53 protein-coding genes, 1 pseudogene and 1 riboswitch (1 of these 55 running past the window's edge) are annotated in these 57,671 nt (G+C 27.6%); of the genes and pseudogenes, 44 read left to right on the forward strand and 10 right to left on the reverse strand.

The window, feature by feature from the left end; translation table 11 throughout:
* The 5 genes and pseudogenes from M4I33_RS09880 to feoB form a co-directional block, all read left to right on the forward strand.
* Positions 1 to 332 (forward strand): annotated as a pseudogene (locus tag M4I33_RS09880) (phosphoenolpyruvate carboxykinase); the annotation flags it as partial.
* Positions 333 to 576: 244 nt separating this feature from the next.
* Positions 577 to 662: riboswitch (cyclic di-GMP riboswitch) on the forward strand.
* A gap of 410 nt (positions 663 to 1,072) precedes the next feature.
* On the forward strand, positions 1,073 to 1,327 hold the full coding sequence (locus M4I33_RS09885; protein WP_257916631.1) for a FeoC-like transcriptional regulator: 255 nt from the start codon (positions 1,073 to 1,075) through the stop codon (positions 1,325 to 1,327).
* 13 nt (positions 1,328 to 1,340) lie between these two features.
* Positions 1,341 to 1,559 carry a FeoA family protein gene (locus tag M4I33_RS09890; RefSeq protein WP_257916632.1) on the forward strand — a complete coding sequence of 73 codons (219 nt, stop codon included), beginning with the start codon at positions 1,341 to 1,343 and terminating at the stop codon, positions 1,557 to 1,559.
* A 13-nt stretch (positions 1,560 to 1,572) separates the two neighbouring features.
* Entirely contained in the window at positions 1,573 to 1,794 is a 222-nt protein-coding gene (locus M4I33_RS09895) for a FeoA domain-containing protein (RefSeq protein ID WP_257916633.1), read from the forward strand.
* Positions 1,795 to 1,804: 10 nt separating this feature from the next.
* Positions 1,805 to 3,808, forward strand: coding sequence for a ferrous iron transport protein B (feoB, locus tag M4I33_RS09900; protein WP_257916634.1), 2,004 nt, complete (start codon positions 1,805 to 1,807; stop codon positions 3,806 to 3,808).
* 39 nt (positions 3,809 to 3,847) lie between these two features.
* On the opposite strand, the gene M4I33_RS09905 is transcribed toward feoB, so the two are convergent.
* From M4I33_RS09905 to M4I33_RS09915, 3 genes are all read right to left on the reverse strand, one after another.
* Positions 3,848 to 4,408, reverse strand: coding sequence for a putative ABC transporter permease (locus tag M4I33_RS09905; RefSeq protein ID WP_257916635.1), 561 nt, complete (start codon positions 4,406 to 4,408; stop codon positions 3,848 to 3,850).
* 102 nt (positions 4,409 to 4,510) lie between these two features.
* Positions 4,511 to 4,705, reverse strand: coding sequence for a DUF378 domain-containing protein (locus M4I33_RS09910; RefSeq protein WP_257916636.1), 195 nt, complete (start codon positions 4,703 to 4,705; stop codon positions 4,511 to 4,513).
* 68 nt (positions 4,706 to 4,773) lie between these two features.
* The gene (locus M4I33_RS09915) at positions 4,774 to 5,241 is read right to left on the reverse strand and encodes an Lrp/AsnC ligand binding domain-containing protein (protein ID WP_194190035.1); all 468 of its coding nucleotides are present in this window, start codon (positions 5,239 to 5,241) and stop codon (positions 4,774 to 4,776) included.
* A gap of 256 nt (positions 5,242 to 5,497) precedes the next feature.
* Here M4I33_RS09915 and M4I33_RS09920 point away from each other — a divergent pair, with 256 nt between their 5' ends.
* Positions 5,498 to 5,830 (forward strand): hypothetical protein, encoded by a 333-nt coding sequence (locus tag M4I33_RS09920; RefSeq protein ID WP_257916637.1) that lies wholly within the window; start codon positions 5,498 to 5,500, stop codon positions 5,828 to 5,830.
* Positions 5,831 to 5,860: 30 nt separating this feature from the next.
* Here the strand turns inward: M4I33_RS09920 and M4I33_RS09925 are convergent, their stop codons facing one another.
* On the reverse strand, positions 5,861 to 6,859 hold the full coding sequence (locus M4I33_RS09925) for a histidinol phosphatase (protein ID WP_257916638.1): 999 nt from the start codon (positions 6,857 to 6,859) through the stop codon (positions 5,861 to 5,863).
* 112 nt (positions 6,860 to 6,971) lie between these two features.
* On the opposite strand from M4I33_RS09925, the gene M4I33_RS09930 reads away from it, so the two are divergent.
* Both M4I33_RS09930 and M4I33_RS09935 read left to right on the forward strand, forming a co-directional pair.
* Positions 6,972 to 7,472 carry a gamma carbonic anhydrase family protein gene (locus M4I33_RS09930; RefSeq protein ID WP_257916639.1) on the forward strand — a complete coding sequence of 167 codons (501 nt, stop codon included), beginning with the start codon at positions 6,972 to 6,974 and terminating at the stop codon, positions 7,470 to 7,472.
* A gap of 20 nt (positions 7,473 to 7,492) precedes the next feature.
* Positions 7,493 to 8,335 (forward strand): S1 RNA-binding domain-containing protein, encoded by an 843-nt coding sequence (locus M4I33_RS09935; protein ID WP_257916640.1) that lies wholly within the window; start codon positions 7,493 to 7,495, stop codon positions 8,333 to 8,335.
* 17 nt (positions 8,336 to 8,352) lie between these two features.
* Here M4I33_RS09935 and M4I33_RS09940 read toward each other — a convergent pair whose 3' ends face one another.
* A complete protein-coding gene (locus M4I33_RS09940; RefSeq protein ID WP_257916641.1) occupies positions 8,353 to 10,974 on the reverse strand; it encodes a calcium-transporting P-type ATPase, PMR1-type in 2,622 nt (873 codons plus the stop codon).
* A gap of 138 nt (positions 10,975 to 11,112) precedes the next feature.
* On the opposite strand from M4I33_RS09940, the gene M4I33_RS09945 reads away from it, so the two are divergent.
* From M4I33_RS09945 to hydA, 12 genes are all read left to right on the forward strand, one after another.
* Positions 11,113 to 11,532 carry a YaaR family protein gene (locus tag M4I33_RS09945; RefSeq protein ID WP_194190041.1) on the forward strand — a complete coding sequence of 140 codons (420 nt, stop codon included), beginning with the start codon at positions 11,113 to 11,115 and terminating at the stop codon, positions 11,530 to 11,532.
* Between the two features lie 49 nt (positions 11,533 to 11,581).
* Entirely contained in the window at positions 11,582 to 12,571 is a 990-nt protein-coding gene (locus tag M4I33_RS09950) for an ABC transporter substrate-binding protein (RefSeq protein WP_257916642.1), read from the forward strand.
* Positions 12,546 to 13,298 (forward strand): ABC transporter permease, encoded by a 753-nt coding sequence (locus M4I33_RS09955; RefSeq protein ID WP_257916643.1) that lies wholly within the window; start codon positions 12,546 to 12,548, stop codon positions 13,296 to 13,298. Before M4I33_RS09950 ends, M4I33_RS09955 begins: the two co-directional genes overlap by 26 nt.
* 1 nt (position 13,299) lies before the next feature.
* Positions 13,300 to 13,971, forward strand: coding sequence for an ATP-binding cassette domain-containing protein (locus M4I33_RS09960; RefSeq protein ID WP_257916644.1), 672 nt, complete (start codon positions 13,300 to 13,302; stop codon positions 13,969 to 13,971).
* Positions 13,972 to 14,075: 104 nt separating this feature from the next.
* The gene (locus M4I33_RS09965; RefSeq protein ID WP_257916645.1) at positions 14,076 to 15,788 is read left to right on the forward strand and encodes an ABC transporter ATP-binding protein; all 1,713 of its coding nucleotides are present in this window, start codon (positions 14,076 to 14,078) and stop codon (positions 15,786 to 15,788) included.
* Positions 15,789 to 15,920: 132 nt separating this feature from the next.
* Positions 15,921 to 16,232, forward strand: a complete 312-nt coding sequence (trxA, locus tag M4I33_RS09970; protein WP_207729523.1) for a thioredoxin — start codon at positions 15,921 to 15,923, stop codon at positions 16,230 to 16,232.
* Positions 16,233 to 16,243: 11 nt separating this feature from the next.
* Positions 16,244 to 17,098, forward strand: coding sequence for an NAD(P)/FAD-dependent oxidoreductase (locus tag M4I33_RS09975; protein WP_257916646.1), 855 nt, complete (start codon positions 16,244 to 16,246; stop codon positions 17,096 to 17,098).
* 98 nt (positions 17,099 to 17,196) lie between these two features.
* Positions 17,197 to 17,346 carry a hypothetical protein gene (locus M4I33_RS09980; RefSeq protein ID WP_257916647.1) on the forward strand — a complete coding sequence of 50 codons (150 nt, stop codon included), beginning with the start codon at positions 17,197 to 17,199 and terminating at the stop codon, positions 17,344 to 17,346.
* Positions 17,347 to 17,563: 217 nt separating this feature from the next.
* Positions 17,564 to 17,719: a hypothetical protein gene (locus tag M4I33_RS09985; protein ID WP_257916648.1), complete on the forward strand. Its 156-nt coding sequence runs from the start codon at positions 17,564 to 17,566 to the stop codon at positions 17,717 to 17,719.
* A gap of 102 nt (positions 17,720 to 17,821) precedes the next feature.
* Positions 17,822 to 18,472 (forward strand): alpha/beta hydrolase, encoded by a 651-nt coding sequence (locus tag M4I33_RS09990; RefSeq protein ID WP_257916705.1) that lies wholly within the window; start codon positions 17,822 to 17,824, stop codon positions 18,470 to 18,472.
* Positions 18,473 to 18,567: 95 nt separating this feature from the next.
* Positions 18,568 to 19,611, forward strand: a complete 1,044-nt coding sequence (locus tag M4I33_RS09995) for a hypothetical protein (protein ID WP_257916649.1) — start codon at positions 18,568 to 18,570, stop codon at positions 19,609 to 19,611.
* Between the two features lie 80 nt (positions 19,612 to 19,691).
* Positions 19,692 to 21,074, forward strand: a complete 1,383-nt coding sequence (hydA, locus tag M4I33_RS10000) for a dihydropyrimidinase (RefSeq protein WP_257916650.1) — start codon at positions 19,692 to 19,694, stop codon at positions 21,072 to 21,074.
* 47 nt (positions 21,075 to 21,121) lie between these two features.
* Here hydA and M4I33_RS10005 read toward each other — a convergent pair whose 3' ends face one another.
* Positions 21,122 to 22,693 carry a DEAD/DEAH box helicase gene (locus M4I33_RS10005; RefSeq protein ID WP_257916651.1) on the reverse strand — a complete coding sequence of 524 codons (1,572 nt, stop codon included), beginning with the start codon at positions 22,691 to 22,693 and terminating at the stop codon, positions 21,122 to 21,124.
* A 231-nt stretch (positions 22,694 to 22,924) separates the two neighbouring features.
* Here M4I33_RS10005 and M4I33_RS10010 point away from each other — a divergent pair, with 231 nt between their 5' ends.
* From M4I33_RS10010 to M4I33_RS10020, 3 genes are all read left to right on the forward strand, one after another.
* Complete coding sequence (locus tag M4I33_RS10010; protein WP_257916652.1) at positions 22,925 to 23,578, forward strand: deoxynucleoside kinase; 654 nt, start codon at positions 22,925 to 22,927, stop codon at positions 23,576 to 23,578.
* Between the two features lie 382 nt (positions 23,579 to 23,960).
* Positions 23,961 to 24,410 carry an NfeD family protein gene (locus M4I33_RS10015; RefSeq protein WP_257916653.1) on the forward strand — a complete coding sequence of 150 codons (450 nt, stop codon included), beginning with the start codon at positions 23,961 to 23,963 and terminating at the stop codon, positions 24,408 to 24,410.
* Positions 24,404 to 25,345: an SPFH domain-containing protein gene (locus M4I33_RS10020; RefSeq protein WP_194190054.1), complete on the forward strand. Its 942-nt coding sequence runs from the start codon at positions 24,404 to 24,406 to the stop codon at positions 25,343 to 25,345. Before M4I33_RS10015 ends, M4I33_RS10020 begins: the two co-directional genes overlap by 7 nt.
* Positions 25,346 to 25,704: 359 nt before the next feature.
* On the opposite strand, the gene M4I33_RS10025 is transcribed toward M4I33_RS10020, so the two are convergent.
* Positions 25,705 to 26,520 carry a hypothetical protein gene (locus M4I33_RS10025; RefSeq protein WP_257916654.1) on the reverse strand — a complete coding sequence of 272 codons (816 nt, stop codon included), beginning with the start codon at positions 26,518 to 26,520 and terminating at the stop codon, positions 25,705 to 25,707.
* Between the two features lie 296 nt (positions 26,521 to 26,816).
* Between M4I33_RS10025 and M4I33_RS10030 the strand changes: the two genes are divergently transcribed.
* The 8 genes from M4I33_RS10030 to M4I33_RS10065 all read left to right on the forward strand — a co-directional run bounded on the left by M4I33_RS10030 (position 26,817) and on the right by M4I33_RS10065 (position 33,334).
* A complete protein-coding gene (locus M4I33_RS10030; protein ID WP_257916655.1) occupies positions 26,817 to 27,626 on the forward strand; it encodes an amino acid ABC transporter substrate-binding protein in 810 nt (269 codons plus the stop codon).
* Positions 27,627 to 27,628: 2 nt separating this feature from the next.
* Entirely contained in the window at positions 27,629 to 28,270 is a 642-nt protein-coding gene (locus M4I33_RS10035) for an amino acid ABC transporter permease (RefSeq protein ID WP_257916656.1), read from the forward strand.
* Positions 28,271 to 28,282: 12 nt separating this feature from the next.
* Positions 28,283 to 28,951 (forward strand): amino acid ABC transporter ATP-binding protein, encoded by a 669-nt coding sequence (locus tag M4I33_RS10040; RefSeq protein WP_257916657.1) that lies wholly within the window; start codon positions 28,283 to 28,285, stop codon positions 28,949 to 28,951.
* A 77-nt stretch (positions 28,952 to 29,028) separates the two neighbouring features.
* A complete protein-coding gene (locus M4I33_RS10045; protein ID WP_257916658.1) occupies positions 29,029 to 29,436 on the forward strand; it encodes a hypothetical protein in 408 nt (135 codons plus the stop codon).
* Between the two features lie 119 nt (positions 29,437 to 29,555).
* Positions 29,556 to 29,978 (forward strand): flavodoxin, encoded by a 423-nt coding sequence (locus tag M4I33_RS10050; RefSeq protein ID WP_257916659.1) that lies wholly within the window; start codon positions 29,556 to 29,558, stop codon positions 29,976 to 29,978.
* 20 nt (positions 29,979 to 29,998) lie between these two features.
* Positions 29,999 to 30,616 carry a DUF3793 family protein gene (locus M4I33_RS10055; protein WP_257916660.1) on the forward strand — a complete coding sequence of 206 codons (618 nt, stop codon included), beginning with the start codon at positions 29,999 to 30,001 and terminating at the stop codon, positions 30,614 to 30,616.
* Positions 30,617 to 30,905: 289 nt separating this feature from the next.
* Complete coding sequence (locus M4I33_RS10060; RefSeq protein ID WP_257916661.1) at positions 30,906 to 32,507, forward strand: ClC family H(+)/Cl(-) exchange transporter; 1,602 nt, start codon at positions 30,906 to 30,908, stop codon at positions 32,505 to 32,507.
* 74 nt (positions 32,508 to 32,581) lie between these two features.
* Positions 32,582 to 33,334 (forward strand): nuclease-related domain-containing protein, encoded by a 753-nt coding sequence (locus tag M4I33_RS10065; RefSeq protein ID WP_257916662.1) that lies wholly within the window; start codon positions 32,582 to 32,584, stop codon positions 33,332 to 33,334.
* Between the two features lie 68 nt (positions 33,335 to 33,402).
* On the opposite strand, the gene M4I33_RS10070 is transcribed toward M4I33_RS10065, so the two are convergent.
* Positions 33,403 to 33,762 (reverse strand): single-stranded DNA-binding protein, encoded by a 360-nt coding sequence (locus M4I33_RS10070; protein ID WP_257916663.1) that lies wholly within the window; start codon positions 33,760 to 33,762, stop codon positions 33,403 to 33,405.
* A 72-nt stretch (positions 33,763 to 33,834) separates the two neighbouring features.
* Positions 33,835 to 35,346, reverse strand: a complete 1,512-nt coding sequence (locus M4I33_RS10075) for a bifunctional UDP-sugar hydrolase/5'-nucleotidase (protein ID WP_257916664.1) — start codon at positions 35,344 to 35,346, stop codon at positions 33,835 to 33,837.
* A 301-nt stretch (positions 35,347 to 35,647) separates the two neighbouring features.
* Between M4I33_RS10075 and M4I33_RS10080 the strand changes: the two genes are divergently transcribed.
* From M4I33_RS10080 to M4I33_RS10090, 3 genes are all read left to right on the forward strand, one after another.
* The gene (locus tag M4I33_RS10080) at positions 35,648 to 37,009 is read left to right on the forward strand and encodes a peptide MFS transporter (protein WP_257916665.1); all 1,362 of its coding nucleotides are present in this window, start codon (positions 35,648 to 35,650) and stop codon (positions 37,007 to 37,009) included.
* Positions 37,010 to 37,088: 79 nt separating this feature from the next.
* On the forward strand, positions 37,089 to 37,562 hold the full coding sequence (locus tag M4I33_RS10085; protein WP_257916666.1) for a PH domain-containing protein: 474 nt from the start codon (positions 37,089 to 37,091) through the stop codon (positions 37,560 to 37,562).
* A complete protein-coding gene (locus M4I33_RS10090) occupies positions 37,563 to 38,960 on the forward strand; it encodes a PH domain-containing protein (protein WP_257916667.1) in 1,398 nt (465 codons plus the stop codon). It abuts the gene before it with no gap.
* 75 nt (positions 38,961 to 39,035) lie between these two features.
* On the opposite strand, the gene M4I33_RS10095 is transcribed toward M4I33_RS10090, so the two are convergent.
* Complete coding sequence (locus M4I33_RS10095; protein WP_257916668.1) at positions 39,036 to 48,098, reverse strand: hypothetical protein; 9,063 nt, start codon at positions 48,096 to 48,098, stop codon at positions 39,036 to 39,038.
* A 137-nt stretch (positions 48,099 to 48,235) separates the two neighbouring features.
* Here M4I33_RS10095 and M4I33_RS10100 point away from each other — a divergent pair, with 137 nt between their 5' ends.
* From M4I33_RS10100 to M4I33_RS10145, 10 genes are all read left to right on the forward strand, one after another.
* Positions 48,236 to 49,795: an FHA domain-containing protein gene (locus M4I33_RS10100; RefSeq protein ID WP_257916669.1), complete on the forward strand. Its 1,560-nt coding sequence runs from the start codon at positions 48,236 to 48,238 to the stop codon at positions 49,793 to 49,795.
* 10 nt (positions 49,796 to 49,805) lie between these two features.
* The gene (locus M4I33_RS10105; RefSeq protein ID WP_257916670.1) at positions 49,806 to 50,624 is read left to right on the forward strand and encodes a PP2C family serine/threonine-protein phosphatase; all 819 of its coding nucleotides are present in this window, start codon (positions 49,806 to 49,808) and stop codon (positions 50,622 to 50,624) included.
* 11 nt (positions 50,625 to 50,635) lie between these two features.
* On the forward strand, positions 50,636 to 52,513 hold the full coding sequence (locus tag M4I33_RS10110) for a serine/threonine-protein kinase (protein ID WP_257916671.1): 1,878 nt from the start codon (positions 50,636 to 50,638) through the stop codon (positions 52,511 to 52,513).
* 14 nt (positions 52,514 to 52,527) lie between these two features.
* Positions 52,528 to 52,770 (forward strand): hypothetical protein, encoded by a 243-nt coding sequence (locus tag M4I33_RS10115; RefSeq protein ID WP_257916672.1) that lies wholly within the window; start codon positions 52,528 to 52,530, stop codon positions 52,768 to 52,770.
* A 10-nt stretch (positions 52,771 to 52,780) separates the two neighbouring features.
* Entirely contained in the window at positions 52,781 to 53,869 is a 1,089-nt protein-coding gene (locus M4I33_RS10120; RefSeq protein ID WP_257916673.1) for an AAA family ATPase, read from the forward strand.
* Positions 53,870 to 53,884: 15 nt separating this feature from the next.
* The gene (locus M4I33_RS10125) at positions 53,885 to 55,120 is read left to right on the forward strand and encodes a CpaF family protein (protein ID WP_374707709.1); all 1,236 of its coding nucleotides are present in this window, start codon (positions 53,885 to 53,887) and stop codon (positions 55,118 to 55,120) included.
* Between the two features lie 10 nt (positions 55,121 to 55,130).
* The gene (locus M4I33_RS10130) at positions 55,131 to 56,105 is read left to right on the forward strand and encodes a type II secretion system F family protein (RefSeq protein ID WP_257916674.1); all 975 of its coding nucleotides are present in this window, start codon (positions 55,131 to 55,133) and stop codon (positions 56,103 to 56,105) included.
* 3 nt (positions 56,106 to 56,108) lie between these two features.
* Positions 56,109 to 56,975 carry a type II secretion system F family protein gene (locus M4I33_RS10135; RefSeq protein ID WP_257916675.1) on the forward strand — a complete coding sequence of 289 codons (867 nt, stop codon included), beginning with the start codon at positions 56,109 to 56,111 and terminating at the stop codon, positions 56,973 to 56,975.
* 45 nt (positions 56,976 to 57,020) lie between these two features.
* Entirely contained in the window at positions 57,021 to 57,206 is a 186-nt protein-coding gene (locus M4I33_RS10140; RefSeq protein ID WP_257916677.1) for a Flp1 family type IVb pilin, read from the forward strand.
* Positions 57,207 to 57,297: 91 nt separating this feature from the next.
* Positions 57,298 to 57,671, forward strand: the 5' portion of a protein-coding gene (locus M4I33_RS10145) for a hypothetical protein (protein WP_257916678.1). It continues 286 nt past the right edge of the window; only the first 374 of its 660 coding nucleotides appear in the window; the start codon lies at positions 57,298 to 57,300; its stop codon lies beyond the right edge, outside the window.

Raw genomic sequence — 57,671 nt, forward strand, 5'->3', positions numbered from 1 at the left:
CAAATAACTATACTTCTGTTAAAGAAGGGGAATCAGCTATAAATTACTTTAAAAATCCAAAAGAAGCGATAGAGGTATTTAGATCTGGAGCTAGAATGGCAAAAGGAACTACATCAGAAAAAGGATTAGTTGAATCATATTTTGCAAATCCTTTTGGACCTGCTCAAAAACAAAAAGAATGTGATGTGTTATTAGATGAGTTCTTTAATGCTATGTTTAATGGAAAAGTTAAAGTTGGAGAAATAAAAACTTGTCTAGGTGTAGATGGTGAGGAGAAAGACGGACCAAAACATGCTGCACTAGATTTATTTGCAGAGATTAAAAAATTATAACATTTTAAAAGATAGGTTTATGCCTATCTTTTTTAGTTTTCATAAAATATTATTATATTTATTGATAAAATTTATAAATAATAAACAAATTAGAAGATTAGAATTTTTAATTTATCAAAATTATTTATTAAAAGTAAAGTATAATTTAAATTTAAGTGCAATTAAAAAAGAAATTCAAATTGCTTGTTAAAAAAATGTAAACCTATTGCCAATTCTGAAAATAGGTGGTATAATTTAGTTGTAAAATTCAATAGGGCAAAATCAGAGAAATCTGATGACGCAAAGCTATAGGAGCTAAGGCCTTTAAGGCTATGCTAGCCAGTTGCCAAAGAGTATAGTTACTTTTTGTTATAAGATAATAGGAAACGATTATGTTACCTTTTTATACTTACGTTATTATAACTACTCTTTAGAGTAGTTTTTTAGTGTTCGATATGTCCGAGTTGAATACTAAAAAAAATTAACCCCCAAAGATTAGATTATATTTTAAATTGAAGAAGCCTTAGTTTATTTATAATTCTAATCAGAAATGTTACTTGGACCGTCCAATTCAAGTAATATACCCCTTTACAAAATATAATAGGCTATTTTACGAAAATAGCGAAAGAACCTGTGCCCCACACAGGTTCTTTTTTTTATACCTTTAAATAAATGCTATAAAAAATCATTTAAAAATAAATTGCAGTTGATAATAGTAATCATTTATGGTAATATATTTTAAGAAGAGAGGGGGAATCTTTATGTTAAAAAAAGTATTGCTGTTTATTAAAGAAAAAGGAATCTTTTCAGATAAAGGAATTTCAGAAGGTTTAAATTTAAGCGTAGACCTTGTAAAAGAGTTAAAGGAGCAATTAATAAGAATGGGATATTTAGAAAAGGATATAGAAGAAAAGTGTGAATGTTCTTGTGCTGGTTGCTCTAAGGGATGTAGTAGCTCTCTTAAAAACTTTAATACTTGGAAAATTACGGATAAGGGATTATTACTTTTAAAATAAGGAGTGTAAATAAATGAAAAATATTAGTGAATTAGAAATAGGTAAATCAGTTAGAGTTAGAGGTTTAGATAATAATAGCGCTGTAAAAAGAAAGCTTATGGATATGGGAATAACATTAGGTGCAGAGATAAAGGTTACAGGAAAAGCACCTTTAGGTGACCCAATTGAACTTAGCGTTAGAGGATATAAGCTTACTTTAAGAAAAAAAGAAGCAGAGGCAATTCTTATTTAAGGAGATGAAGTAAATGGTACCGATGGCGTTTGTAAATTCAGGAAAGAATATGAATGTAAAAAAGATAATGATAATTGGAGACATGGGGAAAAAGATTAGGGAAATGGGATTTGTTGAAGACAATATGATTCAAATGATAAAAAATGACGGTATGTCTATAATTGTTGGAATTAACGGTAGTAGACTTGCTTTAGATAAAAATATGGCTAGAAAAATTATAGTCGACGAAATTTAGGGGGTAAAAAATGATTAAAATAGCACTAGCAGGTAATCCAAACTGCGGTAAAAGTAGTTTATTTAATGTATTAACAAAGGCAAGGCAGCATATAGGGAACTGGCCTGGCGTTACTGTGGAAAAAAAAGAAGGGATACTTAAACATAAGGATAAAGAATACAAGGTAATTGACTTACCTGGAACTTATAGTTTAGGAGCGTATTCAGAAGATGAGATAGTTGCAAGAGATTATCTTATAAAAGATAAACCAGATGTAGTAATAAACGTTTTAGATTCAACTAATTTAGAGAGAAACCTTTATTTGACTACACAACTTATTGAAGCTGGAGCTGAGGTTGTACTTGCATTAAATATGATAGATCTTGCAAGAAATAAAAATATTAAAATTAATGCTAAAGAACTTAGTAAAAGACTTAATGTTCCTGTAGTTGAAATTTCAGCTTTAAGAAAAGAAGGTATAGATAATTTAATAAACGAATCTATAAACATAAGAGGAAATGCAAAAAAAGTAAAGTATGATGAATCGATTGAAAGTGGAATAAAAGAATTAGAGGAATTTATAAATATTCAAAATAAAAATCTTAAATATCCAAGCAAGTGGCTTGCTATAAAGCTACTAGAAAATGATAAATTTGTATCTGATTATTTAGAAAAGCATAATATGAGAAATATTATAGAAATGAAAAATAAAATAGAAGAAAAAATAACAAATACTTTAGGTTTTGAACCAGAGATGGCTATTGTAGATGGTAGATACAACTTTATCAGCGAGATAACAGATGGACTTATTAAAAAACCAAGTGAAGAGAAAGAATCTTTTTCAGATAAACTTGATAAGGTTTTAACTAATAGGATTTTAGGAATTCCAATATTTTTAGGAGTTATGTATCTTTTATATAGCATAACATTTTGGATTGGAAAATCTCTTCAAGATATGGCAGATGGAGCTATAGGATCCCTTGGAGAAACTGTAGGATCATTTTTAACTAGTATAAATACGCCAGAGTTTTTAGTAGGTCTTGTAACTGACGGTATATTTGCAGGAGTTGGGGCTGTTATTAGCTTTGTTCCTTTAATTATGGTTATGTACTTTTTAATAGGTGTTTTAGAAGATTCAGGATATATGGCTAGAGGCGCTTATGTTATGGACAGAGTTATGAGAGCTTTAGGGCTGCACGGAAAAACTTTCGTATCTATGATAATAAGTGGAGGATGTAACGTTCCTGGTATTATGTCAACTAGAACTCTTGAAAGTAAAAAAGATAGAATGATTGCAATTTTAATAAACCCATTCGTATCTTGCGGCGCAAGACTTCCTATTTATGCAGTATTTATAGATGCATTTTTCCAAACTCACTCAGCACTTATATTATTAGTACTTTATACTTTAGGAATTATAGTAGCACTTATAGTAGGTAAAATATTAAGCAAAACTTTATTTAAAGGGGAAACTTCATATTTTGTTATGGAACTTCCAAGTTATAAGATTCCATCTTTTAAAAACGTTTTAATTCTTACTTGGGAAAAAGGTGCAGGATTTGTAAAAAAAGCAGGTACAATAATATTACCTGCGATGATAGTACTTTGGGTTTTATCAGTTCTTCCTTATGGAGTAGAACAATACAGTGCAGATTCAATTTTAGGTAAGATAGGGTCATTTATAGCACCTATATTTGTTATAGCTGGTTTTGGAACTTGGCAAGCATCTGTTGCCTTATTTACAGGGGTTATAGCAAAAGAAGCTGTAGTTGGTACTTTAGGAATGCTTTATGCAGGAGTGGAAGAAGGAGCTGGACTTACAAGTGCAATAGGAATGCATTTTACACCTCTTTCAGCTATGTCGTTTATGATAATGACATTATTATATACTCCATGCCTTGCAGCACTAGGAGCCGTTAAAAGGGAAACAAATTCAACTAAGTGGACTATATTTGTTGCAGTTATGACATTTTTAATTGCATTAGTAGTATCTACTATAGTTTATAGAGTAGGATTACTTTTAGGATTTAATTAAATAAAAAAATAAAGGGTTTGCAAATTTTTTGCAAGCCCTTTATTTTGTATATAATCTTTTGAATTTTTCTACATTAAAGAATTTGAAATTCTTTTTTTCTTTAAGTTGATTTAATAAAGTAATTAGAAAATCAATAAAGAAATAACCACAAGCAATTATTGCTAGGATTGTTATTGTTGTATCATCAAAATTATGAATAAATTCCATTATTATCGGATTAACTATTTTTATTATAAATACTGACGCTAAACCCCATCCTAGTGAGAAATGGAAGCAAATACGTCCGTTTAAATTTAAAGGATCGTCAGTGTAGTCCCACCATTTGTCATTAAAGAACTTTTCTAATACATAGCTTGTTACGTATTCTATAAGTGATGTTAGAATAGTTGCAACTATAAAAAGAACTATTAAATTATCAGTAAAGTTTCTTAAAGAAAGTACAAGTGTTAAAACACAAACTCCATATATAGGACAAAAAGGCCCATGTAAAAAACCTCTATTTATAAATTTCTTTAGTTTAAAACGTTGATAAGTGACTTCGACTATCCAACCTAAAAACGAATACAATGTAAAAGCTAAAATTAATATACTAACGTTCATGAATTTCCTCCAGTTATTATTTTATAATCTCATTATATCTACATAACCTTAAGGAAAACTTAAAATTAACTTTATTTTATAATAAATAAATCTTAAATTTAACTAAACGTGTATTCTGTTAAAGAAAGAAATAGAGTAAAGTCCTGAAATTCCAACTAAAATATAAACTATGTTACTTAAAATAGTTCCTACTCCAAAAAGTAATGATACAAGATTAAAATTAAATAAACCAATAAGTCCCCAGTTAACTGCTCCAATAATTACTAATAATAATGCTATTTTGTCTATTATTCTCATAAAAAACACTCCTTATATTAAAATACTAAAGTTAGTATTAACAAATATAAGGAGTATTATTCATAACATTATAAAGATACGTTTCTATCTATAGGCTGTGCAAGAGATATGAATGTATCTGTTCTTTGAATACCATTTATAGTATTTATCTTGTTCATTAATATATCTTGTAAGTCTGCGATATTTTGACATACAACTTTTGCGAAAATTGAATAATCACCTGTTGTTATATGAAGTTCAACCACTTCTTTTATTGCTTTCATTTCATCAAAAACAGAATTAAATGATGAAGTCTTGTCTACATAGATACCAACGAAACAACAAACATCATAACCTAGTTTAGGTAAGTTTAATATTATTCTTGTTCCTTTAATTATTCCCATATCCTCCATCTTTTTCATTCTTACATGAATAGTACCACCACTAACATGGCATATTCTTGCAATTTCTAAATATGGAGTTCTACAATCTTTAATTAATATATCTAATATTTGAAGATCTAAATCATCTAACTGTAAATTTGTATGTAAAGCCATATAATCACCTCTTTGTTATTATGAAAATTACTTTTATCTTTTTAATCGTACGGTTATTTAACATCTACTATTCTATCAAAATAAAACTTCTATTAAAAGGTATATAAGAAGAATGTTTAAAATATTAAAGGAATATTATCATTTTCATAATTATGGGGAAAAATTACAGTATATCAATATCTTTTTACTTAGCTACTTGAAAAGATTACAAAATTAAATTAATATTAAGTTATAAACGTTTAGGAGGGAAAGACGTATGGGATTTTTATTCTCAATATTATATTTTGTAATAATGTTTGCAGTTATTTTAGGAATATTCTTTTTATGTAAAAAATATGTATTCCCTAAAGTGAGCATAAACAAATGGATTCTTCTTGGAATTTCAGTTGTACTATTATTAGTTCAAATGTTTGGAGTTATACAAGCTACTTGGTGGAACCTTGTTTCTACACCAATTATAGTTTTAGCATTTTTATGGTTTATGGATATCCAACAAACAGGTGGTCCTAAAAAGCAAGACAAAAAAATTGTTATAAAGCCTAAAGCTAAACCAAACAGAGCAAAACATTTACATGATAATGATAAGTAATTAAAATAAAGCAAGAGATTAAATCTTGCTTTATTTTTTTATAAAAATCGGTGAACTTATAGAAATCCTATCATCTTCTTGAAATATTTTAATTAAAAACCAATTTTGATTTTCCTTTATTTTATGAGTGTATAGATATTTGATTTTATGAAGATTTAAATTATCTATAGTTCTTATTATTTCTCCTCCTGTAGAGATTATTTGTATTTTAATAATCTTTATAAATTTATCTTCGCAAAGTATCCTAAAAGATAAATCTTCATCTTTTAATTGGATAATATCTCCCATAAAATTATCATTTATAGTAAATAATAGCTTTAATGATTTAGATTCAGAAGAAAAAGTTCTTCTGTTTTTAAGTGCTAAAAGTATCTTTTCTTTATTTAATTTAGATGAAATTATTCCAGTTATATTTTCAGAATCTTTTTTTATAAAGAATTGACTATTTACTGCACCTATCTTATATCCCTTATCTAAAAGTGAGAAATAGTGCTTTTCACGTCTGAAATATTTTGGTTTATTTCCAAAACAAACATTAAAAGAAGATATTAAATTATCAAAAACACTATTATAGGGAACAAATTCAATATCTTTTGTTGGGTTTGTTATTATTAGTTGAGTATCTGGGTTGTTTGAAAGCCACAAAAGTAAAAGATTATAGTTATTTATTATACCTGTAAAGTAAGAATTAGAATTAAGAACTGCAAAATCCCCATAAGGCAAGGAATGAGATGAAAAACCAGACAGGGCTAAAAAGTTATCTTTCTTTTTAAGGTATCTTTTAGTTGTATCATTTAAAATAAACCATTTACTTTTTTTATGTTTACTATATTTAATTTCTTCAATTAAATTATTATTTAAATCAGTTAAAAATATAAAGTCTAAATCACTATAATAAGCTAAGTTTAAAGTTTCTATAGGGGAATTAGTACCTATAGATAGAGCTGTATTTATATTTGGTAAACCATAATAAAAGTTTAAACTATCTAAATTAAATATTGAATTTGAAAATTCATTATTACCTGTCATAACTAGTCCTTTAAAATTACTTATAGTTATATATACAATAACTCTTTAAAATAATGACAATTAATTAGTTAGATGTTAAAATAGGAATAGTATTTTAAAGGGAAGTGAAAAGATGATAAAAAACTTTAAAGATAAAAGCCCTGAAATTAAAGAATCTGTATATATCTCTGAAAATGTTGATATTATAGGAGATGTATTAATTAAAGAGGATTCTAACATTTGGTTTGGTACGAGAATTAGAGCGGATATTAATAAGATTCATATAGGAAAAAGAACAAACATTCAAGAAAATTCTGTAGTTCATGTTGACTTTGACTTTGAAACTATAATAGGAGACGATGTAACTATAGGTCATGGAGCTATTATTCATGGGTGCACAATTGAAAACAATGTACTTATAGGAATGGGTTCAATAATTCAAAATGGTGCAAAAATTTCTAAAAATTCAATAGTAGGTGCTGGAAGCTTAGTAACTCAAAATAAGGTATTTGAAGAGGGAATGCTTATTTTAGGAAATCCAGCTAAAGTTATAAGAAAATTAAGTGAAGAAGAAATAAAGAGCATCGAAATTTCTGCAAAAAATTATGCAAAACTTAGCAAAGAGTATATTTAATGTACGATTAGGAGGATAAAATGATACAATTAGGAAAATTTAACACACTAAAAGTAGAAAGAGAAAAAGAGTATGGATTTTTCTTAGAGGATTCTGAGGGAGATGCAGTATTACTTCCGAAGTCACTTTTAGAAGGAGAGAGCGTTAAAATTGGAGATGAAACAGAAGTATTTGTTTACCTTGATTCAGAGGGAAGAACTGTTGCAACTAAGAAAAGACCACTTATAGAAGTTGGTAAAGTTGCATATTTAGAAGTAATTGGAATTAGTAGCTTTGGAGCCTTTTGTGATATGGGATTAGATAGAGATTTATTTATTCCAATGAGAGAGCAAAGATTTAAATTACTAAAAGGTAAAAAATATTTATTTTTAGCTTATATAGATAAGACAGGAAGACTAGCAGGTACTACTAACGTAGACGATTATTTAGATATGGCAGAAGAGGGAACTTACGAAGTAGACCAAATAGTTTCAGGAGTAACTTATGCAAGAAGTGCTGGAGAAACTTTAAAGCTTGCTATAGACGGTAAATACAGAGGAATAATGCTTGGAAACGAGCACGATAACGTAATCTACCCAGGTGAAGTAGTTGAAGGTAGAATTAAAAGAATCTATGAAGATGGTGTAATAGGATTAAGTAACAGAAAAAAAAGACTTGATGCTAGAGAAGAAATTAAAGAAGATATAATTTCTTATTTAAAGTGTAATGGCGGTGAAATGCCTTATAACGATAAAACATCTCCAGAAGAGATAAGAGAAGTGTTTAAAACAAGTAAGAACTACTTTAAAATGGCACTTGGTGGATTAATGAAAGAAGGATTAATAGAGCAAAATGCTTTTGGAACAAAGCTTATAGAAAAATAAAAGGTTGTAGGATTACCCTACAACCTTTTTCTTTTCCTTAAGAATAGCTTTAATATTTCGTTTAGTACAAATGGAATAAGTGAAATTAAAATAACTATAAATATATCTGATTTATTTAAAGGGTAAACTTTAAATATTTCGCTAAAGAAAGGTATTTCAATTATTGAAAATTGAATAAAAACACCAATTATTATTGAAAGGATAAGATATTTATTTTTAAATAGACCTACTTCAAATACAGATTTAGTTTCACTTCTCATAGAAAGTGAAAAGAAAAGCTGCGACACACTTAAAACTACAAATGCCATAGTTTGAGCGTGGTATAGAGAGTTTTGATAAAGGTTTTGACCTAGTTTAAAGGCGAAAAGAGTAACAAGGCCTATAGTAAATCCGTTAAGAATTAAAATATATTTAGTGTTTCCAGAGAAAATACTTTCTTTAGGGTCTCTTGGAGATAGGCTCATAACGTCGTCGTTTGTAGGGTCAACTCCAAGGGAAAGAGCTGGAAAACTATCTGTAATTAAATTAACCCATAGAATATGAATAGGTTGAAGTGGAGCTGCCCAGTTTAAAAGGATTGCTATAAATAAAGCTACGATTTCTCCAAAGTTACAAGATAAAAGAAAAGTTATAGCTTTTTTTATATTTGAATAGATAGTTCTTCCTTCTTCTACGGCTTTAACTATAGTTGTAAAATTATCATCTGTTAAGATCATATCACTAGCTTCTTTTGATACGTCAGTACCTGTAATACCCATAGCAACTCCTATATCAGCTGCCTTTAAAGAAGGGGCATCATTTACTCCATCTCCAGTCATTGAAACTATATTTCCGTGAGATTTAAATGCTTTTACTATTTTTACTTTGTGTTCTGGAGATACTCTTGCAAAAATTCTAAAATCATTAATTCTTTCTTTAAGTTCTTCGTCAGTAAGCTTATCTAATTCAGCTCCTTCAATGCACTCTTTAAAGTCTTCTGAAAGTCCAAGTTCTTTTCCTATTGCAAAAGCAGTGTTTTTGTGATCTCCAGTAATCATTATAGTTTTAATACTTGCAAGTTTACAAAGAGCTATTGAATCTTTAACCTCTTCTCGAGGGGGATCAATCATCCCAACTAAGCCTACAAATATAAGATCCTTTTCTATATCATCTATATCTATGTGATGAGAAGTTAAATCTTTATAAGAAAAGCCTAAAACTCTTAAAGCATCATCTGACATTTCATTTGAAGAATCTAATATGTTCTTTTTTAAATCTTCAGTTAAAGGTTCTAATTTGCCATTTAAAAGTATTTTAGTTGAAATTTTTAAAATTGAATCTATTGCACCTTTAGTTGAAACTTTAAAATTTTCTCCGTATTTGTTTATTGTTGACATTAGCTTTCTATCTGAATCAAAAGGAACTTCGTTTAATCTTTTATGTTCTTTGTTTAAATCTTTTTTTGTTATACCGTATTTTAAAGATAAATCTAAAAGTGCAACTTCAGTTGGGTCTCCTGTTGCATTTTCTTCTGTAGATGTGGCATCGTTACAAAGGGTCATTATTTCAAGGAGAGACTTATCTTCTTCTTTTAAGTTATCTATATTTTCTAAATTCTTAGTAGTTAGATTAGAAAATAATTTTCTAACTGTCATTTTGTTTAAAGTTAAGGTTCCTGTTTTGTCAGAGCAGATTATATTTACTGAACCTAAAGTTTCAACAGAAGGAAGATTTTTAACTATTGCATTTTGTTTTATCATTCTTTGCACTCCAAGGGCAAGAACTATTGCAACTATTGCAGGTAGACCTTCAGGGATTGCAGCTACTGCAAGGCTAATTGCAGTTAATAGCATTTCAAAGGTATCTCTTCCTTGAATCATTCCAACTACGAAGATTAAAGCACAAATTCCAAGGGATAGAAAGCCTAGGAATTTACCTAGTGATGATAGTTTCTTTTGAAGAGGAGTTTCAGAATTTTCTTCTTCGTTTAGCATAGATGCAATTTTTCCAATCTCTGTGTTCATTCCTGTATTTACACAAACGCCAAGACCTCGTCCGTAAGTAACTAGAGTTGACATAAAGGCCATATTAATTCTATCACCGATTAATATATCTTCTTTATCTAAAACTTCCTTTGCGTCCTTCTCAGAAGGTAGAGATTCGCCTGTAAAGGCTGATTCTTCAACTTTTAAATTAAAGGATTCTATAAGCCTTAAATCGCAGGGGATATACCTTCCTGCATCTAAAACTATAATATCACCTACAACAACTTCTTCAGAAGGTATCTCAATAGTTTTTGAATCTCTTATTACTAGTGCTTTAGGGGTAGATAAGCTCTTTAGGGCTTCTAAAGCTTTTTGAGCTTTAGATTCTTGAATTACACCTATAAGTGCATTAATTAAAATTACGATTAATATTATTATAGAGTCGCTATATTCTCCCATAAAAGCAGATAGTGCTGCTGCAAATAGCAAAATATAAATCATAGAATCATTAACTTGAGATAAGAAAATTTTAAAAATGCTCTTATTTTTTTTAGATTCTAGTTTGTTTTCTCCATTTTTTAAAAGCCTAGACTTAGCTTCCTTAGAAGTTAGGCCTTCTCTTATGTTTGTAGAGGTTTCGTTTATAACTTCCTCTATACTCTTTTTATAATGCATTAAAGTCACCTCGCTAAAAGTTAAATATAAGTATAATTTATTTTACGTAAATGAATGAAAATAATACATATAATAAATGGAGAAATTTTATCCTTTTTGATATAATTAGTTTTGACAAACAGAGAGGAGAGTATAAAAATGGAAATTAGAAGAGTAGGAAGAGGTGCCGCACCTCAAGGAAGTAGCACTGTTTCAAATAGAAAAGATTTTTCTCAAAGTTTTAATAAAGAGAGAGATAGAAAATCACACGAACAATTAAAAAAAATGATAGATAACATAAAAAAGAAAGGTAATAGATTAGTTATAACTAAAACTTATGCAGATGTTAGAATGTATAAAAAGATGATAAGAGAATATTTAGAGTCTGTACTTGAATATATGTATCAAACAAAAAAAGACATAAGTTTTTGGCAAACTCAATATTTTGTAACTGTAGAGACTATAGATGGAAAGCTTGAAGAATTAACTAATGTATTATTAGGGGACGAAAAGGAAAATATAAATATTGCATCTACTATAGATGAAATTCAAGGATTAGTAGTTGATATTTATCGTTAGAATAAAAAATTCTAATTTTAAATAAATTATAAAACATTAGGAGGGTAATATGATAAAAAAATTAACTTCGATTTTTATATTAGCATTATCATGTGTAATTTTAGTTTCATGTAATAGTGATAACAAAAACATCTCAAATGAACCAAAATCTCAGACTAGAGAAATGAAAATAGTAGTCCCAGATGGGCTTCCAGCTATAGGGGCAGCAGAACTTATAAAAAATAATACTGAAATAGATAATTATAAATTAAACTTTTCAATAGAAAAAACTACTGAAAATTTAGTTTCAAGCGTATTAAAAAATGAACCAGATATAGCAATAGTTCCGTCAAATATCGCAGCTACTTCATTTAATAAAAGTGGAGAATATAAAATAGCAGCAACTACTGGGTTTGGATCATTTTATCTTATTTCAACAGATGGAACAAAAGATATTAAAGATTTAAAAGGAAAAGAAATTTACAACATAGGAAAAGGATTAACTCCTGATATTGTAACAAAAACTCTTTTAGAAAAAATGGGATATAAAGAGGATAAAGATTTCAATTTTTCATATGTTAACGGTGTAACAGAACTTGCACCTGCAGTTCTTAGTGGAAAAGTTAAGTATGCAGTAGTTCCAGAACCTGCACTTTCTCAAATTGAAGCTAAGAAGAAGGTTACTGTAATTTTAAATCTTAATGAAAAATGGAAAGAGTTATTCAAGTCAAACTACGGTTTCCCACAAGCTACAGTTATTGTTAAAAAGGATTTAATTACAAACCACCAAATGTTTTTAGAAGACTTTTTAAAAAATCTTAAAGAAAGCGTAGATTTTGCAAATTCAAAAGGAAAAGATTTAGGTACTATCTGTAGCGATATAGGGGTATCAGTTAAGGGAGATATAATAGCAAAATCAATAGATAAAGCTAACTTAAAATATGTTCCTATAAAAGATTCTATTAATGAATACAATGATTATTTTAGAATACTAAATAATTTTTCACCTAAATCTATAGGAGGAAAGGTACCTAGTGAAGAAATATACCTTCAAAAATAATTTACAAATATTTATAGGCGTAATTTTATTTTTAACCCTTTGGGAAGTCTTAGCACTTAAAATAAATAATGATATATATTTACCTAATTTAAAGGAAGTATATATTAGCCTAAAAGATATAATTTCTTCAAAAGATTTTCTTTTTATAATTTTAAGTACATTATTTAGAACATTTATAAGTTTTATTATTGCAATAATTTTTGGAGTTTTTTTAGGGATAATTTCAAGTGCTTCAAACCTTATAAATAACTTATTAAAACCTTTAAACTTAATTTCTAAAACTATACCAACTTTAGTGCTAGTAGTTCTAGCACTAATTTGGTTTAACAAAGAAAGTGCACCCTTTGTAGTTGGGACTTTAATTGTTTTTCCTATAGTTTATGATGGAGTATTAAATACTTTAAGAGATGTAGATTTTAAAACAGTTGAAATGCTTAAAATCTATGATGTAAGTTTAAAAGAGAAAATTTTAAAAGTATATATACCATCTATATCTTTATATCTTTTAAAGATATTAGTTCCAACCTTTTCTTTAGCATTTAAAGTAGTAATAGCAGGGGAAGTGCATGGACAACCTAAGTATGGTATAGGTGCAGCAGTACAACTTTCTAAGATTAATTTTGACACAGGTGCAATTTTTGCTTGGATAATAATAATTGCGATATTATCTTTAGTTTTTGATGTTATAAATAAAGTCTTAATAAAAAGAGTTTATATTTGGAGGTAATATGGATACTATAATTTTAAAAGATATTAGTAAAAGTTATGAGGGAAAAGTTGTTTTAGACTCTTTTAATATTACTTTTTCTAAGGATAAAATAAATTGTATAGTAGGAGAATCAGGTGGCGGAAAAACTACACTTTTAAATATAATTTCAAATCTTATAGAAAAAGATAAAGGTGAAATAATAGGTGATTTTAAAAGAGATATTAGCTATATATTTCAAGAAGATAGACTAATACCGTGGCTTACAGTAGAAGGAAATTTAAAATTAACTTTAAGTGCTTATTATAAAGGGAAAGAATTAGATAAGAGAATAGACTACGTTTTAAATTTAATTTCAGGGACTGCTTGGAAAAAAGAATACCCTGAAAAATTAAGTGGTGGAATGAAGCAAAGAGTAAATATAGCAAGAGGGCTTGGAAAAGATAGTAAGGTATTACTTATGGATGAGCCTTTTAAATCTTTAGATTATAAGACTAAATTACTTATAATGAGAGATTTAAAGAAAATATTAGAAAATGAAGATAGAATAATAATTTTTGTTACACATGATTTAGATGAATGTATATTTTTTGAGGGAAGGGTATTTGTCCTTGGAGGTAAACCTCTTAAAATAAAAGGAGTATTTGAAGGTGATTTAGCAAAAGAAAAAGAAACTATAATAGATTTGTTATAGTTTCTTTTTATATATTAAACTTAATTATCTGATAATAATGATTATTAATTATATTTATGTTATAGTATAAATAATAAATAACTATTAAAAGAAGGGGCGGACAAATGATTAAAAAATTTATAAAATATTATAAACCATATAAAAAATTATTCTTTTTAGATATGTTTGTAGCACTAATTGCAGCATCTTGTGACTTAGTTTATCCTTGGATGACTAAAGATTTGTTAAACATATCTATACCAAACAAAGATTTAAGAATGCTTGTGACTTTTGCTATAGCACTAATATTGATTTTTGTAATTAAAGCAATATGTGCATACATAATGCAATATTATGGGCATGTTGTTGGGGTAAGGATGCAAGGAGATATGAGAAGAAAGCTATTTACTCACTTGCAAAAGTTACCTGATAAATATTTTGATAACACAAAAACTGGGGAAATAATGTCTAGAATAGTAAATGATTTAAATGATATTTCAGAACTTGCACACCACGGACCTGAAGATTTATTTATTTCAATAATTATGATAGTTGGATCTTTTATAATATTATTAAATATTAATATAACTCTTACTTTAATAATATTTGCATTTATCCCATTTATAGTTTTATTTACCTTTATTCAAAGAAAGAGAATGCATAATGCATTTTTAGAGACACGTGTTGAAACAGGAGAAGTTAATGCAAGTTTACAAAACAGCATTTCAGGAATAAAGGTAAGTAAAGCTTTTGTAGCTCATAAAGAAGAAATAGAAAAATTTGAAAAAGGTAATAAGAGATTTATTTTAGCTAGGGAAAAAGCCTATAAAGTTATGGGTGAGTATTTTTCTTTTGCTAATTTTTCAGTTGATATTTTAAATTATGTAGTTTTGATTGCGGGAGGGTTATTCACTTTTTATGACATTATAAATATAGGTGATTTTATGGCTTATGTTTTATATATAAAGATGTTTACAGACCCTATAAAGAAACTTATAAACTTTATGGAGCAATATCAAAATGGAATGACAGGTTTTATTAGATATATTGATATGCTAAACGAAGAACCTGAAAAAGATAAAGAAAATGCTAAAGATATGAAATCTATTAAAGGGAAAATTGAATTCAAAGATGTTCATTTTGGATACGAAGATAAAAATATTTTAGAAGGTATATCTCTTAAAGTAGAAGAAGGGAAGATGCTTGCTTTAGTAGGACCATCTGGTGGAGGAAAGACAACTTTTTGTAATTTAATCCCTAGATTTTATAATATTGATAGCGGAGATATATTAATAGACGATAAAAGTATTTATGATTTTAAATTAGAATCACTTAGAAAAAATATAGGAATAGTACAACAAGATGTATTCTTATTCACAGGTACAATTAAGGATAATATACTATATGGTAAGGCAGATGCTACAGAAGAAGAAATAGTAGAAGCATGCAAAATGGCAAATATCTATGACTTTATAATGAATTTAGATGAAGGTTTTGATACATTTATTGGAGAAAGAGGTGTAAAACTTTCAGGAGGTCAAAAGCAAAGGATATCTATTGCAAGAGTATTTTTAAAGAATCCAAAAATATTAATCTTAGATGAAGCTACATCAGCTTTAGATAATGTGACAGAAAGTATTATTCAAAAATCTATAGAAAAGCTTTTAGTAGGAAGAACAACAATAGTAGTAGCACACAGACTATCAACTATTAGAAATGCAGATAAAATAGTAGTTTTAACTGATAAAGGAATAGAAGAAAGTGGTTCTCACGATGAACTTATAGCAAAAGATGGTATATATAAAGAACTATACAAATTAGCTAAAGCTAACTCTTAAATTATGTTTAAATGCATAAAATTATTAATATTAATTAAAATAAAAAAGAAGTTTATTGACTAAAATTTAAAAAAGGTTTAGAATAAAGAAAAAACAAAACATACCCTGTGGGGGTATAAGGAGGAATAAAAAATGAAAATAGTATCAGATGTAGATTTTAACAGTGAAGTTATGAATAATAGTGGAGTAGTTTTAGTAGACTTTTTTGCTACTTGGTGCGGACCTTGTAAGATGATAGCTCCAGTTTTAGAAGAATTAGATAACGAAATGTCAGATGTAAAATTCGTTAAAATCGATGTAGATCAAAGCCCAGAAACAGCATCAAGATTTGGAATACAAAGCATACCAACTTTAAAAGTTATAAAAGACGGTAAAGATGTTGATACAGTTGTAGGATTCTTACCAAAAGAACAAATTAAAGCGCTTCTTTCAAAACATATCTAATAGGCAAAAATATGGATGAAAGATATGATATAGCGATAATCGGAAGTGGGCCAGCTGGATTATCAGCTGCATTAAATGCAAAGATAAGAAATAAAAAATTCATATTATTTGGAAATAAAAATTTAAGTGAAAAACTACTTAAAGCACCTAAGGTAAATAATTATTTAGGATTTCCTTTAGGTACAGGAGAAGAACTTTTAAATAATATGAAAGAACATATAGATAAAATGGGGATTAAAGTAGTTGAAGAGAGAATAAATAACGTTTATTCTATGGGAGATTACTTTACCCTTATGGTAAATCAAAAGATGTATGAGGCTAAATCTATAATTTTAGCGACAGGAATAGAATACACAAGACCTTTAGAAGGCGAAGAAAAATTTCTAGGGAAAGGTGTAGGATACTGCGCAACTTGTGATGCACCTTTATATAAGGGCAAGGCTGTTACAATAGTTAGTTACACTGAAGAAGGTGAGGAAGAAGCAAATTACGTTTCAGAACTTGCAGGTGAAGTAAATTATATTCCTATGTATAAAGGTGATTACAAATTAAATGATAAGATAAATATCATTTCTGAAAAACCTTCAAAAATTATAGGTGAAGATAAGGTTTCTAAATTAGTCTTAAGAGACGGAAGAGAAATATCAACTGATGGAGTGTTTATGCTAAAAAATGCTGTACCTCCAACTCAATTAGTTCCAGGACTAGAAATAGAAGATGGACATATAAAAGTTGATAGAAAAATGAGAACAAATATTAAAGGATGTTTTGCTTGCGGTGATTGTGTTGGTACTCCATATCAATACATAAAGTCAGCAGGTGAAGGAAATATTGCATCTCTTAGTGCAGTTTCTTATTTAGGATAACCTTAAAAAAAGTGTCAGAAAATCTGGCACTTTTTTTCTTGACATTAATATAATAAAGAGTATAATAGATTTTATTAAATAAAAAGGAGGGAGAAAAAATGAAAAACTACAGAGAAATATTTATAAACAAAATTACTTCTTTATCAAAAGACGTAGGAGTTTCAAACGCTGAATATTCAAGAGCAAGCTTATACAATTTAAATCTTCTAGAACTAAAAGAATTATCAACTCGCTTAGAAAGCAAATAGAGAGGAAAAATTATGTTAGTCTATAAAGAGATGTAAAAAAGGTAGTTATATTAATTAATAACTATCTTTTTTTATTTTTAAAAATCTAAAACTAAAGATATAATAAATAAAAATTAATTGTTATTAAGAAATTATAAATAATAGTTTTAAAACGCCGTAAAGTATAAAATAAATAGTATAATTAATATTAGTTATTTTTAATGCGGAGATGATAAAATTGATTTATATATTAGTAATAGTAGTTTTTATTTCATTTATCCTTTTGATAGTAGAGTATGCTTTTAAGCAATCTATTTTAGCTAAGAGAAAAGATGAGAAAAAGGCTATTGAGGTTTTAAAAAGAAGAGGATTATATGATAATGACTTAGAATAAGTATTAAATTATAAAGGTGTAGAAGAGATAGAATTAGAATCAAATGATTATATACCTATAAAAGGATATCTTTATAATTTTAATAAGGATTCTAAAAAGTTTATAGTATTACTTCACGGCTATAGCGCAAACCATTACATACAGATGCCTTTTGTAAAGATGTTTAAAGATAGAGGTTATAATGTACTTATGATTGATAACAGATCGCACGGTAAAAGCGGAGGGGAGTTTGCAAGCTATGGTAAGTTTGAAAGTGAAGATTTAGATTTATTTATAAATATGCTTTTAAATAGGTTTGGTGATGATATATGGATTGGACTACACGGACAATCAATGGGTGCAAGTACAGCTATTATTTATGCTAACAAGTACGGAAAGGTTAACTTTGTTATTTCAGATTGCGGGTATTCAGACGGAAAAGGAATTATAAAGTATCAACTTAATGAAAAGAGCAAGTTACCAATGTTCCCTTTTTATAATCTATTAAATAATAAGGTTATAAGAAGGTGTAAGTTCAGTTTTGATGAAGTATCGCATATTAAATACATAAAAGAAAATATAACTCCTATTATGTTTGTTCACGGAACTTCTGATACAACAGTCCCATATAAGATGAGCGAAGATATGTATAAGGTTCGAAAGAATGAAAAGGACAAGCTACTCCTAGTAGAAGATGCAGAGCACATGATGTGTTATGCCAAAAATAAAGAAGAATACTTAAAAACTTTAGATGAGTTTTTAAGCAGCGTATAAAGATAGAGGCTTTTAAAGGCCTTTTATTTTTCCTTTCTTATTGACATATTATGTAAAATTTAATAAAATTTAATAAAAGGGTTATGGAGGGATTTATGAAAAAAAGTTACTTGATTATTTTTGTTATTGTTATTATTTTTGGATTTGTAGGTTCAGGATACTTTTTTGTTTCTTCAAAAAAGGCTTCTATAGAGGAAGATAGTAAGGCTTTCCAAACTAGAATAAATGAAATAACAGATAGGTTTAATAAACTTATAATGACAAAAAGTGAAAACGATAAATATAATAACTTTCTTGATATCTCAAAAGGGATAATTAAAGATGAAACTTTTGAAAAAGAAGATATTTTAGTAAAAGAAATGAATAACTTTTACGATGAGATTAAAGAGAAGAACTTTAAAGAATTTAATAAAGAATTAGAAGATTTAAAAAAAGTTAATTTAAAAAGTTTAAGTGATAAAAATAAAGAGCAGGTTACTAATATTTTAGAGAATGTTCAAAAAGCTATAAATGAAAGTGATTTTATTTTAGCAAAAGACCTTATAGAAAAATTCAAAAATGAAGTAAAATATGCAAAAGAGAATAAAGATAATGAAGAAGTTAGAAAGTATTTAGATTTAGCTGAAAAGAATTTAAATGATGGTAAGATTATAGAGGCAAATAAAGAACTAAATAATATAGATTTTGAAAGCCTTAATAATGAAAACAAAGCAATCTATAGTGAAATTAAAGAAAAGTTAGATAATATAACTGCATTAGTTAATATTAGTGGAAAATATAAATACGTTGAGTTAAGTGATAAAAAAGCACCTAAATATTCTGTAGAATTAGAAGTTAAAGCAACCAAAGACGGAGATATCACTATAAAAGGAATCGAGAAGCTAGTAAGTGAAATCAAATCAGTAGAAGGTGAGTTTATCCAATTAGAGGATCTAACTACAGAAATGATAGATAGCGGAAAAGCTGTAATTAAAGAGTATGATATAACAGGAAACTTAAAAAAGAAAGATGGTTCAGTAGAAGAGTTTACAGGAACTATAAAAAGGTCTAGTGAAGAAAAGAGAGAAACAGAAATGGTAGTATTTGATAACTCTATAGAACTGAATTTGTATGGTAGAAAAATTATATTAAAGAAATAAAATACAACTTATGACTCCTCTTTATTTTATGTGATAAAATAAAGAGGAGAATTATTTTAATAACGAAAGAGGGAATTTAAATGGGAGTGTTAATTAAAAATGGAAACGTTGTAACTGCATCTGATAGTTACGTAGCTGATATTTTCATTCAAGACGGTATTATTAAAGAAATTGGGTTAAACTTAGAAAAAGAAGGAAGCAAAGTAATAGATGCAAAAGGGTTAATAGTTATGCCAGGTGGTGTAGATGTCCACACACACTTTGATTTAGACGTAGGCATAGCTATAGCAAACGATGACTTTTATACAGGTACAGTAGCTGCAGCTTGCGGGGGAACTACAACTATAGTAGACCATTTAGCTTTTGGTCCAAAGGGGTGCAATCTTTCACATCAAATAAATAAATACCATAGCTTATCAAAAGATAAAGCTGTAATAGATTATGGATTTCATGGAGTAGTGCAAGACGTAAATAAAGATATATTAAAGGAAATGGAATATATAGTAGAAAATGAAGGTGTGACAAGCTTTAAAATCTATCTAACTTATGATTACTTAATAAACGATTATGAAGCAATTAAAGTATTAAAAAAGTTAAAAGAAATAGGTGGAATAATGGCAGTTCACGCTGAAAATGATGGCGTGATTAAATTCTTAAAAGAATATTATTTAAATAATAATTTTAAATCACCTAAATACCATCCATTAACTAGACCAAATTTCTGCGAGGGAGAAGCTGTTAATAGGATGATAAATCTTTCAAGTATTATAGGGGGCGGACCTCTTTATATAGTGCACTTATCTACAAAAGAGGGCTTAGATTATATTAAAGAAGCTAGAGATCGAGGAGAGATAATTATTTCTGAAACTTGTCCTCAGTATTTACTTTTAGATGATAGTGAATACGATAGAGAAGATGCTTTAAAGTTTATTATGAGTCCACCTCTTAGAAAAAAAGATGATATAGAAGCTCTTTGGAGTGGAATAAAAGACGGCTTTATACAAGTGGTTGCAACTGATCACTGTCCTTTTGCTTATAATGGAGATAAAATGCTTGGAAAGGATGATTTTTCTAAATGTCCAAACGGAGCTCCTGGGGTAGAGGAGAGAATTCCAATATTATTTTCAGAAGGGGTTTTAAAGGGTAAGATAAGTATTAATAAATTTGTAGATGTATGTTCTACAAAACCTGCAAAACTATTTGGTTTATATCCTAAAAAGGGAAGTATTTCTGTTGGAAGTGATGGTGATATAACTATAATAGATCCAAATAAAGAAGTTACTATAGATATTAATAATCTTCATTATAACTGTGATTATTCTCTTTACGAAGGTAAGAAAATAAAAGGATACCCTGTATACACTATTTCAAGAGGAGAAATAATCTTTGAAAAGGGGAAATTTATAGGGGAAAAAGGCAGAGGCGAATTTATAAAAAGAAAAAGATGTGAGTATGAAATTTAAATAAAAAAAAGGAATTGCCTAAAATTTAGGTAATTCCTTAAGAAAAATTATTTTCTTTTTGTAGCTACTTCGATATTTACTCTTCTTCCGTTTAATTTTAAACCTGAGCATTTTTCGATGATCTTCTTGTGAACATCATTTTCAACAGATACAAATGCAAAGTTTTCAAGTATATCGATTTTGTTTATTTTAGAACCTTTAACTTTTGATTTTTCAGTTAAGAAGCTTAATAATTTTTTAACTGTTAATCCGTCTCTTTTACCGATTGAAAGGAATAATCTTAAATCCTCTTCTTTTGGTGAGTTTAGAGAGTCGCTTTTGTAATCAAAAGACATTTCGTTATCAAATTGCATTTTTAATAAAGCTGCTATAGCATCAACTGGATCAAAGTTGTCTGCTATGTTTTGAGCTAGTGGTAAATATTTTTTAAATGCTTTTTCTTGTAATACTTCTTCGATGCTTGAGTATTTATCCATTAACTTTTTATCAAGTATTTCGTTAACAGTAGGTAATTCACATTTAACTATATCACCTTTAGTTACTCTTTTGATATCTTTAATCATAGCTCTTTCTCTAGGAGTTACGAATGAAATAGCAGTACCTTCTCTGTTAGCTCTTCCTGTTCTTCCGATTCTGTGAACATAACTTTCAACATCTTGAGTTAAATCGTAGTTTATAACGTGAGTTATACCATCTACGTCTATTCCTCTTGCAGCAACGTCTGTTGCAACTAATATATTTAAAGCACCTTCTTTAAATCTCTTTAAAGTTTTCATTCTGTGCATTTGTGACATATCTCCGTGCATTCCTTCAACAACGTAGTTTCTAGATTGCATTTCTTGAACTAATTCATCAACACCTTTTTTAGTTTTACAGAAGATTATAGCTATTTCAGGTGCATCAAAATCTAATACTCTACATAAAGCTTCGAACTTATTTTTGTGGTTTACTTCAAAATAGTTTTGCTTTATTTTAGATGCAGTCATAGTTACTTTTTTAATTTGTATATGTTTTGCATCTTTTTTCATGTAGTTATTAGCAAGTTTTTTGATTTGTGGTGGCATTGTAGCTGAGAATAAAAGTGTTTGTCTGCTTTCAGGTAATTCGTTTATTACGCTTTCGATATCCTCAACGAATCCCATGTTTAACATTTCGTCAGCTTCATCTAATACTAAGAATTGCGCTTCACTTAAATCAAGTTTTCCTCTTCTTATAAGGTCTAAAACTCTTCCTGGAGTTCCAACAACAACATCAACGTAGCTCTTTAAAGCTTTGATTTGTCTTTGGATTGACTCTCCACCATATACAGGAAGTATATTAGTTTTTTCATATTTAGCTAATTTTTTTAATTCTTCGTAAACTTGGATTGCAAGTTCTCTAGTTGGAGCTAAACATATAGCTGAAACTTTTTTTCCTCTTTGTATATTATTAAGAAGTGCGCATCCAAAAGCAGCAGTTTTACCAGTTCCTGTTTGAGCTTGACCTATAAGATCAAATCCTTCTACAGCTACAGGAATACTTTCAGCTTGGATTGCTGACGGTTCTTCGTATCCTAAGTCATTTATCGCCTTTAATATAGACGGTTTTAAGTTTAAGTTTTCAAATTTTATATTATTCATTAAAAATTCCCTTCGTTTACTAAATTTTTTATATTAAGATCTGTAATATCATTTTTTATCAACTTACTAAGTATACAGTAAAGGTATGGTGCTTGTAAAGGAAAGTATTATAAAAGAATAAATTGCAATTTTTGGAAGTCGCTCAAAAGACTATTGACGAAAAAGGATATAATTTGTATTCTTATATCTAGACAAAATGTTAGATACAAAATTGTAAAGGATAGGTGAGTTATGGTGATAGTAGTTGGTGGGATGATCGGACTTGGCAAAAGTTCAGTAGCTAAGATTTTAGGGGAACATTTTAATTCAGAAGTATTTTATGAAAGTGTAGATGACAATCCGATTTTACCTTTATTTTATAGTGAGAGTGAAGAAGAGATAAATAAAAAAAGATATCCTTTTTTATTACAATTATATTTCTTAAATACTAGATTCAAAAGTATAAAGGATGCGTTATATCATAATAATAACGTTTTAGATAGATCGATTTATGAAGATTGGTACTTTGCTAAAAAGAATATGGAACTTGGAAGAATTTCAGAACTTGAAATGTCAATTTACGAAAATCTTCTAAATAATATGATGGAAGAACTTGAAGAACTTCCTAAAAAATCACCAGATGTAATGGTATATTTAAAAGGATCATTTGAAACAGTTTTAAATAGAATTAAATTAAGAGGAAGAGAATTTGAAATAGATGATGATTTAAAAGATTATTATGAGTTCCTTTGGAAAGATTATGATAATTGGGTAAACAATCATTATAAGGCTTCTGATGTATTAATAATAGATATGGACAAGATGGATGTAGTTAATAATAATGAAGATAAAGAAGAATTAATTAGATTAGTAAAAGAAAAAGTAAATGAAGTAAGATCAAGATAAGGGACAAGCCTTTTAATAAAAATACCTCACAAAGTTTAGTGAGGTATTTTTTTTCTATATAAGAAAATTACACTTCTATTTTAATTCTTTATGATTTTTATATGAATATAACTAATAAATATAGAGAACTATTTGATTATATCTACTTATTAATTCATATAATTTTTAAAGTAAGAGTGAAATTAACTTATTTAATAGAATTTATTAGGAAAATATATGAAATAATTAGAAAAATAAAGTAAAATAGAGATAAATAGAGAAACAATAACTAAATGGTATTAAATAACCTTTAAAAAGTTAAAAAACAATTTGTTTTATGATTAAGTTTATCTTATAATATGATTATAGTAAGATTTACTAAAAAAAATAAGGAGGGATGGTAATGACAGCTACTGTATGGATGGTTATAGCTGCAATTGGAGTAGTTTTAGATATTATTACAAGTGCATTTTTGTTTGTATGGTTTTCAGTCGGTGCATTAGGTGCAATAATTGCAAATCTTGTTGGACTAGAATTTACTACACAGATAATTGTATTTATAGTGATCACAATTATTTCCTTTGCTATAGGGTATCCTGTTTGTAAAAAGAAATTTAAAATAGGAAAGACTACTACAAAAACGATGGAAGAAACCTATATCGGTGAAGTTATAGAAGCTACATCTGATATAGAAAAAGGAGAAACTAATGCAAGAATAAAAGTATCAGGAATATACTGGTCTGGCATTAATTTAGGGGGAGAAATTAAAAAAGGAAGTAAATTTAGAATCATTGGAATAAAAGGAAGTAAATTAGAAATTAGAGGATTAGAGGAGGAAGAAATAATATGGTAGGAACAATTGCATTGATTGTAGTGTTGTTATTAATTCTTATAGCAATAGTATCATCAATAAAAATCGTAAACACAGGATATGTATATATAATTGAAAGGTTTGGGCAATATCACAGAACTTTAGAACCAGGTTGGCATATGACAATTCCTTTTGCAGATTTTGCAAGAAAGAAAATATCAACTAAGCAACAAATAATAGACGTGCCACCACAAACTGTTATAACAAAAGATAACGTTAATATATCAGTAGATAACGTTATATTCTATAAAGTAATAAATTCAAAAGAAGCTGTTTATAATATTGAAGATTATAAAGCAGGTATTGTTTATTCAGCAACTACTAACATAAGAAATCTAATAGGTAATATGACACTTGATGAAGTTTTATCTGGTAGAGATAGAATAAACCAAGAGCTACTTACAATAATTGATGAAATAACAGATGCATACGGTATAAAGATTTTATCAGTTGAAATTAAAAATATAGTACCTCCAACTGAAATTCAAAATGCTATGGAAAAGCAAATGAGAGCAGAGAGAGATAAGAGAGCTATGATCCTTCAAGCAGAAGGTGCTAAACAATCACAAATAGCAAAAGCTGAAGGTGAAAAACAAGCAAAAATCCTAGAAGCAGAAGCTCAAAAAGAAGCTCAAATAAGAAGAGCTGAAGGTTTAAGGGAATCACAATTACTTGAGGCTGAAGGTCGTGCCCGTGCTATAGAAGAAATAGCAAAAGCTGAATCTGAGGCTGTAAGAAAAGTAACAGCTGCTATTATTGAATCTGGAACAGATGAAAGAGTTATTGCTTTAAAACAAGTTGAAGCATTAAAAGAAATGGCAAACAGCCCAGCAAACAAACTTATCTTACCAAACGAAACACTTTCTTCACTAGGTAGCATTGCAGCTATTGGTGAAATGTTAAAAGGTGAAAAATAATAAATAATATTTTTAAGCACCAAGCAAATAAGCTTGGTGCTTTTTATCTGTAGGAAGGTATGAAAAATGAATTTAAAAGGTTAATATATTAAAGAGTTTAAGGAAGTAAAAATATATGACTAAAAAATGAGGCTTTAGGTAGGTAATAGTTATAAACAATAATTTGAAATTAACTACACCATTGTTACGAGATATTGTTGGTACAAGGGATTTTCGCTATATAGGGTTAAATTTTTGATGTTTTGGACAAGTAAAAATTATTAAGACAAGCTATATAAAATCAATAAAGATATACAAGCAGTAATACTAAGGACAAGCCTATAAGAGATACTTAAATTAAGGCTATTTCATAAGGAGGGTTAAATGATTTTTACGCAAAAAATAGAGTTTATTAAATTTGATAAAATAGTATGTTTTTCATAAGATCCTTCATAAATATAAACAAACCAATTCAAATAAACTTGCAGATACTTTGTAGCAACACTTCTAAATTTTTTAAGCCATCTTCTTAAATTCAATATAAAGTCGGAGCAATTATTAAGTAAAATTTCGCCTTCGACTTTAGAAATTTTTAATTCCTTCTTTTTATGAAGAGCGTAGTTTAATTTTTTTGATACAAGATAAGAAAACCTATCTTTTCCGGGTAAAAAGTAAGTATTAAATACAGGGTTAAATGAATCCATTAAATTATCTATAGATTCCTTTGTAGGACTCATAGAATCAAAAGATATCTTAGCTAGGGAATAATTATTTTTATTAATTGTTGTAGCTACAAAGATATTTTTTCTTTTAGAAATGGTGCATACAGGGGGAGTCTTTTGCCCCTTAAAGTTTTCTAAGAATTTAGTATGCCTTATGGCTGTAACTATATGAGTTCTTCTTGAATCTGTGTAAGTCCCAATATGTTTTAATATTTTATGCCTCCATCTAAAAGAAGTTTCTATGCAAATGTTTAGTCTATAGGCACAATCTCTTATAGTAGATCCAGATAGCATAAGACGAGTATATCTATCCCAAAGATCTACACTCTTTCTACTGTTATGCCAAACAAGCCCTGTTCCTTCGTTAAAGGTTTTAAGACAATCCTTACATTGATACCTTTGAACATTTCTATATTTTCCATATTTAATAAAGTGTTTTGAATCACAATGGGGACAAGTATATGTATGTACCATAAGTTCACCTCGAAAATTTTAAGTTTTTTGAATTATTATGATTATGGACATAAAAAACTGCATTTATTCAGTGATATTTATTAAAATACCAACAAAGAAGCAAAACAATGTTGTAGTTAAAGTTAGAAATTTTTAAAATGTTATGAATAGGTAGGGTGGAATAAAAAGGAAATAAATAAACTGGGTTGTTTAGCTTTTTTTAGTTTTAAAGAACATAAATATATAGTTGACTTCTGACATAAATAAAGCTTGACTTTATTGCTTTAGCGAGTTAAAGTAATAAAGAGGTGATGTGAATGAAGAAAGTATTAAGCGATCTAGTTATATGGTTAATTGCATTTATATTTTTAGGAATTGTAATTCATTTTTTAAATTTAGATAATAGAGAAAAAAATAAAGATTTATTAATAATAGGTTATGATGATACTTTTGTTCCTATGGGGTTTAGAGATTCAAAAGGGAATCCAGTAGGTTTTGATATAGATTTAGCTAAAGCGGTATCAAAAGCAATAAATAAGGAAATAAAGTTTCAACCTATAGATTGGACTATGAAAGAAACAGAACTTAGAAACGGAAATATCGATTTAATTTGGAATGGATATTCTATAAATGATGAAAGAAAAAAAACGGTGGCTTTTTCTAACCCGTATTTAAAGGATAAACAAGTTGTTATTACTAAGAGTAATAGAGAAATAAATTCTTTAAAAGAATTAAAAAATAAATCAGTTGGGGTACAGGCTGCATCAAGTGCTATGGATGCTATAAGTAGTGATAAAGATTTATTAAATAGTATAAAGGGCGGGGCTCCCATTTTATATGAATCAAATAATGATGCACTTATGGATTTAGATTCTGGAAGGATAGATGCTGTAGTTGCAGATGAAGTGTTAGCAAGATACTACATGAATAAAAGAGGAAAAGACAAATACAAAGTTTTAAAAGAAGATTTAGAAGAAGAAACTTATGGAGTCGGTATTAGAAAAGATGACAAAGAATTATTAAATGAAATAAATTACGGACTAAATCAAGTTATTAAATCAGGAGAGGCTAAAAAAATATCAGAAAAATGGTTTGGAGAGGACCTAATTTATAAGGGGGAGAGTTAAAGATGAATATGATAAAAGAGTTATTACCTCAAATAGGAAGTGGACTAACTGTAACCTTAAGTGTTTTTATATTAACCTTAGTAATATCAATACCTTTAGGAATAATAGTTGCAATAGGAAGAATAAAAGGAACAAATATAACTAAGAGATTAATAGATTTGTATATTTTAGTTATGAGAGGAACACCTTTACTTTTACAAATAATATTTATATTTTTTGGACTACCTTTATTAGGGATTAAATTTAGTAGATTTACTGCAGCTATTATAGCATTTGTTTTAAACTATGGTGCGTATTTTGCAGAGATATTTAGAGGTGGGATTGAATCTATAGATGAAGGTCAAAGGGAAGCTAGTAAAGTTCTTGGAATAAGCGATGCACAAATGTATAGAAGAATAATCCTTCCACAGAGCATAAAAATAGTATTGCCTTCAATAGGAAATGAAGTTATTTCATTAGTTAAAGATACAGCACTTGTATATGTAGTTGGACTTGAAGATATACTTAGGGTTGGAAAGATTGCAACAAACACAGATGCATCTTTAGTACCTTTGTTATTAGTTGGAGTTATATATTTAATATTAGTTTTAATTATTAGTTTAGTATTCAAAAAATTAGAAAAGAGATATAGTTATTATAAATAGGGGGAGAGTTTTATGTTAAAGGTAGAAAAGTTATCAAAAAGATTTAAGGATAAAGAAGTATTAAAAGATTTAGATTTAACTATAAATGAAGGCGAAGTTTCTGTAATAGTTGGAAGGTCTGGAGAAGGGAAAACTACACTTTTAAGGTGCATAAATGGCTTAGAAAAATGTGATAGTGGAGATGTTTATATAAATAATAAAGCATTTTGCACAAATGGAAACTATATAGAAGGTAAAGATTTAATTAGTGTAAGAAAAGAACTAGGAGTAGTGTTTCAAAATTTTAATTTATTTCCTCATATGAGCATTTTAGAAAACATAATAGAAGCGCCAAGTAGAGTTTTAAAAATTAGTAAAGAAAAAGCTATAGAAGAGGGAGAAAATATCTTAAAGAGTCTTTCTTTAGAAGAATTAAAAGATATGTATCCTTGTAATTTGTCAGGGGGACAAAAGCAAAGGGTGGCAATAGGAAGAGCTTTAGCTATGAAGCCTAAAGTAATATGTTTTGATGAGCCAACATCAGCTTTAGACCCTAAAACAACTATGGAAGTTAAGGATATTATAAGAGATTTAGCAAAAGAAGGTATTGCAATTATGATAATAACTCATGATATGGAATTTGCAAAAGAAGTATCAGATAAAATATATAAATTAGAAGACGGGAAATTAAAAATAATCTAAGAAGAGATTCTTAGGTTATTTTTTTTGTGTTAAATATTGGTATAATAAACTTAGGGAAAAATTTAAAGGAGGTTATTATGAAAAGATGGGGTAAATATTTAATTTTAATATTATCAATAGCAGTTATTTTTTCTTTAGTTAATTTATATAAAGTTAGAAATCAAAATAAAGAATTAGTTAAATGCGTATCATATGATATTAAAAACAATATTAAGATTTTACTAGAATATAATAAAAATGATAATACACTAAAAGATTTAAGATATTCACTAAAAGATAAATTATATTATTTATATAATGAAGATATTATAAAGGATATTGATTTTGGTGCCTTTATTTCAAATTTAGAAAATTTAAATCCTATAGAGATAAAATTAAAAGAAAAACAGGAGTTTATTAATAAACATTATATAAATGGCATAAGAGATGATAATCTTAGCATTTTACTAGATGATTTTAATAAGTTAATATATGAAAATATTTAATATAAGTAGATAGAGACTTTCTATCTACTTTTATTTTTTTATAAAATATTGACAAAAAGAAAAACTAGTATTATTATAAATATAAATGATAATCAATTTCAATAAAGGAGTGAAGAAAAATGAAAATTAATATAATATATTGGACTGGTTCAGGAAATACAGAAGAGATGGCAAAGCTTATAAAGCTTGGTGCAGAAGAAGCTAAAGCATCAGTAAATTTATTACCTGTTGATAAAGCAACAGAAGAGGATGTAGTAAATTGTGATATTTTATGCTTAGGTTCACCAGCTATGGGAGCTGAAAATATAGATGAAACTGAAATGGAGCCTTTTTTAAATACGGTATCAGATAAATTATCAGGAAAAGATGTAATCTTATTTGGTTCTTACGGTTGGGGATCTGGGGAATGGATGACAACTTGGGAAGACGATATGATAGATAAGGGAGTAAATCTTTTAGAGAGAGAAGTTATAGCAAATGAATTTCCTGAAGGCGATGACGCTGAAAAATTAATAGAACTTGGAAGAAAAATAGGAAAATAATATTTAAGGAGTTGTAGAAGATGGAAAATAAATATAAAAATTTTTATAAGATACTTAGTGAAATGGATGAGAGTATGCGCTTTAAAAAATTCATGCTATTTATGTTAGCACCAGTTGTAGCAGGGTATAAACCATCTTCTACAATAACTTTAGTTAAAAAGAGTAATGATTATTTTGAGTGGAACAAATCTAAAGAAGAGCTTTTAAAAGAACTAAATCTTAATTATATAGTTTTAAGGGAATGCAGTGAAGCTAAAATAATATTAGTATTTAATGAAGCAAAACTTAGAGAAAGATTAAAAAACAAAGATAATAAGAACTTTTTAGAAGGTTTAAATTATGATCTAAGTCTAGATATTTTTGAGATACTTTTAAAGTTAAAAGAAAGATATAATCTTTATCATTGTCCTCATGAACTTGGAATATTCCTAGGTATTCCAGTTGAGGATGTTAAAGATTTTATGGAATGCACTGAAAAGAAATGTTTAGCTTGTGGTTATTGGAAAGTTTATAATAACTATGATGAAGCTATAAAAACATTTAATAATTATAATTTAGTAAAAGACAGAGTTATTAATCTTGTGAATAATAATAATGATTTTATAAATATAGTAAAGGAAATAAAAGGTGCAGCCTAAAAAAGCTTAGATTCTTCTAAGCTTTTTTTCTTTTTGGAAAAGGTGCTATGTAAATAATGCATAAATATTCTAAGTTAATATAAAATTTACAATATAAAAAATAGAAAGAACCTAAATATAGAGTATCATAGAGTAATAGAGAATAAATAATAGGATATCTCGGTTAAATTATATTTAAGAACAAATACTTAAATTTTAGGTCCATTATAGAATGTAACCAATTTTTTATTGCAAAGGATAAGATATATAATATTAAGTGGATATTTTCGATTTTAGGAAGGGGAAAAACATGCAGGATAAAAAAGATAGCACCATAGAGGTTATGAAAGTTCGAAACAATCTTAAGTTAAGGCTTATTTTTGAATCGATTTGCATTGGATTATTTGCAGGACTTATTATGGTACTAAATAGAGTTTTAATTGATAAAATGCTCCCAAAGATGACCTCAATATATGAAGGCGCTAAGGGAAGTATATGGAATATTGCACTTGTGTTTGCGGTATTAATCATAATGGGTTATATAGTTGGCGTTATGGTAAGAAAAGACGGTATGATTTCAGGAAGTGGTATCCCACAAGTTGAGGGCATACTTATGAGAAGGTTTGAAGTTAACTGGTTAAGAGTACTTATCTTGAAATTTCTAGGTGGAACTATAGCACTTGGTGCTGGGTTATCACTAGGAAGAGAGGGCCCTTCAGTTCAAATGGGGGCGTCTATCGGGCAAGGTTTCTCAAAGGTATGTAATAGAAGTAATATAGAAGAAAAAATTCTTATAACAAGTGGTGCAGCAGCAGGTATTGCTGGTGCTTTTAATGCCCCACTTTCAGGAGTTATTTTTGCACTAGAAGAAGTTCATAAAAACTTCTCTCCGCTTGTTTTATTATCTGCTATGGCATCATCAATTGTAGCTGACTTTACTGTAAAGCAATTTTTAGGGCTTGGGCCTGCTTTTGGATTTAATGGGATATCAGCTCTGCCTTTAGGATATTATTGGCTTTTACCTATACTTGGTATAATAGTTGGTTTTTCAGGGATGATCTTTTGCAAAGGTATTTTAAATACGCAAGACATCTACGATAAATTTAAAAAAATGCCGACAGAAGTTAAGGTAATAATACCATTTATTTTAACTGGAATTATTGGAATGACTTTACCTATATTATTAGGTGGAGGGCACGGACTTATAATGAGTATATCAGAAGGCGGATATACTATTAAAATGCTTATTTTATTATTAGTAGTAAAATTTTTATTTACTATAATAGCCTTTGGTTCAGGAACTCCTGGGGGAATATTCTTCCCACTTTTAGTTTTAGGAGCTTTAGTTGGAGATATTTTTGGAATATTAGTTTGTAAAGGCTTAAAAATTCCAGATGTTTATATACTAAACTTTATAATTTTTGCAATGGCAGCTCATTTTGCAGCCATAGTTAAAGCACCTATTACAGGGATTGTATTAATTACAGAAATGACAGGATCTTTTGAGCATCTATTAGCATTAACAATAGTTGTAATTGCAGCATATGTTACAAGTGATTTACTTAGAAATGAACCTATATACGAAAGTCTTTTAGAGAGAAGACTTAAAAAGTGTGGAGACAAATGCGATGATGAAAGCTGCAAGGCTTACGTTAAGAAAACTCTCCTTGAACTTGCAGTATTTATGGGAAGTCATATAGAAGGAAAGAAAATTAAAGATATAACATGGCCTAGAGACTGTTTAATAGTCGCGATTAAAAGAGGCGGAAAAGAAATTATTCCAAAAGGTAATACTGAAATAATTGCAGGGGACTTTATTGTTGTTTTAGTAGATGATAATAAGGCTGCTGACGTTTTAGTAAGACTTCAAGAACTTTCTACAGAAGTTAATGTAATACAAAATGATCTATAGTGACATAATAATAGAGGATTAGAATATTCTAATCCTCTATTTTATTTTTCTTTTATAAAGAAAGGAGCATTTTTATGGCATTACTAGTGACTAAGGAAAATATTAAAAAAGGAAGGGACTTTAATAATTTTGATTTTAATTCCTTTAAAAATATAATAGTTTTTTTAATAGTACTTGCAATTATATACTTTTTAATTGAGGTTACAGGGGTTAAATATCATTTTGGAACTCATTCTGACATAATTATTTTAGTTTTAGCACTGGTTGGAAGTTATATGTACATAAAATATGCTTACATACGTGATGTTAAAAAGCTAAGAGATATAAAAAAGATACAAAAAGATATTGGAAATTCCAATTTAATTAATGCATTAAGTGACTTAAATGATAGTTTTTATATTTTAAAAAATGTAAGCTTTAAAGGAAAAAGAAGAATAATAAATATTAGTCTTGCTGTTCTTTTTGAAGAAGGTATAGTATTTATAAACGAAGAAAAATATAAAGGGGAGGTTCAAGGGGATATTTTAAAAGAAAAATGGAAACACATTAGTAACAACAAAAAAAGAGAAATAGATAATTTGTTTAAATTAAAAGATAGAAAAGGCGAAGAATTAAATTACATATTAAAAGAAAATAATCACAAAATAAATATCTACAGCATTCTTTTATTTGATGAAGATACTAAAATTAGTATAGCTGAAAATAAAAATAACAGGGCTTTTAATAATTATAAATATTTAATAGATTGGATTTTATCTTTAAAAAAACTAGAAAAAAATAAAATCAAATTTGATGAAGTAATAGAAATTATAGAGGAATTAGTTTAGGTATTGTAATTAATTTTAGCAAAAAAGGATATTGCAAAAGCAATATCCTTGTAATTTTAAAAGAAAAATTATAAGTCGTCAGATGAAGCGAGTTTTAAATCAGAGGCTTCAGCTTGAGGCTTTTTCTTTTTACCTAAAAATTCGAATTTTTCACAAACTATATTAGTTTTATAAACTGTTTCGTTATCAATGTTTTGATATTTGTCACGAGTTATATAACCTGTGATACAAATTGAAGAACCTTTTTTGCAAAAATTGCAAAAAGTTTCAGCATCCTTTTTGAAAATAACAAAAGGGATAAAGTGAGTTGTTTTTCCTATTGTATCGTATACTGCGATAACATTTCTAGAGTATGGTACATTATTTTCTTTAGAGTATAGTAATTCTGGATCTCTAGCTAAATTTCCTGATAATATTATTTTATTCATAAAAAACACTCCTTAAGTTTTATTTCCTTAAGGAGTCTAACCAAATTTAGATTATTTATACAAACAAATGTTCTAAAGTTTAATGTTATAGTATTTTGACTTATCAACTTTTACATTTTTATGTTTTGAAAAATACTCAATTATAATCTCTGGCATCTCAATTAAAATCTCTTTTACAGTTTTAGAACCAGAATAAAAATCATAACCTCCAGCACCGCTTGCACGATAATTATTCATAACAAGGGTTATTTTATCAGTATCTTTTAAAGCCTCACCTTTAAACTCTAATTTAGAGATTCTATCTAAGCCAGTTTTATTTAAATCAAATTCATATTCTATATTTGAAAAATAATCATAGTTATAATGTTCAGTTTTAGGTTTTAAGAAAGAATCTGAAATTACAACTTTATCGTTATCTTTAGTTAAATAATTTGAACTTCTAAGAAGACCCTTCTTTAAAGTTAAACCATCTATTTCATAAACAACAAGAGTGTTTGGGTAAACGTAAGTTGAAACAATATCACGAACAGTTACATCTTTATTAAACCCTTTAATTGAGTTTGCAAAAGAAGTACAAGATACGTCTGCCTTTGAAACTTCTAGTTGAACTTGATTTATAAAGTTTGCAAGGTAAGAACCTTTTAAAGCCATATCTAAGTGTGATGCTTTATTTAGTGGAATATCTAAAAATCCAACAGGTTCATCAAGCCAAGATTGTATTTTGTTTTCTAAAGGAAGTAATTTATCAAAAATATCTTTTTTAGGTGATGAAACAGGCTCTTTTAAAGATGATTCGATTTCTTTAACACCATTTTCAAGTTTTAAGTTTAATTCTATAAACTTTTTTCCGTGTTGCGGAGTTTGGACTACGTATGTGTCATTTATAAGACTACCTTCAATAGGAAGGTGCTGATGACCTGTAAGTAAAATATCAAAATCTAATTCTTCTGAAATTCTATAGGCTACATTTTCTTTAGTAGTACTTAAAGTCTTTTTAGTTTCAATATCCTTTTCAAAACCACCGTGATAAAAACCAATTAGTATATCTACTTTATCTTTTAAAAGATTAGAATATTTTTTTGCAGATTCAAAGGGGTCTGAAATTTCAAAGCTTTCAATGTTTTTAGGGTTTTCCCAAACGTTAATATATTCAGTAGTTAAACCTATTAATCCGATTTTTAATCCATTAGGTAAAACCTTAATATCATAAGGCTTTATAGGAAGAGTTCCTGTTTTATCTTTTATATTTGCTAAAAGGCAAGAACTTTTAAAAGTATTAAGATACTTTTTTAAATAATCAAATCCATAATTAAAGTCGTGGTTTCCAAGAGTTATATAATCGTAAGAACCACTATTTAATACTTCACCTATAGGATGAGATTCAAATTTAGATTTAGAAAGATATGTTGTAAATGGAGAACCTTGAATAGTATCTCCACAATCTATAATTAAAGTATTAGGATCTTTTTTAAATGAATTAATAACATTTAACATACCAATATTTTTAAATGTTTTATCAGTATAATCAGTTGGATAAACAAATCCATGCATATCTGATGTAAAATAAATTTTTAAATTTTTCATATAAACACCTCTAATAAATTATACCAAATTTCGCAATAAATTGTTAATAAATCTTCAAATATCTAATTGATAACAGAAAATGTCGTAAAAGAGTAGGGGGAAGAGGCAAATCCTTTAATATTCTTAATAAAGCTTATTAACAGATTGATAGTAAAGGTGAGATAAAGTTATAAATTTTAATAATAATTCAAGTAGATTAAATAAAAGTGAAAAAATGTCCTTGCAATATGTACAAGTGTATGCTATATTATATACATACTTTAATTTGTTAAAGCAAAAGATAAAAAGGGGAGACTTTTAGATGGAAGCAACAATAGATAGTAACATTAAAAAGAAGCATCCTAAAGGATTATATTTATTATTCCTAACAGAGATGTGGGAAAGATTCAGCTATTACGGAATGAGAGCATTACTTATGCTTTACTTAACTACAAGCCTTATAGGCGGAGGTTTAGGCTTTGATTTGGGAATAGCAGCTATGATTTACGGTGTATATACTGGATTTACATATTTTACTCCTATTATTGGAGGAGCTATTGCAGATAGATATTTAGGACAAAAGTTATCAATAGTAATCGGTGGATTTATAATGGTATTTGGTAACTTGATATTATTCTTTGATAATACAAGAGTCGGTTTATTTATAGGCTTAGCTATTCTTATCGTAGGAAATGGGTTCTTTAAACCAAACATATCAACTGTAGTTGGACAACTTTATCCAGATGGTGATAGTAGAAAAGATTCAGCTTTTACTATTTTCTATATGGGAATTAACTTAGGTTCATTTATAGCACCTATAATCTGTGGATTCTTAGCAGAAGATTATTTTGCAAAAAGTGTTGATGGCGTTATGCAATACGGGTTCAAATACGGATTCTTAGCAGCTGCAATCGGAATGATTTTAGGACAAGTTATATTTATGGCTTTAGCACCTAAATATTTAAAAAATGTTGGTAATAAACCTGAAAAAGTAGAAAAAGGAAAAGTTAGCTATGAAAACAAACCTCTTACAAAAACTGAGAAGAGAAGAGTAGCAGCTATACTTATCTTAACTACATTCGTTATTTTCTTCTGGGCTGCATTTGAGCAAGCTGGAAGTTCATTAACATTATTTACAAAAGACTTAACAAACAGAAATTTATTTGGATTTGAAATACCAGTTTCAGCGTTCCAATCACTAAATCCTATGTTTGTATTAATCCTTTCACCAATCCTTGCAAAAGTTTGGGTAAAACTTGCTAATAGAAAAAAAGGTGATTTAAAAGTTCCTGTTAAAATGGGTCTTGGATTACTTTTAGTTGGAGTTGGATTCTTAGTTATGGTATGCGCAGTACTTTCAATACAAGGTTCAGAAAATCCAGCTGCTAAAGCTAGCATGTGGTTTTTAGTTATAACATATCTTTGTAATACATTAGGAGAGCTTTGCTTATCACCTATTGGATTATCAATGGTATCAAATATAGCACCAATAAAATACGCTACATTATTAATGGGAGTTTGGTTATCAGCAAACGGAGTTGCAAATTTACTAGGAGGTGCTATCGCATCACAAGTAGAAAAGTTCGGGGCACTTGAAATATTTGCAAGCATATCATGTGTAGTTACTATATTAGGTTTAATATTACTTGTATTTAGTAAGAAAATTTCAAAAATGATGGAATAAGAATATATTTAAAAGGTAGCTAGTAATAGCTGCCTTTTTTTTTGTTATAATTAAATAAAAACAACTAGAGGAGGGTATAATGCAAAAACTACATTTAGATTCAAAGAAATGTATGAAATTTTCAGGGGGAATAAGTTTATTGATTACAATTGTTGTAATTATATTAGGATATTTTTTATGTGATAAATTTTTAAGTTTAAAATATCATAAATATTTCTATATAATTGCAAGTTTTATACTTATATTAGAATTAATAGAGTACTTTTTAATAATTAATTTAAGATTTAAAAGGTACAAGTACCAAGTTACACAGGAAAAAATTGAAATAATAGAAGGAGTTATCTTCGTTAAAGATACAATAATTCCTATAGAAAGAATTCATCAAATCAGGTTAAAAGAGGGTCCTATAGATAAAAGATACGGCTTGGTGAATTTAGATATTTTAACTGCAGGCGGTAATGCTACTATTTCTTTTATAAAAAAAGAAGAAGGTGAAAAGATAGGGGAGTTTTTAACTGAAAAAGTTAATAGCATAAAACGAGGTGAAGTTTAGATGAATAGGGAATTAAGATCTCATCCAAGCTCTATCTTTACAGATAACGTTTTTTTTAGTTTTTTATTAGGGTTTTTCACTATAGATTTAATAAAAGAAATAAGATCTATAAAAGAAGTTAAGGATTTTTTTATAAATATAATGGACTATTTAGGATATTTACTACTAGTAATTATACTAATATTTTTAATATCTTTTCTTATTGGATTTATAAAGTGGAGAGTTACTTTTTTAGTGATAGATGGGAATAAAATAACAGTTTCAAAAAGAGGCTTATTTAAGAAAAGATTAGATTTTAAAGCTTCTGATATAGCATCTATAAATATTAATAAAAACATATTTCAAAGGATTTTTAAAACATCTACTTTAAAGTTTGATTTAAATAATTCTATAGAGTCTTTTGAAGGTAAGATAAAGTTTATATTTAAAGACGAGCTATGTGAAGAAGTAAAGAGAGCTTTGTTAATGAATGAAGCTAAAGAAATCGAAGAAGAGGAAGATTATAAAATTTTAAAGAGTTTTAATACTTCTGATGCTATAATTTATAGCTTAATTAGGGATTTAAATGTTACTAATCTAATTATAGGTATTGTAATAATCTCTGGTACATTTTTTGCAGGTGGAAATAGTAAACTTAAATTAAGTACTATAATTTTCGGAGGAGCATTACTTGCACTTAAGATGTCTTACGAATTTATAAAAAACTCACTTAATTATTCTAATTTTAAAGTGTATAGAAAAGATGATAAGGTGTTACTTAAATATGGCTTTTTTAATAGGAAAGAATACTCATTTTTGCTTTCTAAAGTTTCTGGTATAAAGATTTATAAAACATTTCTAGGAAGAATTTTAAAAAAGTCATTTATTGAAGTTATAGTAGTTGGAATGGCAAATGATGAAAATGAAAGAGCTGCAATTTCATTATGTATTGATGATTCTGAAGTTAAAAGTTATTTAGAAGATGTAATAGATGATTTTGAAGTAGGGGGTGAAAAGATAAAGCCACCTAAAGAATCTTTTAAGTATTCATTAGGAAAATCCTTAATCATTTTTATAGTTTTAAATATTATAGCTCTAAGTTTTTCTAAAGTTATAGCATTAATTATAAGCCTAATTATAGCAGTTATAATTTTATTAAGTTTTATAGAATATAAAACAGATGAAGTTAAAATAGATGAAGAAAAGCTACTTATAAAGGTCGGAAAGATAGATAAAGTAGAAAGACGAATCTATATAAAAAAGATTCAAACTCTAAAAATTAAATCTGATATTTATGAAATGAAAAAGGGTTTAAGAAGAGCAGAAATCACTAATGTTTCAGATATAAAAGACTTATCAATAAACATACCTAGAATAGATGAGGCTGATATGGAAAGAGTTAAAGGATTATTTAAATAAAAAACACCGTGTATACCTCTAGTTTGTATACACGGTGTTATCTTTTTAAGATAGATAGAAAACTAAATAAATTGGTTAGTTTCTATTTTTTTTATAAATATTATATCCAACTATTGAAGCTATTAAAATCAGAAAAAGTATTCCGAAAAACAATATAGGCATTTTTGAATCCTCAATTGATTCAGCTTCAGGTGATGATAATATTTTAAAGTTAATTACTTGTTTGTTAGTGTTATTAACCTTATCAGTTGTGATTATTTCAAGTACATAATCACCAGGTTCTGTTACTTTTTCATTGTTATAAGGTTTGCCATTTAGTAGCATTTTTAGGTTAGATCCTCTTTCACTTGTTATTTTAGGATGAACAAATGAATTATAAGATTTGCCATTTTCCACCCCGTTTAAAAATATTTCAGGTGCGTAAGAATCAAGCATAAAGTTTGCAACCTTTCTAGCATAGTTTCCAGCTTTATCAACAGCTGAGACTATTAATGTAACCTTACCATTTGCCATAATTGGTTCTCCGTAGTAGGAATCACCATTTAAAAGGGAAGTTACTATAGCGTCCTTATCATTAACAACAATTTCTGGGATTATTGTACCTGAGTTTAATTTATCAAACAATATTCCGTTTATAGTTATTATTGGAGCAACTGTATCAACAACAAAAGAAAAGTTTAGTGTTGAAGCATTTCCAGCAAAATCTGAAACAGATAATTTGAAATTATACTTTCCATCAGCTGATATAGGGTTATTATTATATGATCTACCATTTAAAAGAACACTTAGAGAGTCTTTATTAAAGTGTAAATCAGTTGCTTTAAATGAAGGTTTTACAGGTTTATTATAATGTTTCTCATCTATAACATCAGAGTAATTTAAGATAGGTGCTAAAGTATCTAAGACGAAGTTAAAAGTCTTTTCAGTAATATTTCCAGCGATATCTTTTGCAACAACTTTGATATTTTTAGTTCCATCACCAGAAATTGAGCTTCCTTTTGTATATACTCTATTATTTAAGAAAGCTGCTTCTTGGTCTAGATACGAGTCAGAAACATCATAAAGATAAGGTCTGATTTTATTTGTATAGTAAGTTCCATTAACTCTATTAAACATAGATTCATTTGGTAATGAAACTTTTGGAGAAGTTCTATCAACTATAACTTTTATAGATTTACTTGAAGAACGTCCAGCCTTATCAGTCGCAGTTATGCTTATATTGTAAGTTCCTTCGTTATAGATTTCATCTTTCATAATTCCGCTTGGTGAACTAGAATCTAGATTTACCTTATATGAAAGATTACTAATTGTATTAAAGTTTGTATCTTCTACACTATAATCAGCATAGTGTTTAGTACTATTAGTATAAATAGTCTTATCTTTGGTTGCAGTTTTGTTAACTAAATCAAGATTTATAACTGGATTTTTAGTGTCAACTACGACGGTAATTGATTTTTTATAACTATCTATATTGTTTTTAGCTTCTAAATTCCAAGATATATTATAAATTCCGTCATCTTTGAATTTAAATTGAACTTGTTTAGCATTTTTATTACTGTTGATAGAACCATTGTTTGATATACCGTTACCTGTAACAAAAGTTGATGATGTTATATTATTACCGTTATCATCTTTAACAGTTATATTGCTATTTCCTTTAAATCCTGAAATATTACCATCTAAATTAAGACTAAGTGTTGCATTATAAGGAACATAAATAGTATTTGAAATTTTATTAGCATCTAATGTAGTTGCTACATTAGAGTTAATTTTATTAAATACTAATTTAGAATCACCAGAAGTTGATTTCGTATCAACAGTGAACACAAAAGTTTTAGATGTTGAGTTACCGCATAAATCTTTTGCCTCAAGGGAAACGGTATATTTACCAGTTGGTAGTGAATACCTTGAATCATTTTTGGCAAGACTTATAGTATTATTGAATTTTTTAAGTGTAAAGTTATTAGTTATATTGCTCTCACTATATAAATCTTCGAAAGTAACATTTTTTAAGTTAATAGAGTTAGGTTTTAGTAAAGAAGAATTTGTATAAAGTGAAACCGTATCTAAATCTATATTACTAAAGCTTGTAGAAGAAGTATCTTTTACATTTACATCTAAATTAGATGAGATTGAGAAAATATCATTATTTTTAACATCATTTTTATTATAATCAAGCAAAATAGATGGAGAAACTTTCTCAGAAATCATTTTAATTTCCTTTGATACTTTTTTACCGTTAGCGTTGTAGAGTGTTGCAACAAGCTTAATATCATTAGAATTTACAAACCCAAAATCAAATGATTTAACGCTAACTATGCTCTCATTAACATAACTTTTAGTGAAAAGGTCAATATAATCTTTTTTGTTTTCATCATAAACTTTAAGAGTAACATCTAAAGTAGTATTAGGAGCGTAATTTTTAGCTACATCTACATTAGCTATAAAATCTCCATTTACATAATAAACGTTCTTATGATGAGTAACACTTGTACCGTTTTTACTAGATAAAGTAATAGAGTTTATTGTAGGCTTTTCAGTATCAATTTTAAAGTTATAATTAACACTTACAGAGTTATCACTCTTATCACGTAAATTCAGTTTTAAATTATATTCGCCATTAGTAAAATTATGGCTAGTTCCATTACTTCTAACTATGCTGAAATTATTTCCACTTTTAATAACTTTAAAGCTACCTTTAAGTTCAGTAGATTTATTAGAACCTTCTTTTAAATAACTAAAGGTTTCAATGCTTAAAGAGTTAGGTTTTGAAATATCATTAAGCACAATATTATCTTTATCAAGGGTATTTACACCTAAATTATTAATATCAGATGCATAAATAACAAAATTAGGATCCTTTCCGAAATAAGGGAGAGTATTTAATTTGTCATCTTGAGATGCTGATATTTTTAGTTCTGGTTTTTTTACATCATAAACTAGGCTATAAGCAAGTGGTTTTATCTCTATACTATCATTAGGTGATTGAAGCGAAATCTCTAAAGTTAGATTTTTAGAATCACTTAAATTAAATTTACTAGCTTCAACATCTAAAACAAAAGTCTCAACTTCTTTATCAAATTTTAAGAAGTCTGAACCTTTAGAAATAGTATAAATAGTATTACCTTTATCTTTGATTTTTAAAGTAAGGTCTGAATACCCAGAATATATTTTCGGGATACTTAAATTTACTTTAAAGTCATTATTATTAATATGATATAAATCATCAAACTTAGAGATATTAGAGTTTGGAGTCATATTATAAATAACTTTTGAATTATCTACAATAATCGAATATTTAAAACTAGTATAGTTTTCTGAAATATCCTTAGTTTCAAAAATCAACTCATATTTACCTTTCTCTAGCTTGTACTCTTTATTTTCATCACTAACTAAAGAATAGATGAAATTACCATTATTAGATGACTTAAGTTTTAGTTTTACACAATCAAGTTCTGTTAGTTCATCACCTAAATTAGAATTATTAAATTTAATCGATTTTAAACTTATATAGTCTCTTTCAGGAAGAGGCTCATTAGGATTTACTATAGTAGGATTACTAGAGTAATATTTATCAGAAATCGATACATTTAACAGGTTATTATTTTCTACACTTAACTTATTATCTAAAGTATTAGAAAGTTTTTTGTTATTATCATTTGTAAGAAGTAATTCTAAACTCGGATTATTTCTATCTAAAATAAAGGTTTTAGTAATTTTTTTAGGGTTTACACTATTAAAGTCTGAACTTAAATTTACAGTAGCTTCTATTTGAACTTCCTTTAAATTATTAGGCACTTTATTAAGTATGTCTTCTATTTTAACTTCGAAGTTATGTTCAAGCGAAGAGTTTACAGAAGAGCAGTCTTCTAAAGTGCATTTTGATAAAGTCATTAGATCAATATTTTCTGACCCTATAGTAGCACTTAAATTTATATTTAAATCACTGTAATTTAAATAAGTTTTGTTAAGTTTAACCTTTAAATTTAAAATATCTCCTAAAATATAATCGTTACCTTCCTTGTTTGTAATAGAATTAGCTTCAAAACTATTGATTGTAGGAGATAAATCATCAACAACAACTACATAAGACTTAGTAGTTACATTACCTACGATATCTTTAGCTAAAAACTCAAATTCGTATTTACCAGGCTTTAATACTAGTTCAGAATCTTTCTCTTTAATAATTAGATTTTCACTAGTATTTTTATTTTTAACTACAGATAAAGAAATATTCTCTAATTCAGTAGTAGGATCATTATAATCTGAACTATTATATTTTAAAGATTTTAAGTTGATAGAACTGTTTGGCATATCTTCTAAATTTAATTTATCATCTGGACTAAATGTTTTAAAGTTTGAGAAACCAAATTCATCACTAATATTTACTTTAAAGGATTTACTTTTATTTATATCTATAAAATTAATATCAGATTCTTTTTCATAAGGTTTAAGTAGTTCTAAGTTATTAGTAGAACTTAAAACATTAAAGTCTAATTTAGAAGGTGTTCTATCAAATTTAAATAAAGCTTCTTTTTTACTTACACCGTTATCAGAAACATTAGGATTAATATTAACTAAATTAATTTTAAGCTTCATTTCTGAAAGCTCTGATACAGGTCTTTTAAAATCAGAAGGCGTGATTGAAACTTCGTGAATCTTATCTCCACTAAAATCTGTATCAACAACTTTTGTATAAATAACAGTGTTATCTTTACTGTCTACAAAATCTAAAGATAAATTAGTAAATTTAGAGAAGGTATTACCTGTCTCTATACTAAACTTAAATTCTTTATCTGATATATAGAAAACATCATCATTTATATATGAGAATATACTATCACTTAAAGGTTTAAGAGATATATCAATTTTTTTGTTTTCTATAAATAAAGTATAAGATAGGGTTTTAGTATTACCAACAAAATCTTTAACAGTAAAGTTTAAAGTATATTTTCCTATTTCTAAATTTAGTTTACTTGTATTTAGAGAAGACTCTTTAGAGTTTCTTAAGATTACTGAATTAGCATCACCTTTAATTAATTCAAAATTTTTAGAATCAAAATTTGAATTACCTTCGTAAGCTATAGAATTAAGCTTAACGTAGTTTGTTGAATTAGAAGGTGGAATATCATCGCCACTATAAAGTTTATAATCTTCTAAAAGTGTGGAATCGGATAGAGTTAGTTTTAGAGGACTATAGTTTTCTTTATAGTTAAATGTATTTTCATAAGAAGCTTTATCAGCTTTAACCTCTGTATCATCTAAATACAAATTTAAAATAGGAACTTTTGAATCAAGATAAGTTGTTATAGTTTTTGATTCAAATTTACCAGTATTTTTGTAAACTTTAAAAGTAATTTCATTTTTATCAGGCTTAATACTACTTAGGTGTTCTAAAAGATTAACTTCAAATTCAACTTTACCGTTAGATATATCTTTATCGTATAAAGGTTTTACTATATCAGGTTTAAAGTTTATCTGTTTATTTATAAAAACTTCAATCCGATTATAGTAAGTATCTGAATTTAGAAGATTAATTTCTGTAATAAATCTACCATTAGTTCCTAATCGATGATTATCTTTATCAAAAGCTAGTAGAGAATTTTCATCCTTATCACTTGCCCTGAAATTGTAATCAAAGTTAGGAAGAGTATTATCTAAATAAAAACCTTTAGATATACTAGTAGAATTTAAACCATCACTTATATCTAATTTTAATTTATGCGTTCCATCAAGATTTCGATTTTGTAAAGTAGAAGTATCGAGTTTTAAAATTACAGACTTATTAAGATCTTCATTATCTTTAACTTCTTCTTTTTCATAAGATAAATTATAGTCTTTATCACCTACTAAATAGGGGATTTTAGAGATAGCTATAAAATTATCAAAGTTAAGAGTTAAATCTTCTACAATCAAACCAAGTTTTAAATTCTCGTTAGAACTTGCATAAGCGAATTTTTTAATTTGTTCTATAGTTGTATCATCTTTTATATCTAGTGTACTAATTGATTTGTAAGTTTCAAAATCATCTAAAGAGCAAATAAGATTAACTTTTGGCTCTAGAGTATCAATATAAATAAAACGTACTATTTTAGTCTCTTCTCCATGAATATCTCTAGCTAGAATAGATAATTTATAAATTGAATTTTCTTCAAAAGTGAGTTCTTTTTTAGCGTCATAAATACCTTTAAAAATTTCTTCTCCTTTTGAATCATATTCTGAATTTAAATCTTCTTTAGAAGTTACTTTACTACTTTTAATAGTAAAGCTTGAGATATTTTCTTCCTCTATATTTACGATAAAATCATTTGAATTTGGTGTTATAGGTTTGTCATTATTAAAGTTTATATTTAAATTAACCTTATTTGAATTATAAACTGCCTTTTGGAGGTCATTTAAATTATTTGAACTAAAGTTAGTAGAAATAGACGGTGCTTTTGAATCAAAATTAATTTTAAGCTCCATTTCTATAACATTAAGTGCATAATCATAAACTTTAAATTTCAAGATTTGATTTTTATCGTTATTATTTTGAATTAAATATTCAGAAGAATTTTTATAATCTTCTAAAATTGATTTACCATCTAGAGTAATATATGAATCTTTTTTTGAGAAGTCTAATGCTTCATTGAATTTAAATTTTAAAGATTCACTTTTTGTAGAAACATAATCTGAATCATAGTTTACGTAATCAAGAGATTCAGGATTTAAAAAGCTAGGCTTTAAAAGTGAATCATCAAACTGTAAGTCAAAACTTATATCTTTGTTTGCAACACCGGTATTAGTTTTTAAACTTAAAGTAGCTTTTATTTTTGAATTTAGATTAAACCTTGAAGTTAATAATTTCCCTTTTTCTATTAGGAAGGTATTATCCTTTGAAGGAGTTAATTCTAAAGTCATAAGATTTTCTTGATTTAAAATTAAGCTGATATTTTCATAACCAGCTGCAAGTTCAGGAATATTAAATTCTACATTCAAATCGTTATTGAAGTGATAGATATCATTATATTTAGATAGTTCTCTGTTATCTAAATATTTAATACTATAAGAAATTTGATCTTTTGGTATAGATGTAGCTACTTTAAACTCAAATATTTGAGGTTCTAAGGAGTTACCTGCTAAGTCTTTTATGTTTTCAATAGTTATACGATATGAACCATTATTTAGATAATTAGAATCATTTTTCTTTTTTGAAGTTAAGTAGTGATAATTAGAATTTTTATCTTTTATAAATTCTAAATTGTCTATAACTTCAAAAGTATCACTTCCATCAGGTGAATATTCAATTTTTGGTGTGCTAAATTTATACTCGTTTGAGTCTGTAATTTCAAAAACAGGTATTTCGTCTACACCAATTAACGATATATCGTTATCTATTACAAAGTTTCCATCCTCTTTGATAAATTTAGCTGTAGTAAATTTCGGTTTGATTGAGTCGAAATTTACCTCAAAAATATTATTTTTAGGCAAATCTACCTTTTGATTATTTTCTTCTAATTCAATTAATTCGATTTTATACTTACCAGTTTTAGTAAAGTCAAATTTAATTGAATTGTTTTTGCTTAAATCTTTTTCAGTAACTATTTTTTCAAACGCTTCAGGTCCAGATATTTTGTAAGTAAATTTAGTGATAGAATCTTTAGGATTATGAATTAAATTTAAGTTAATATAATTTTCCTCTAAGTTAGTATATTTACCAAAGCTATTTAGAGCGAAATTAATACCAAAAGTTGTACTATTATAAATTTTACCTTCCATATCTGTTTCTAAATACGCCTCTTTAGGAATTACAGATATATTTATAGACTTTCTTATAGGGTCTTCTTTATTTGAACCTACAAGAAGTAAATCTAATTTATAGTTACCTAAAGGAAGAACTGTACCCTCTAAAGTGTTACGTTCAATTGAAGTAAATAAAGGGGTAAAGCTAAGCTCGTAGGTAAACTTTTTTGAATTAGGGTTACTTATGTTATCTGTATTTTCTAAAGGTTTAAGATCTATATTAGATATTCTTTTATTTGTGTCAGAGTTAATAAGTGATAAATATAACTTATTATTTTCTAAAGTTTCTAATTCGTTAAGATCTCCATCGCAAGAAAAATTTAATGGTGTATCAGAGTTAACAAAAAGCGAGAACTTATCATTTGGAGTAAGGGTATTATCCTCTAAATTAATACCTCCTAAGTTTAGTTCAGGTTTGTTAAATACAGGTCCTTCTGAAACTGCTGTTTTTTCTGAAACAGTACCATCAATTCCTACTGAATACAAACTATAATTAATGCTTATTGCATTTTTAGTAAGAGTTTTCCTAGAGTTTAGATTTAGGTCTGCTACTAAATTATAATTTGTTGAATCTTTAGTAATAGTTATATCACCAATACTAAAATCTGAGCTATCTAACATTAGTTTACAAGACTTATAAAGGTTAAAAGGCATAGCATTTTCATGCTCTTTATAATTTATATTTAGAGTGTATTTGCCTTTTTGTTCATCGTATTTTATAAATGATGAATTAACTTCAGGTGCTGTAAACTCTTTGTTAGGTTTATCTGTAACTTTAAGACTAAAGTCTAAGATAGTATCAGATGAATCTTTTAAAAGAAATCTAATATTATCTCCGTTTTTTAGATTTAATCCTTCAATAAGGTAGTTTGTATTTGGGGCTAATTTAGCAAAAGAATATGCTTTATTAGTACCATCTACATTTGTAATATAGATTTTCAATCCATCTAAACTTTTAGATTTAGTTTTGAATATTAAATTTTTTCCTTCAAAAACATTATTGTTTTGAAGGCTTGGTAAATAAAGCTCTTGATTGCTAAGATCAGCATCAATAAAACTGTAATTATCAGAAGAATTTATATCATTTGTTAAGCCTACTTTAGTTAATAAAGTTCCTACGTCAATGTTTTCACTTAGCTTAGCTGAAGGTTCTTCAGGTGAAGTTTCTTCAACTGAGTCTGGAGTAACGCGATTAAAAGTAAAATTATCAAAAGTTAATTTTTTAAATTCAGTCATAAAGGAATTTAAAAGATTTTTATTTGAACTTAAAGTTACTGCTTCGGTTACTATAGGTGAATAATTAGTGATTAGGAAAAAAACCAAAGTAAGAAATGAAATAAATTTTCTTTTCTTCATAATATTTCTATAAAACCTCCTTTCACTTTTAATATAACACGAAAATTGGAAAAAAGTAAATATTTTGAAAAATTATTGTAAAAATTCATTAAAGGTAATATAATGAAATTAATATAAATTATGTAAGGAGTTTTGGAATGGAATTAATAAGTCTAGAAAAAAATAATAATTTTAAAAAATATTTAGAATTACCGATTGATAATTTAAATATATTAGATTACCAGTTAGAGATGATTAATCAAAACAGTTCGATAAGAGCTGCAAATATTGAAAAAGTAATATTTAACGAAACTTTATTATTAAACTACGATGTAAGTGGTTTAATAAACTTAGAAGAATATTTTATTAAAAATAGAATTACAAAAGCGAAATTATTAAAAATACTTATTGAGATTGGGGATGTAATCACTAAATCAAATGAGTATTTTTTAAATTCAGATAATTTTCTACTAAATGAGAAGCAAATTTTCTTAAATTTAGAGGATTTAAAAGTAACTATGATATATATACCAGTAGAAGAATCGATTAATGATGATATAAATAAATCATTTAGAGAGTTACTTAAAAAAATAGTAATAGATTTAGCAGTTTTAGATGATATGGATTTAAAAGATAATTTTATGCAAATAATCTTAAATCAAAGCAAAATGCAAGAGATAACTATTAGAAAATTTCTTAAAACACTGCAAGATATAAAAGAGGAAAATTTTATAAATAAAAGAGAAGAAGTAAATAAAGTATCAAAAAGAGATAGCAATTTAAATAGGACTTCAGATAGCACACCTAAAGTTTTTGCAAGCCAAAATGAATTAAATATAAAAAATTCTAAAGAAAACTCTAATCAATTAGATAGAAATATAAATAACATTCAAAGAATAAGTGAAAAACCTATTGAAAATAGAAGCCCAAGTAAAGTGGCTACAGCAAATATTTCAAAGGGTCCAAATAATATAAAAAATAAAATAAATCAAAATAAAGAAACAGAAGAAGAGGCTTTAATAAAAGAGATTTATAAGCCTTCTAGAAAAATAGGTGCAGCTCTTATCCAATTTATATTTATTCCTATAATTGTTTTAGCATTATTAATTGATGGAATGGATTTAACTAAGAAAATTGTAGGAGCTTTGATGTTACTTGTACTTGATGTATTAGTTTTAAGAGTTCTTTTAGATAAGGATAAAAAAATAAAAGTAAAGGTCTCAAAAGATAAATTAAAGGCGTATGGATCTTCTAAAGCTAAAAAAGTGAAAGCTAAAAAAGAAAAAACTTCTAAAAGAAAGAACAAAAAAAACAAGGGCGAAGATATTGAGATAAATGAAACTTCAAGCCCTAGTGTAAATTTATCTAAAAAGGAAATTATCTCTCAATTAGCCTATGACACGGAAGTTTTAGATAATGATACTCCATATTTGTTATTAAGTAATGGGGGAGTTGCGGAAAAGATATATATAAATAAAGATGTATACAAAATAGGAAGGTTATCTAGTCAGTGTGATTATACCTTAAATAGCAAAGCTATAGGAAAAGTTCACGCCCAAATTATAAAAAACAACTCACGATATTATATAGAGGATTTAGAGTCTAAAAATGGAAGCTTTATAAATTCTGTAAGAATTGAGAGTAATCAATTAGTGGAGTTATCAGTTGATGACAATATAACATTAGCAAATATAAATATGACTTTTAAAATTGATTAATAGGTGAGTTATGGATAGTTACAAGATAGAAGTAGCAGCTATAAGTGATAAGGGATTAGTAAAAGAAAGTAATCAAGATAATATTTTGATTCAGATAGGAGACCATGCAGGCAGTGACTTTGGATTATTTATGGTTTGCGATGGACTTGGAGGGTTAGCTTTTGGAGAAGTTGCATCTGTTATAGCTGTTAAGAAGTTTAAAGCTTGGTGGTCAAAAGAAGTTTGCGATTATGTAAAAAAAGAAAGTGACGAAATATTAAACTCTTTAGTAAATGCAGTTAAAGAGGCGAATGTTGAAATAATAGATTATAGCAACAAGATAGGACAAAGGGTTGGAACTACGATATCTGCAATTTTAATTTTGAAAAACTTTTATTATATAGTTCATGTTGGAGATTCAAGGATATATAGATTTAGAAGAAGGTTAAAGCAGATTACAGAAGACCATTCGTATGTAGCTATGGAAGTTAAGGCAGGACGGATGACTAAAGAAGAAGCTAAAGCTAGCAATAAGAAAAATTTACTTATGCAATGTGTTGGAGTAAAAGAAAATATAGAGATATTTTTGGAAAAGGGAAAAATTCAAAAAGGAGATATATTTTTGCTTTGTAGCGATGGATTCTATAACAAGTTAACAGATTACGAACTAGAAATAGGGTTAAATAATTGGAGAGCTACAAAAGGTTTAACTTCTAAAGCATTGATTGATGGATTCTTTGAAAAGGTTAAAGAACGTAAAGAAAGAGATAATATTTCTGTGATAATGGTTAGCCTATCACAAAATAATATAAAAAATGATTCGTTTTTCAGAAAGATTTTTAAATATTAAAGGAGAAAACTATGGAAATAAATAGTTTGCTAGATGGAAAATATAAAATTATAGCATTAGCAGGCAAAGGTGGTACTAGCACTGTTTATAAAGGTATAAATATAAATCTTGGAACAGAGTGGGCTATTAAGGAGATAAGTAAAAGTAACAAAGATAAATTTGATTTGTTAATTGAGCCTAATATTTTAAAAAACTTACAACATGTTTCCCTTCCAAGGATAGTAGATATTATCGAAACAAAAGATTATTACTATATTGTAGAAGACTTTATAGATGGAACCTCACTTGAGAATTTATTAAACCAAGTAGATAAATTTCCAGAAGAGAGGGTAATAAAATGGGCAAAAGAACTTTGCAAGGTTTTAGAATATCTTCATAGTCAAACGCCTAATCCAATTATATATAGGGATATGAAACCAGGGAATATAATGCTATCAAAAAAAGGAGATATAAAATTAGTTGACTTTGGAATAGCAAGAGAATTTAAAAAAGAAGTAACTACAGATACAGTAATAATTGGGACTAAAGGATATGCAGCACCAGAGCAGTATGGTTCTCATCAAACTGATGAAAGAACCGATATTTATAGCTTAGGGGTAACTTTATATCATCTATTAACAGGAAAGGGACCAAACGATCCTCCTTTTGAGATACTTCCAGTAAGAGAAATTAATAAAAGTTTCTCAGAAGGTATAGAACATATTATTTTAAAAGCAACAAAACAAAATCCAAATCAAAGATATATGTCTATTAAAGAAATGTGTTATGACTTAGATAATATTGATAAATTAAGTAATCAATACAAATCAAATCAAAGAAAAATAAAAATAAGGGTAGGGGTTTTAGGAGTAGCCTTTGTTTTTTCAGCTTCTTTAGTTGTTATGGGAGTTTTATCTATTAGAAATTATAAAATCAAAGAATATTTAGAAAAAGTAGAAATTGCGGTAGATACTGAGAAGAATGTAGGAATGGAAAAAGCAAAGCCTGTATTTTTGGAAACTACAGAGATGTTTCCAAGAAGAGATGAGGCATATTTAGCTTTAGCAAAAACTTATATTAATAATTTACAATACGATGATGCTCTGTCACTTCTTCAAATAGAATCTTTAAATAAAAACAAAGATATAAGGAAGAATGAAGAATACAAGTATCTTTTAGGAGTTTGTTTATTTGCAAAAAGTGATTATATTGGAGCCTTAGAAGAGTTTTCAGAAATTGATGGTAGTAAGTTTCCAGAGTACGAATTCTATAAAGGGATATCGGAAACTTTAAGCAAACCAGAGGGGCTTAATAAAAATGATGAAGTAACAAATATGATGGAAAACCTAAAACAAGATTTAGAAAGAAGTGATGATGAGGAGTTTAAAACAAGAGGATATCTTATGCTTGCAGATATATATCGAGATAACTCTATGGTTTTTGAAAATAGCGAGGATATGCAAATTAATATTTTAGAAAAAGCTATTTCTCAATCAACAAATAAAAATAATACTATTCTTTATGAAAGATTAGCGCAGGCATACTATCTTAAAGGGCTACCTTTATTAGGGGATGATAGTGCAAATAAATATCTAAATAAAGCATTAGATAATTATGATATTTTGCTAAAAACAGGATATGAAACCTCAAGTGTATATAGAAATATAGGAGTTATTTATAAACATTTAGGTAAGGTAAATAAAGCAAAAGAAACTTTTAATATTTTAATTGAAAAATATCCAAAAGATTTTAAAGGCTATGTTGAATTAGCGTTTTTAAATATTAGTACAAGAAACTATAAAGAGGCAATAAAAAACTATAATTTAGCAAAGAAGTTTAACACATTAGAAAATAATAACGAGATATCAAGGCTTGAGATCTTAATTGAAGATATAAAAGGCAAAGGTTAAAAGAAGGTGATGACTTGGTTAAAGGGATAATCTTAATAACAGCTGGAATAGTAGGTATGATAGCTTCTTTAGTTGTTTTAGTTAAATATATGAAAAAGAATAACTTTATTCTTAAGGGAGATTATAAAGAATTTAAATCAGAAAAAGTTATACATCCAAAAGAGGAGTCTAAAAATGATCATATTGAAATAGATGAAGAGAATTATGATACAGAATTGTTAGAACAAGAGGAGTATGACACAGAATTATTAGATTAGGGGGAGAAAAATGGCAAAACTAAATTTAATATTAGCCGATAAAGATAAAAATTATATCCAAGGCTTATCAAATTATATATTAAATAATTATAATGACAAATTCAATATTATTTGTTTAACGGATAAGGAGTTATTTATAGAAGAATTAAAAAAGCTTAGAAAGAAAGATGTATTAGTAGTTGGAGATAGTTTTTACGTTAATACTATTGAGAATTTAGGAATTAGATCTGTATTAATACTAAATTCAGGAAGTGCAACAGAGGATAAATATGAATATCCTGTAATTAAAAAATATCAAACAGGTGCAGATATCTGTAAAGAGATCTTAAGAGTTCATTCAGAATATAATCCTAAAAACATCGAAAGAGTTACAAATAATTATTCAGATACAAAGATTATAAGCTTTTACTCACCAATCGGGGGGAGTGGGAAAAGTATATTAGCCTCTGGAACAGCAATGGCACTTGCAAGAAGTGGAGATGATATTCTTTATTTAAATTTAGAGGATATTCAAACTACTAAAGTTTATTTTAAAGGAGCAAGCGATTACACCTTGTCAGACCTTATATATCTGGTTAAAGAAAAGGATGAAGATTTTAAAGAGAAATTTAGCCAAGCAATAATAAGAGACAAGGTTACAAACGTATTATTTTTCAACAGTACAGAAAGTATTTTAGATATTGAAGATATAACGGTTGAAGATATAACTTGGTTTATAACAGAACTATACAATATGAATATGTTTAAGTATGTAATTATAGATACTTCATCAAAATATAATTCAGTTTATAACGTAATACTAAATTCATCTTCTTATAATGTAATTCCAGTTTTAAAAGATAGAAATAGTGTAGAAAAAATAGTTAGTTATGCTGAAAATACGGGAGATTTACAAGGAAGTTTGTTTTTATATAACAAAAGCAATCTTTCATTAGAGTTAGATTCTGAACTTAGCGATAAATTAGATAGGGAAAATATTGATATTAGGATTCAAATCCCAGTTGATAATAATTTGAATTTTGAAGAAGGAATAGGGATTTTAAATTCAAGCTCAATTTATAACGGAGTATGCACAATTATTAATGCATTAGCTCTTTAAGAAAGGAGTTTTATTATGTTAGAAGATGAACAAAAAATTATAGAAGAAGTAAAAAGTATTTTGCAAGATGATAAGTATATTCAAAGAGATATAGAAGATAAAGAAATGCGTGAAATTATAAAAAGTGAGATATTTACACGTGTTAAAAACCAAAGGCTTAATGTAGCTGCAAAAAAAGAATTAGTAGATAAGGTATATAATGCTTTAAAAAAATTAGATATCCTTCAACCTTTAATAGACGATAAAGATATTACAGAAATAATGATAAATGGGCCAGAAAATATATTCGTTGAAAATGGGGGAAAGGTAACTAAACTTAATATAAATTTTGAAAATAAGAGAATATTAGAAAACTTAATTCAAAAGATAGTTTCAGAAGTTAATAGAGTTGTTAACGAGTCAAGCCCTATAGTTGATGCAAGGCTCCAAGACGGTTCAAGGGTAAATATAGTTTTGCCTCCAATTGCTTTAAATGGTCCTATAGTAACTATAAGAAAGTTCCCAGATACTCCGATGACGGTAAAGCAATTAATAAAATTTGGTTCTATTACAAGAGAAATTGCAGATATTTTAGAAGCGCTAGTTCAGGCGAAATATAACATATTAATAAGTGGTGGAACTGGTTCAGGTAAGACAACCTTCTTAAATGCACTTTCAAATTTCATTCCAAAAGATGAAAGGGTAATAACTATTGAGGATTCAGCAGAACTTCAAATAGTAGAAATAGAAAATATAGTTAGACTTGAAACAAGAAATGCAAACACAGAGGGAAAAGGGCAAGTTACAATAAGAGATCTTATAAAATCATCCTTAAGGATGAGGCCAGATAGAATAGTTGTCGGAGAAGTTAGGGGAGCTGAAGCTTTAGATATGCTTCAAGCTATGAATACAGGACATGATGGATCATTATCAACAGGACATGCAAACTCAACAGATGATATGTTAAGTAGGCTTGAAACTATGGTATTAACTGGTGCGAACTTTCCTATTGAAGCAATAAGAAAACAAATCGCTTCAGCTGTAGATATAATTATTCAATTAGGAAGATTAAGAGATAAATCAAGAAAAGTATTAGAGATTACTGAATTAATAGGATATGAAAATGGAGAAATTATTTTAAATCCTCTATTTGTTTTTGAAGAGGAAGAGGAATCTACAAACAAAAAGGTTGTATCAACTTTAAGAAGAACAGAAAATGAACTTCAAAATAAAATGAAGCTACAAATGGCTGGAATTAAAGTTCAGATATAGGGGTGAGTAGATGAATATAAAAGTTCTCATTATTTTAGGAGTAGCTATAGTAATTATTTTAGCTCTAATAGCTGGAATAATATTATTTATAAAAAATAGTAACAGCAAATACGAAGTTATAGATGAAGACATCGTAACAAAAGAGAAGAAAGAAAAGGTAAAGAAAGTTAAAAAAGAGACTACCTTTAATTTGAAAAAGAGAAAAGAAAAGGATGAGGAAAAAATTGAAAATAATGGTGACTTAATAAATTATAATGTTTATCACATGAGTAAAAAAGAAAAACTTATATATGGTGGTGCAGGCATTATAGTTATGTTTACATGCGCTTATATATTTTATGAAAGCATTATTTTATCTGGAATATTTTCACTTAGTGGAATTTATTATATTAAGATAAAAAATAAAAGCATTATTAAGGATAGAAAAGATGTATTACTATCACAATTTAAAGAAGCTATGTATTCAATATCTTCATCCTTAAGTGCAGGAAAGGCAGCTGAAACCGCCTTTAAAGATGCATATGAAGATTTACAGTTAATTTATTTAAGTAATAAGGATGCTTATATATTAGATGAATTACTATATATAAATAGGAAAATTCAAATGAATGAAACTATTGAAGATGCTTTGAAAAATTTCGCAGCAAGAAGTGGGCTTGAAGATATAGAAACATTTTCAGATATTTTTTGTGAATGCACTAGAGCTGGTGGTAATTTAAGAAAAGTGCTTCAAAACTCATCTAGGATGATTGGAGATAAAATAGATATAAAACAAGAAATAAAAACTTTAATATCGGCAAAAAAATTCGAAGCAACAGTATTAACATTTATTCCTTTTGGGATAGTTCTTTTTATGAAATATACAGCACCAGAATTTTTGAATCCATTATTCACATTACCAGGAAGATTTGTTGCAAGCTTTGGATTAGCACTTATAGGGGTTGGTGTTTTAATGGCTAGAAAAATTACAGATATAGAGGTGTAAGATATGGCATTTGTACCATTTATTGTTAGTATAGCAATATTAGTAAGTTTAATATTAATTAGTAAAAAAATAGATTATTCAGATACTCTAAAAAGTATTGATAAAAAAGAATATCCCTTAGCTGATATTATGCCAATTGGATTATTTTTATATGACAAAATTGGAGAAGTTGATATAAGAAGAGTTAATGAGGATGCATACCAAAAGATGCTTATAATTTACGGAAACGACACTTCAGTAATGTATAGAATATATGTTGCAAATAAATTTGTATATGCTGTGTTGTTTTTAGTTTTAATAAATTTTATACAGGCTGCTAATGGAGAATTTTCTTTAGTGTTTACATTTATATCATTAGGTGCATCTATAGGATCTTTTTTCTTAGCAGATACAACAATTACAAACAAAGTTCAAGAGAGAGCAAAAGATATAAAATACGAATTTCCGGAGTTTTTAAGTAAGCTAGTGTTATTAGTTGGGGCAGGACTAACACTCGAGAATGCTTGGGGAAAGATAGTAGATAAAAGTACATCAAACTCTCCTTTATATAAGGAGATGAGAAGAACGTATATGGATATAAAAAATGGAATTCCAAGAGAGACTAGTTTAACTAACTTATCAAGAAGATGTAGAATTAATCAAATAACTAAGTTTGCATCGGTGATAATTCAAAATGTTAATAAGGGATCAGGAGATATGATAATAATGCTAACTGACTTATCAGATGAATGTTGGAACGAGAGAAAGTTGTTAGCAAAAGAAAAGGGTGAGGTAGCTTCAACAAAACTATTATTTCCAATGATGATAATTTTAGTTGCTATTTTCATAATAGTTTTAATACCAGCTTTTATGCAGATGATGAGCACTTAAACTTATTGTTTGCTTTAATATATATTTTGTAAAGGGGGAAATCAAGTGTTAAAGAGATTTTTTAAAGAAGAGGAAGGTCTAGCCACGTTAGAGATTGTTTTGATTTTAGTTATTTTAATAGGATTAGTTGTAATTTTCAAAGATACAATTAAAGCATTCTTTCAAAGTATAATGGACAAAATAACTAGTGGTTCAGAGGATATTTTAAACACAGATATGGGGGGAAAATAAAGTTCTTAATATCTACAGATAAGTAAAATACATTAATGGGATATTTATCCCATTAATGTAAAAGTTAAAAAGCAATTATCAAGGAGAAAATATGAAGTTTAAGAATAAAAGTAAAGGAAGTATAACAGTAGAAGCAGCTTTTATTGTACCTATGATAACTTGCATATTAATATTAATTATTTTTATGGGAATATTATTGTATTCTAAATTTTATGCATCAGTTTCTGTAAACAATTCAATTTCTAGGGCAAGTGCATCTTGGTATGGGATAGAGGACGAAATTGCTAATACTGATGAGTATGGGAATCCAGTTAAGGGTTCTGAGAGTTTAGGGTATGTACTAGCTGGGATAAATACGAGTAAGTCAGTAGAAAGTAAATTAAATGCGCTAAAGAAAGATATTAAAAACAAAATTGAAAAAGGTAGTCCGATGAAAGTTAATGTTGAAGTAACAACTAATAGGAA

The organism is Clostridium sp. LY3-2, from assembly GCF_024705715.1.
Classification (GTDB): domain Bacteria; phylum Bacillota; class Clostridia; order Clostridiales; family Clostridiaceae; genus Clostridium.

Excerpts from the sequence above, each read along its gene's own strand:
- M4I33_RS10005 (WP_257916651.1), bottom strand. The coding sequence starts at position 22,693 with ATGAATAATATAAAATTTGAAAACTTAAACTTAAAACCGTCTATATTA.
- M4I33_RS10015 (WP_257916653.1), top strand. The coding sequence starts at position 23,961 with ATGACAGCTACTGTATGGATGGTTATAGCTGCAATTGGAGTAGTTTTA.
- M4I33_RS10045 (WP_257916658.1), top strand. The coding sequence starts at position 29,029 with ATGAAAAGATGGGGTAAATATTTAATTTTAATATTATCAATAGCAGTT.
- M4I33_RS09960 (WP_257916644.1), top strand. The coding sequence starts at position 13,300 with ATGGATACTATAATTTTAAAAGATATTAGTAAAAGTTATGAGGGAAAA.
- M4I33_RS10010 (WP_257916652.1), top strand. The coding sequence starts at position 22,925 with ATGGTGATAGTAGTTGGTGGGATGATCGGACTTGGCAAAAGTTCAGTA.
- M4I33_RS09980 (WP_257916647.1), top strand. The coding sequence starts at position 17,197 with ATGAAAAACTACAGAGAAATATTTATAAACAAAATTACTTCTTTATCA.
- M4I33_RS10055 (WP_257916660.1), top strand. The coding sequence starts at position 29,999 with ATGGAAAATAAATATAAAAATTTTTATAAGATACTTAGTGAAATGGAT.
- M4I33_RS10120 (WP_257916673.1), top strand. The coding sequence starts at position 52,781 with ATGGCAAAACTAAATTTAATATTAGCCGATAAAGATAAAAATTATATC.
- M4I33_RS09885 (WP_257916631.1), top strand. The coding sequence starts at position 1,073 with ATGTTAAAAAAAGTATTGCTGTTTATTAAAGAAAAAGGAATCTTTTCA.
- M4I33_RS10100 (WP_257916669.1), top strand. The coding sequence starts at position 48,236 with ATGGAATTAATAAGTCTAGAAAAAAATAATAATTTTAAAAAATATTTA.
- M4I33_RS09925 (WP_257916638.1), bottom strand. The coding sequence starts at position 6,859 with ATGACAGGTAATAATGAATTTTCAAATTCAATATTTAATTTAGATAGT.
- M4I33_RS09930 (WP_257916639.1), top strand. The coding sequence starts at position 6,972 with ATGATAAAAAACTTTAAAGATAAAAGCCCTGAAATTAAAGAATCTGTA.
- M4I33_RS10040 (WP_257916657.1), top strand. The coding sequence starts at position 28,283 with ATGTTAAAGGTAGAAAAGTTATCAAAAAGATTTAAGGATAAAGAAGTA.
- M4I33_RS09905 (WP_257916635.1), bottom strand. The coding sequence starts at position 4,408 with ATGAACGTTAGTATATTAATTTTAGCTTTTACATTGTATTCGTTTTTA.
- hydA (WP_257916650.1), top strand. The coding sequence starts at position 19,692 with ATGGGAGTGTTAATTAAAAATGGAAACGTTGTAACTGCATCTGATAGT.
- M4I33_RS09935 (WP_257916640.1), top strand. The coding sequence starts at position 7,493 with ATGATACAATTAGGAAAATTTAACACACTAAAAGTAGAAAGAGAAAAA.
- feoB (WP_257916634.1), top strand. The coding sequence starts at position 1,805 with ATGATTAAAATAGCACTAGCAGGTAATCCAAACTGCGGTAAAAGTAGT.
- M4I33_RS10020 (WP_194190054.1), top strand. The coding sequence starts at position 24,404 with ATGGTAGGAACAATTGCATTGATTGTAGTGTTGTTATTAATTCTTATA.
- M4I33_RS10085 (WP_257916666.1), top strand. The coding sequence starts at position 37,089 with ATGCAAAAACTACATTTAGATTCAAAGAAATGTATGAAATTTTCAGGG.
- M4I33_RS09920 (WP_257916637.1), top strand. The coding sequence starts at position 5,498 with ATGGGATTTTTATTCTCAATATTATATTTTGTAATAATGTTTGCAGTT.
- M4I33_RS10080 (WP_257916665.1), top strand. The coding sequence starts at position 35,648 with ATGGAAGCAACAATAGATAGTAACATTAAAAAGAAGCATCCTAAAGGA.
- M4I33_RS10135 (WP_257916675.1), top strand. The coding sequence starts at position 56,109 with ATGGCATTTGTACCATTTATTGTTAGTATAGCAATATTAGTAAGTTTA.
- M4I33_RS09890 (WP_257916632.1), top strand. The coding sequence starts at position 1,341 with ATGAAAAATATTAGTGAATTAGAAATAGGTAAATCAGTTAGAGTTAGA.
- M4I33_RS09995 (WP_257916649.1), top strand. The coding sequence starts at position 18,568 with ATGAAAAAAAGTTACTTGATTATTTTTGTTATTGTTATTATTTTTGGA.
- M4I33_RS09975 (WP_257916646.1), top strand. The coding sequence starts at position 16,244 with ATGGATGAAAGATATGATATAGCGATAATCGGAAGTGGGCCAGCTGGA.
- M4I33_RS10065 (WP_257916662.1), top strand. The coding sequence starts at position 32,582 with ATGGCATTACTAGTGACTAAGGAAAATATTAAAAAAGGAAGGGACTTT.
- M4I33_RS10070 (WP_257916663.1), bottom strand. The coding sequence starts at position 33,762 with ATGAATAAAATAATATTATCAGGAAATTTAGCTAGAGATCCAGAATTA.
- trxA (WP_207729523.1), top strand. The coding sequence starts at position 15,921 with ATGAAAATAGTATCAGATGTAGATTTTAACAGTGAAGTTATGAATAAT.
- M4I33_RS10050 (WP_257916659.1), top strand. The coding sequence starts at position 29,556 with ATGAAAATTAATATAATATATTGGACTGGTTCAGGAAATACAGAAGAG.
- M4I33_RS09945 (WP_194190041.1), top strand. The coding sequence starts at position 11,113 with ATGGAAATTAGAAGAGTAGGAAGAGGTGCCGCACCTCAAGGAAGTAGC.
- M4I33_RS09915 (WP_194190035.1), bottom strand. The coding sequence starts at position 5,241 with ATGGCTTTACATACAAATTTACAGTTAGATGATTTAGATCTTCAAATA.
- M4I33_RS10075 (WP_257916664.1), bottom strand. The coding sequence starts at position 35,346 with ATGAAAAATTTAAAAATTTATTTTACATCAGATATGCATGGATTTGTT.
- M4I33_RS10025 (WP_257916654.1), bottom strand. The coding sequence starts at position 26,520 with ATGGTACATACATATACTTGTCCCCATTGTGATTCAAAACACTTTATT.
- M4I33_RS10035 (WP_257916656.1), top strand. The coding sequence starts at position 27,629 with ATGAATATGATAAAAGAGTTATTACCTCAAATAGGAAGTGGACTAACT.
- M4I33_RS09950 (WP_257916642.1), top strand. The coding sequence starts at position 11,582 with ATGATAAAAAAATTAACTTCGATTTTTATATTAGCATTATCATGTGTA.
- M4I33_RS09965 (WP_257916645.1), top strand. The coding sequence starts at position 14,076 with ATGATTAAAAAATTTATAAAATATTATAAACCATATAAAAAATTATTC.
- M4I33_RS10090 (WP_257916667.1), top strand. The coding sequence starts at position 37,563 with ATGAATAGGGAATTAAGATCTCATCCAAGCTCTATCTTTACAGATAAC.
- M4I33_RS09895 (WP_257916633.1), top strand. The coding sequence starts at position 1,573 with ATGGTACCGATGGCGTTTGTAAATTCAGGAAAGAATATGAATGTAAAA.
- M4I33_RS10125 (WP_374707709.1), top strand. The coding sequence starts at position 53,885 with ATGTTAGAAGATGAACAAAAAATTATAGAAGAAGTAAAAAGTATTTTG.
- M4I33_RS10095 (WP_257916668.1), bottom strand. The coding sequence starts at position 48,098 with ATGAAGAAAAGAAAATTTATTTCATTTCTTACTTTGGTTTTTTTCCTA.
- M4I33_RS10130 (WP_257916674.1), top strand. The coding sequence starts at position 55,131 with ATGAATATAAAAGTTCTCATTATTTTAGGAGTAGCTATAGTAATTATT.
- M4I33_RS10060 (WP_257916661.1), top strand. The coding sequence starts at position 30,906 with ATGCAGGATAAAAAAGATAGCACCATAGAGGTTATGAAAGTTCGAAAC.
- M4I33_RS10110 (WP_257916671.1), top strand. The coding sequence starts at position 50,636 with ATGGAAATAAATAGTTTGCTAGATGGAAAATATAAAATTATAGCATTA.
- M4I33_RS10105 (WP_257916670.1), top strand. The coding sequence starts at position 49,806 with ATGGATAGTTACAAGATAGAAGTAGCAGCTATAAGTGATAAGGGATTA.
- M4I33_RS10030 (WP_257916655.1), top strand. The coding sequence starts at position 26,817 with ATGAAGAAAGTATTAAGCGATCTAGTTATATGGTTAATTGCATTTATA.
- M4I33_RS09940 (WP_257916641.1), bottom strand. The coding sequence starts at position 10,974 with ATGCATTATAAAAAGAGTATAGAGGAAGTTATAAACGAAACCTCTACA.
- M4I33_RS09910 (WP_257916636.1), bottom strand. The coding sequence starts at position 4,705 with ATGAGAATAATAGACAAAATAGCATTATTATTAGTAATTATTGGAGCA.